Source organism: Pseudomonas sp. ok272 (assembly GCF_900109995.1).
Lineage (GTDB): Bacteria > Pseudomonadota > Gammaproteobacteria > Pseudomonadales > Pseudomonadaceae > Aquipseudomonas.
The window spans coordinates 1-56,750 of the sequence record NZ_FOCB01000020.1 but is presented as its reverse complement, the minus strand read 5'-3'; the positions used below and the strand labels follow the sequence as shown (position 1 = coordinate 56,750).

Sequence of the window (56,750 nt, the reverse complement as noted above, 5' to 3'; positions counted from 1 at the left end):
GAACCGTTCGCTGCTCTTGACCCTGGTGATCGTGCCGTTCTGGACCAGCTTCCTGATCCGCACCTACGCCTGGATCTTCATCCTTAGCGGCAAGGGGATTCCGGCGCTGCTGGCCAGCCTGGGCCTGGAAGACGTGCGGCTGATCAACACGCCCTGGGCGGTGCTGATCGGGATCGTCTACGGCTACCTGCCGCTGATGGTGTTCCCGATCTATGTCAGCCTGGAGAAACTCGACAAGCGCCTGCTGGAAGCCTCGTCCGACCTGGGCGCCAGTGCCTTCGAGAGCTTTCGACGGATCACCCTGCCGCTGTCGGCACCGGGGATCATCACCGGGGTGATGCTGGTGTTCATCCTGCTGATGGGTGAGTTCCTGATCCCGGCGATCCTCGGTGGCGGCAAGGTGTTCTTTGTCGGCAACGCGCTGGTCGACCTGTTCCTGCAATCGCGCAACTGGCCATTCGGCAGTGCGCTGGCCATGACCCTGGTGGTGATGATGATGCTGATCATCGGCCTGTATTTGAAGCTGGTGGCGCGCTACGGCGGCCGCCCCGCCGACGGAGGCCTGTGACATGTGGCTACGCAGCTATTCCACCTCGCTGTACCTGTTTCTCTATGCGCCGATCGCGCTGATCGTGCTGTTCAGCTTCAACGCCGGGCGCAGTGGCCTGGCGTTCGAATGCTGCTCGGTACAGTGGTTCGGCCGCGCCTTCGGCAACCCGTTCATCATGGAGGCCCTGGGCAACAGCGCGATGATTGCCTTCAGTTCGGCGATCCTCGCCACGTTGTTCGGCACCCTGGCGGTGTTCGGCCTGCAACGGGCCGGGCGCCGTGTGCGCCTGTTGTTCGATGCCCTGACCTACTGCGCGATCATCATTCCCGGGATCGTCATCGGCATCTCCACCTTGATCGCCTTCATCAGCCTGTTCGACCTGATCAACCCGCTGCTGGCCGCCTGGCTGCCCCAGGTGCCACGGCTGAACATGGGCTTCTTCTCGGTGGTCGCCGCCCACTCGCTGTTCACCATGGCGCTGGTGATGGTCATCGTCCGCAGCCGCGTCGACTCCCTGGACAAAGCCTTGCAGGAAGCCTCGGCCGACCTGTACGCGCCGCCCCTGGAGACGTTCTGGCGGGTGACGCTGCCGCAGATTGCCCCGGCGATCATGGCTGGCTTCCTGCTGGCCTTCACCTTCAGCTTCGATGACTTCATCATTGCCTTCTTTGTGGCCGGCTCGGAGACCACCTTGCCGATCTATATTTTTTCTTCGATCCGCCGTGGCGTGACACCCGAGATCAACGCGATTTCCACCGTGATCATCTGCGTGTCACTGGCCTTGCTGTTCACTTCCCGTCATCTGCAAAACCGCCGCGCCGGCGCCCAGGAGTCTCACCATGCATGATCAGCACTACATCAATGGCGAATGGGTCGGCCCGGACCTGGGCGGCTACCTGGACGTCATCGACCCAGCCACCGAGCAGGTCTTCCATCAAGTAGCCGCCGGCACCGAAGAAGACATCGACCATGCCGTGCGCGCGGCCCGTCGTGGCTTCGACAACGGTTGGGGGCAAAGCACTGGCGCCGAGCGCGCGCAGTGGCTGGAAGCGCTGGCCGGTGAGCTGGAAAGCGGCCAGCAGGCGCTGGCCGAACTGGAAGTGCGCGACAACGGCAAGCCGTTGCCCGAAGCGCAATGGGACATCGGCGATGCGATTGCCTGCTTCCGCTTTTACGCCGGCCTGGCCCGCGAACTGGACGGGCGCCAGGACCAGCCGCTGGCCCTGCCCGACCCACGGTTTTCCTGCCGCATCCGCCACGAGCCCATTGGCGTGGCCGGGCAGATCATTCCCTGGAACTACCCGCTGCTGATGGCCGCGTGGAAAGTCGCCCCGGCCCTGGCCGCTGGCGCCACCGTGGTGCTCAAGCCGTCGGAACTGACCCCCCTGACCGCCCTGGAACTGGCCGCCGCCGCCGACCGCATCGGCCTGCCGGCCGGCGTGCTCAACGTGGTCACCGGCCTCGGCGCCGATGCAGGCAGCCCCCTCACCGATCACCCCGGCGTCGACAAGCTGGCCTTCACCGGCAGCGTGCCCACCGGGGCGAAGATCATGTCGGCCGCCGCCCGCGACATCAAGAACATCAGCCTGGAGCTGGGCGGTAAATCGGCGTTCATCGTGTTCGACGACGCCGACGTCGAGGCCGCGGTGGAATGGATTCTGTTTGGCATCTTCTGGAACCAGGGCCAGGTGTGCAGCGCCACCTCGCGCCTGTTGGTGCAAGAGAGCATCGCCCCGCGCCTGATCGAACGGCTGGTGGACGAAACCCGCAAGATCAGCATCGGCCCGGGCATGCAGCCCGGCGTGCTGTTGGGGCCGCTGGTGAGCCAGGGTCAACATGAGAAGGTCCTCGGGTTCATCGACCAGGGCCTGGCCTGCGGCGCCCGCCTGTTGACCGGTGGACGGCGTCCGGCGCACTTGGACCAAGGCTACTTCATCGAGCCGGCGATTTTCGATGAGCCGGGTTCCAGTAGCATCCTATGGCGCGAAGAAGTGTTCGGCCCGCTGCTGTGCATCAAGCGCTTCAAGACCGAGGACCAGGCGGTGCAGATGGCCAACGCCAGTCGCTTCGGCCTGGCGGCGGCGGTGATGAGCAGCGACCCGCAACGCACCGCACGCATCGCCAATCAACTGCGCGCCGGGATCGTCTGGGTCAACTGCTCGCAACCGACCTTCGTCGAAGCCCCCTGGGGCGGCATGAAACACAGCGGCATCGGCCGCGAACTCGGCCAGTGGGGGTTGGACAACTACCTGGAGGTCAAACAGGTGACCGAGTACCTCAGTGATCAGCCGTGGGGTTGGTACCTGAAGTAAGCCCTCATGCAAAACCGGTGGCAGCGAGACCGGCTTGCCGGCGATGGCGGCGGGTCAGGCAACAGGGATGTTGGGTGTGCCGGGGCTCTTCGCGGGCAAGCCTCGCTCCTACAGCGCAATACCGGTCATCTCGCCATTCAAACAGTCCGTGGCGAGCGCGCTTGCTCGCTCCCACCGGTATTAGCGTCGATACCGGGTTTTGTAATCGACCCAGATCCCCTGTGGGAGCCCCCTCGCCAAGGACGCACCGTGTTCAATCCAACACCGGCACCACCCGCGACGGCTTGACCGACTTGAACGAGAAGCTCGAATAGATCTCCTTCACCGCCGGCAAGGTCTGCAGCACCTCGCGGGTAAACTCGCCGAAGGACTCCAGGTCCTTGGCCACCACTTCCAATAGAAAGTCATAGCGACCGGACACGTTGTGACAGGCGACAATCTCCGGAATCTGCAGCAAGCGCTTCTCGAAGGTCCTGGCCATTTCCTGGTTGTGGGACTCCATCATGATGCTGACAAACGCCGTGACCCCGTAGCCCAGGGCCTTGGGCGACAGCACCGCCTGATAGCCGGTGATCACCCCGCTTTCTTCAAGGATTTTCACCCGCCGCCAGCAGGGCGAGGTGGTCAGCGACACCTGCTCCGCCAGCTCGGCGACGGTCAGTCGGGCATTGCCTTGCAGGGCACTGAGTAGTGCTTTGTCAGTCCGATCCAGGCCAGTGGGCATGTCTTGCCTCTTTATCTTGTTGAGATGCGTATTTATGCCAATTGACCGGTGATTCACGGGTCATTTTGGAATTTATTGTGTTGAATTTGAGCATAGCATTGTAGGAAATCTGGAGTGCTTGCCATGAACAATAAAAACAGCGACCTAGGCTTTTCTACCCGTGCCATCCACCACGGCTACAACCCGCAGGACAATAACGGCGCACTGATCCCGCCGATCTACCTGACCTCGACCTTCACCTTCCCTACGGCCGAATACGGCGCCGGTTGCTTTGCCGGCGAAGAAGCCGGGCATTTTTATACGCGCATCTCCAACCCGACGCTGGCGCTGCTGGAGTCGCGCATGGCGACCCTGGAGAATGGCGAGGCCGGGGTGGCTTTCAGCTCCGGCATGGGCGCGATTGCCGCGACCTTCTGGACCCTGCTGCGCCCAGGCGACGAGATCATCGTCAACCGCACCCTGTACGGCTGCACCTTCGCCCTGCTGCACCACGGCATCGGCGAATTCGGGGTCAAGGTCAAGCATGTCGACATGGCCGACCTCTCGGCCCTGCGTGAGGCCATCACCCCGGCGACCCGCATGCTCTACTTCGAAACCCCGGCCAACCCCACCATGCAGTTGGTGGACATCGCCGCCGTGGCCGAAATCGCCAGCCATCACCCGGACGTGAAGGTGGTGGTGGACAACACCTATTGCACCCCGTACCTGCAGCGACCGCTGGACCTGGGCGCCGACGTGGTGGTGCATTCGGCCACCAAGTACCTCAGCGGCCATGGCGACATCACCGCCGGCATCGTCGTCACCCGCCAGGACCTGGCCCAGCGCATCCGCCTGCAAGGGCTCAAGGACCTGACGGGCGCGGTGATGTCGCCCCAGGACGCCTTCTTGCTGATGCGCGGGCTCAAGACCCTGGCCCTGCGCATGGATCGCCATTGCAGCAATGCCCAGGTGATCGCCGAGTACCTGCAGGCGCACCCGGCCGTGGACTGGGTGGCCTACCCTGGCCTGCCGTCCTTTGCCCAGTACGCATTGGCCACGCGACAGATGAAGCTGCCGGGCGGCATGATCGCCTTCGAACTCAAGGGTGGCCTGGCCACCGGCCGTCAGTTCATGAACGCCCTGGAACTGTTCAGCCGCGCGGTCAGCCTGGGGGATGCCGAATCCCTGGCCCAGCACCCGGCGAGCATGACCCATTCCTGCTATACCCCCCAGGAGCGTGCCCATCACGGCATCTCCGAAGGCCTGGTGCGCTTGTCGGTCGGCCTGGAAGACATCGCCGACCTGCTGGCCGACGTCACCCGCGCCCTGGATGCGTGCGCTTAAGGGAGGTTGATCATGGCCACGCCCACAGACCCCGCCCACGAGAACGAGCGCAGCGACCCGGACCCGCAGGAAACCGGCGAATGGCTCGACGCCCTGGCCTCGACCCTCGACACCTGCGGCCCGGAGCGCGCCCGCTACCTGCTCAAGCGCCTGGAGCAATACGCCGGCGAACACGGCATCAACCGCGATAGCCAGGCGTTTTCCGCCTACCGCAACACCCTGTCCGTGGAGCAACAAGGCCCCTACCCCGGCGACCTGGCGCTGGAAGAGCACATCACCGGCCTGCTGCGCTGGAACGCCCTGGCCATGGTGGTGCGCGCCAACCACGCCTATGGTGAACTGGGCGGCCACATCGCCAGTTACGCCTCGGCGGCGGAAATCTTCGAAGTGGGCTTCCAGCATTTTTTCCGTGGCGATGGCGACAGCGGCCAGCGCAACGCCGACCTGGTGTTCTTCCAGCCCCACTCGGCGCCGGGCGTGTATGCCCGGGCCTTCCTTGAAGGTCGCCTGAGCGAGGAGCAACTGGCCAACTACCGCCAGGAAATCAACGGCCCCGGCCTGTGTTCCTACCCTCACCCGTGGCTGATGCCGGACTTCTGGCAGTTCCCCACCGGCTCCATGGGCATCGGTCCGATCAGTGCGGTGTACCAGGCGCGGTTCATGCGCTACCTGCAACACCGCGGCATCACGCAGACCGAAGGCCGGCACGTCTGGGGCGTGTTCGGCGATGGCGAGATGGACGAGCCCGAATCCATCGCCGGCCTGTCCCTGGCCGCCCGCGAACAGTTGGACAACCTGACCTTCATCGTCAACTGCAACCTGCAGCGACTCGACGGCCCCGTGCGGGGCAACGGCCAGATCATCCAGGAACTCGAAGCACTGTTCGCCGGTGCCGGCTGGAACGTGATCAAGGTGCTGTGGGGCTCGGAGTGGGACGCGCTGTTCGCCCGCGACACCGACAACGTGCTGCTCAAGCGCCTGGCGGCCACCCCCGATGGCGAATACCAGACCCTCGGCGCCCACGACGGCGCCTACAACCTGGAACACTTCTTCCAGAAAGACCCCAACGTGCGGCGCCTGGTGGAACACATGAGCGTGGAGGAGATCAACAACCTCAAGCGCGGCGGCCATGACTTCAGGAAACTCTACGCCGCCTTCGCCGCCGCCAAGGCGTGCAAGGGCCGGCCGACGGTGATCCTGGCCAAGACCAAGAAAGGTTATGGCATCGGTGCCGCCGGTGAGTCGCGGATGACCGCACACCAGGCGAAAAAACTCGACGTCGCCGCCCTGCTGACCTTCCGCGACCGCTTCCACCTGCCCCTGAGCGATGAAGACGTCGAACAACTGCGCTTCTACCGTCCCCCCGAAGACAGCCCGCAAATGCACTACCTACGTGCCCGCCGTCAGGCCCTGGGCGGGCCATTGCCGGCACGCCAGAGCGCAGCGCCGACCATCCCGGTGCCGGCGCTGGAGCTCAGCGGCGGCTTTGCCTTGCGGGCCGGCGGCAAGGAGATGTCGACCACCATGGCCGCCGTACGCATCCTCACCGCCTGGCTCAAGGCCCCACAACTGGGGCCCAGGGTGGTGCCGATTGTCGCCGACGAAGCGCGCACCTTCGGCATGGCCAGCCTGTTCCGGCAGATCGGCATCTACTCCCCCCACGGCCAGTTGTACGAACCCGAAGACAGCGGCTCGATCCTGTCCTATCGCGAGTCGCGCAGCGGCCAGTTGCTGGAAGAAGGCATCACCGAAGCCGGCGCCCTGTCGTCCTGGGTCGCGGCGGCCACCTCCTATTCGGTACACGGCGAGCCGATGCTGCCGGTCTACATCTATTACTCGATGTTCGGCTTCCAGCGGGTTGGCGATCTGATCTGGGCCGCCGCCGACCAGCGCTCGCGCGGCATCCTGCTCGGCGCCACGGCCGGCCGCACCACCCTGGGCGGCGAAGGCCTGCAGCATCAGGACGGCTCCAGCCTGGTGATGGCCTCGATGGTGCCCAACTGCCGCGCCTGGGACCCGTGCTTCGCCGCAGAACTGGCCGTCATCCTCGACCACGCGGCACGGCGCCTGCTGGAGCAGCAGTGCGACGAATTTCACTACGTGGCCGTGATGAATGAAAACTACCCGCAACCGTCACTGGAGGACGAGCACCACGCCGACCTCCTGCGCGGCCTCTATCGTTACTCCAGTAGCCACAGTGAACCGACGCGAACCCGCCTGCGGCTGATCGGGTCCGGGACCATCCTGCGGGAAGTCATCGAAGCCAGCGCCCTCCTCGCGCAGGACTGGGGTATCGACAGCGACGTATTCAGCGCCACCAGTTTCAGCGAACTGGCCCGCGAAGCCCGCGAGGCCCAGCGCGACAACCGCTTGCACACCGGCCCCCGACGCCACACCCAACTGGACAAATACCTGAGCGGCCACCTCCCCATCATCGCCGCCAGCGACTACATCCGCGCCTGGCCACAACTGATCGCCGAATACCTCAACGCGCCCTACACCACCCTAGGCACCGACGGCTTCGGACGTAGTGACAATCGCCACAACTTGAGGGAATTCTTTGAAGTAGACCGCCACAGCATCGTGATTGCCGGCTTGAAAAGCCTGGTGGATCACGAAGGATTGGATGCAAAGGTGCTGGCCGAGGCGATACAGCGTTACAAACCCAAGCCACCACACACACCCCCCTGGAACCAATAAGGCCTCACCTCCACTCAACAGGCCGAGCGGTAGCTCGCCTGCCGCTCTTGATCTGGCTGTTGATCTTGATCTGGCTGTTGATCCACCCGCCCCATCGGCAGGCTGAGCGCAGGTGTCCCGCTGGGGACTGGCGCACAGCGCCGTTCGACGCAGTCGAACACATTGCATGGAGGTGCAGCGAAGCAAACCGGAGGGCAATGCCCCCAGAGGGATAGCGTAGCGAAGGAACCCTAAGCCTAAGCGAAGGGCCGAACGCTCGGGGCGAGCCTTTTTGGTTCCTTTTGTGGCGTTTGACAAAAGGGACTCGACCGTCAGGGCGAAACCAACAGTCGCCGCACCCGCAGCAATGGATATGTACACCAACCGCCAGAACTAGGCCGGCCGGAAGGCCGCCTTCGCTCCCACAGTGGGTTCGAGAACACCCGCTAAAGATGAGTCGACTGGTGGGCCGTCTTCGCGAGCAAGCCCGCTCCCACAGTGGGTCCGAGAACACCCGCTAAAGATGAGTCGACTGGCAGGCCGTCTTCGCGAGCAAGCCCGCTCCCACAGTGGGTTCGAGGACACCCGCTAAACATAGGCCGGGAGGCCGCCATCGAAAACAAGCCCCCCACCCATGACAACCCGACTAGCGCGCCGCCCAAGCATTAAACCGCTGCTCAAGCTCCTCGCCATGATCCACCCAGAACTCCGCATCCACCGCCCGGGCCCCGGCCAGATTCGCCTCGGCCGTCGGCAACTGCTCACGCACCGCCTCAGGCAACAACCCCAGGGTCTTGAGATGAACCGGACCGTAAGGAATATTCTCCGAAAACACCTTCTGTGCCTGAGGCTGGCTGGCAAACGCAATGAACTGCTCGGCCAGCGCCTTGTTCGGCGTGCCCTTGACCACCGCCCAATACTCCGGATCGTAGAGGCTCTGCGGCCAGACAATACTCAGCTTCATGCCTTCCTTCTGCGCCGCCGCGATGCGCCCGTTGTAGGCCGCACTCATCACCACATCCCCGGCGATCAACCACTGCGCCGGCTGGGCACCCGCCTCCCACCACTGAATGTTCGGCTTGATCTGGTCCAGCTTGGCAAAGGCCCGCGTCACACCCTCAGGCGTGTTCAACACCTTGTACAGGTCATCCAACTTGACCCCATCGGCCAGCAAGGCAATTTCCAGGGTGTACTTGGCACTCTTGCGCAAACCACGCTTGCCCGGGTACGCCGCGACGTTCCAGAAATCGGCCCAGGACTGCGGCGCCTTGGCCACCTTGCCCTGGTCATAGGCCATGACCATGGACCACACATACGTGGCGACGCCGCACTCGGTGAACGCCCCCGGCACGAAGTCCGCCGAGTTGCCGAAGCGGCCCGGTTCGAGCTTCTCGAACAGCCCTTCCTCGCAGCCGCGCAACAGGTCGGGGCTTTCCACCTCGACCACGTCCCAACTGGTGTGGCCGGCCGAGACCATGGCCTTGATTTTCGACAACTCGCCGTTGTACTCGCCGGCAATGATCTTGCCCGCGCCACTGGCATTGAACGGCTGGAAGTAGGCCTGTTCCTGGGCCTGCTTGGTCGCCCCGCCAAAGGAGATCACGGTAAGGCTCGCGGGCGCGGCCAGGGCACTGCCACTGAGCAGCGCCAGGGCCAATGAAACACTGCAACGCAAGGATCTGGACATGGTTCGGTTCCTCGGGATTACCCCGTTATTGTTGTGGGAAGAACATACCGTTTAGTGCTCGTCGGGTTGACTCAGGTACGCGGCGATGCGGTCCATCAAGCGATCACACGCCGCCATCTGTTCGATGCTCACGTACTCGTCGGGCTTGTGGCCCTGGTCCATGCTGCCGGGACCGCAGACCACCGACGGGATACCCGCTTGATCGAACAACCCCCCTTCGGTGCCGAACGCCACGGTGCCGAAGTCATCGCTGCCGCACAGGCGGGCGATCAGGCGGGCGGCGGCGCTGTCGGCCGGTGTCGCCAGGCCCGGATAGGCCGACAGCGGTTCAAAGCGAATCGCGGTGTCGGCCTTGACCGCCTGCATGCCGGGCAACAGCTGGTGCTGCGCATAATGGTGTAGCTCATCCACCACCGCCTGGGGGTCAAAGTCGGGCAAGGCCCGCACTTCAAAATCAAAGCGGCAATCAGCGGGCACGATGTTCAACGCGGTGCCGCCCTGGATCACCCCGACCTGCACTGTCGAGTAGGCCGGATCAAAGCGTTCGTCATGCAACTGTGGCTCGGCCAGCGTGGCGCCGATCTCCCCCAGCCGGCCAATCAGGCGGGCAGCCTGTTCAATCGCATTCACCCCGTACGGCGCGTAGGCCGAATGGCAGGCGGCGCCGCGCACGTGGCACCGCATCGCCAGCTTGCCCTTGTGACCGAGCACCGGTTTAAGCTCGGTCGGCTCGCCAATCAGGCACAGCGCAGGCGCCGGGATGCGCTGGGGCAACACCGCCAACAGGCTGCGCACCCCCAGGCAACCGACTTCTTCGTCATAAGAAAACGCCAGGTGCACCGGACGGTTCAGGGGGCTGGCGAGAAACATCGGCACCGCCGCCAGCACCGACGCCAGATAGCCTTTCATGTCCGCCGTGCCGCGCCCAAACAGCTTGCCGTGCGCCTCGCTCAAGGCAAACGGCTCGACGGTCCAGGCCTGGCCGTCCACCGGGACGACATCGGTGTGCCCCGACAACACAATGCCGCCGGCCACCGGCGGGCCGACGGTGGCCAACAGATTGGCCTTGGTCCGCTCGGCGTTGTAGATCAACTCGCAGTCCACGCCGACGTCACGCAAGTAATCGCGCACGAACTCGATCAGCGCCAGGTTCGAATCACGGCTGACCGTGGCAAAACCCACCAGCTGTTCGAGCAGGGCGCGGCTACGCAGTTCACTCATCGCCGGGCACTCCATAACTCGGTGCCTGGGTGGGATCGAGGGCGCGGGTCAGGTAGTCCTGCAGTTGCGGCTCGTAGGCGAGCCACAGTTTGCCCAACTCGCCGATGGGGTTCTCGTCGGCCCAGTCCACCCGCAGGTCGACGATGGGCCAGGTCAGCTCACCGACCACCGACAGCGCCGCCGAATGCACCACGCCCGCCTCGCCGCCGGCGTCCTGGCCAGCCTGCAACGCGCTCATCAGGCGCGCCGCCAGGCACCCTTCGGCACCCTCGAACGCCGCGACCATGGCCGCGATCACCTCGGCACTGGCCAACAAATTGCCCGCTGCCACGCACTGCTCGCCGGCCAGTGCGTTGTGGGTGCCCAGGGCGTGATTGCCGCTGAACACGCCGGTACGACCCTGGGCGTCGACCACCGCCACCTGGCGGTATTGGCTGTAGCCATTGCGGGTCAGCGCGTGATCCAGGGCCTGGCCCGGCGTCGAACCTGCGGCCAGCTCATCGAGGATCTGCGGGCCCAAGGCCGGCAAGGTGATGTTCTGGCTCGCCACCGCACCGACACCGGCGCGCAACCATGGGCAACGGGCGCCAACGGCGATGCTGGAGGAGCTGATGGCGATGCCCAACTGGCCGGTCTCGGCGCAGCGTCCAACGATAGAAAAAGTCATGGTCGTTCCTTATTCCGGGATCACCGCAATCACGTCGATTTCCATCAGCCACTGCGGCTGGCCGAGGGCGCTGACCACCAGGCCGGTGGAGATCGGGAACACGCCCTTGAGCCACTTGCCGACCTCCTGGTACACCGGCTCGCGGTAGCGCGGGTCCGTCAGGTAGGTGGTGGTCTTGACGATGTGGCTCATGTCGCTGCCGGCTTCTTCGAGCAACTGCTTGACGTTACGCATCGCTTGCTCGGCCTGGGCGCGCGGGTCACCCAGGCCCACCAATTGACCATCGAAGTCGGTGCCAACCTGGCCGCGCACATACACGGTGTTGCCGGCACGCACGGCCTGGCACAGATCGTTGTCCAGCGTCTGGTTGGGGTAGGTGTCTTTGGTGTTGAACATGCGGATGCGGGTATGAGTAGGCATCAACGGACTCCCATGAGGCTGGCTTTGTGGATGGGCTTTGCGGCCTGGGCCTGGCGTTGCGCGGCATCCTGGTAGGTGAAGTAGGTGCGTTGTTTCACGATGTGGTCGCTGATGTGCTTGGCGTCGTGCCACACGCCCCAGATGAACGCCGAGCCCCTGCGGGACAACCACGGCAGGCCGACGAAGTACACGCCCGGCTCGCTCGATACGCCGCGCTGGTGCTTGGGCTTGCCGTTGTCCTTGAAGGCATTGACCTTCAGCCAGCTGTAGTCGGTGGTGTAGCCGGTGGCCCAGATAATCGTGGTGACGCCCGCTGCGCGCAGGTCCAGTTCAAGGATCGGCTGGCTCAGGCATGGCGGGTCGGCCAGCACCACCCGGGCCTGCGGTTCCAGCGGCAGGTCGAGGCCATTGCGCTCGATGTAGGCATCGGCGGCATCCAGCAGCGCCAGGTAGTTCTCATCGCCACGGGCGATGTTGTCCGCCAGGTTGGCTTCGAAGCTCACCTGCGCACCGTCGAAGGCTTTCGTCAGGCCCACCAGGGTCATGCCCTGGTGGGCGAGTCGCCGGAAGTCAATGGTTTCACCGCCACGCGCACCGCTCACGGCGATGGTCACGTGCTCTTTGCCCGGCTGCACGGCCTCGGCATCCCAGTCGCCCAGCACCCCCAGCCACCAGCAGAAATCACGGTTGCGGTAGGCACGCGGCGGACGATCATGGGCGCCCACCGAGAGGTAGACCTGCTTGCCGGCACGCTGCAACTCATCGGCAATCTGCACCCCGGACGAACCCGCGCCGACCACCAGCACGGCGCCGTCTGGCAGCTGCTGCGGGTTGCGGTAGTCGGCCGAGTGAATCTGGTTGATGCCGGGAATCTGCGGGGCAATCGGCGGGATCGCGGGACGCTGGAACGGACCGGTGGCGACCACCACGTTGCGGGCCTCGATCACACCTTGGGACGTTTCAACGGTGAAGCCTGGGCGCCCGACATTGCGCTCGACCTTCTGCACCTCCACCCCGGTGCGAATCGGCGCGTCGATCTGCTTGGCGTAGGCCTCGAAGTACTCGGCCACCTGATCCTTGGAGGCGAAGCCGTCAGGGTCGACGCCATCGAATTCGAGCCCCGGAAAACGGTCGTGCCAGGCCGGACCATTGGCCACCAACGAATCCCAACGCCCGGTGCGCCAAGCTTGCGCAATCCGATCACGCTCCAGCACCAGGTGGGGCACGCCCTGCCGGCTCAAGTGCTCACTCATCGCCACACCGGCCTGGCCGGCGCCAATCACAAGCGTATCTATCTGGGTGTTCTCAAGGGTCATGGCTGTGCACTTCTGAAAGGTGGATGGACTCAGCACCGTCGGTGCTGTGGCGATCAACGCAAGGCTGTTGCCCGCATTCTGTGTGCAGCCGGGGATTGGCGAAATGATGTTTTATGTGGTCGCTAGTAAGGAAAAAGCTGTTGCTGGGCGCAATGCGTGAAGCGAGGGGCCCTCGTTCGCCGACACCGCCCAATGGCGGGCTCAGTTGCGGAACGCGAGCAAAGGCGGGGCGTTGCAAAAGCGACAAGCGCCCTGGCGGGGAGCGTTAGCGCATCACACCAGGGCTGACTAGTCGTGGGGGGGGTATCAGCCGCAGCGAACCGGGCGTTCTGCTGCGGTCACTCAGTGCAATCAATCCCCCAGAATCAAGTACGTCTTGCGCACCGTTTCAAGGATTTCCCAGACGCCGTGGGTGTTGGCCGCAAAGTAGATCGCATCCCCGGCCTGGAACGGGATGGGCGCACCGTCGTCGGGAACGAACACGCCCTTGCCCTGGGTGAAGTGGCTGTACTCGGCCTGCATGATCTGCCGGCGCAGGCGACCGGGGGTGCACTCCCAGACGCCGGTGGAAACGCTCTCCCCCGCAACGTCCACCGCCTGTGCGGTGCGGGTCATGGGGATCGGTTCGCCGAGCGGGTGGCCGGCCGGGATCGGGGCGCTGAACTGGGTGTCGCTGTGCAGGTGGGTCAAGACGGGCGTCATCTAAAAGTCCTCAGGATTTGTCTTCAAGTCCAGCCGGGGCAAACCCGGCCATCACTACATCCAGGCGTTTGGCGCGGTGGCCACCAAGCTCGGCCCGTTCCTTGCGGATCACCGAGCGGCGTACCAGCGAGCCGCCGATGAACCGCACCGGCTCCGGCGGGAATGCCTTGCAGGTACGGCCGACCAGCGCGCATTGGCTCCATTGATCCTGGCGCCCCAGGGCCAGGCTCGCCAGGATGCGTCCGCCAATACGACTGGGGCCCACGCCGTTGCCGCTCCAGCCAATGCCGTAGTGAATGTTGGGGCAGCCTTCCAGGTGGTTGAACACCGGCAGGCTGTCGTAGGTGCGGTCAATCGGCCCGGACCAGCGATGGGTCACCGCGACGTCCTTGAGCATCGGGTAGGTGCGGCGCAGGTCGGCTTCGGTGAGATCGATGCCCTCCGGGTCTTCGCTGAACACCGGGCCCATTTTCGAGCCATAGGACAGCGAGCCGGTGCCCTTGCCGAAGGCAATCCGCCCATCCGGGGTGGTGCGGTAGTAGTCGACCATCAGTTGTGAATCGGTGATTGCCTCTCCCCCGCTCCAACCCAGGCTGGCCAGGCGCTCGGCAATCGGCTCGGTGACCACGATGGAACTGCCCACCGGGACGAACAGCTTGGCCAACTCCGGGATGGCCGAGGACCAGGCATTGGTGGCCAGCACCACATTGCGCGCATCCACCTGCCCATGGGCGGTGAGCAGCCGCACCGGCTGCCCAGGTTGAATCTCGCTGACCGCGGTGTTCTCGTAGATTTCCACGCCCGCCTCCAGCGCCACCTTGCGCATCCCGTGCACCAGCGCCGCCGGCTGCACCGTGGCGTTGCTGCGCTCCAGCACGCCGGCCAGGTGCACCGGTGAGCCGGTACGGCGGGCGACTTCACGCGCCGAGACGCGCGCGAATGGCTCGGCGCCGAGTCGGGCGCAGGCCTCAAGCGTGCCATTCCAGGCATCGACGTGCGCCGCGCAGGTGGCGGTCCACAACCAGCCCTTTTGCCTGAACGCCGCCTCCACCTGATGCCGCTGGCAGAACTCTCCCAGCTCGCTGATCGCCCGCTCGGCGCTGTGGGCCAGGAAGCTCGCTTGCTCCACGCTGCAGAATGAAGTGAGCGACTGGATCTTCGGCCACCAGGACATCACAAAGCCGCCATTGCGGCCCGAGGCGCCCCCGCCGCACACGTCCTGTTCCAGGATCATCACGCGACAATCCGGCTCATGTTCCTTGAGGGTCAACGCCGTCCACAGCCCGACAAACCCACCGCCGACAATTACCACGTCCGCCGCATGGCTGCCGGCCAAGGCCGGTGACGCCTGCAACGATGGCTCGGCGGACTGCAACCAGAAGCTGCGTTTGAGCGCTGGGGTGACCGGAAATTTCATGCTCGTGCCTCGTTCTCTAGTGTTCACTGGCGATAGTCCGGGGCGACGCGTTCAAGGAGGCGCAGCAAGGCTTTCCAGGCCAGGTCCATGCCATCCGGGTCGCTCAGCTCGCCCTGCGCCAATGGCCGCTGTGGTTCGTTGAACTGGCGCTCGGTGTGGCGGCACACCTCATGCGGCGGAATCACCAGCTCGCCCCCCGCCTGGGCGGCGAGTTGGATGTCGCAGGCCTTCTCCAGGTAGAACATGCGCAGGAACGCCTGCTGTACGTTCTGTCCCACCGTCAGCAATCCGTGGTTGCGCAGCATCAACGCCAAGTGCCCACCCAGGTCGGCCACCAGGCGCTGCTGCTCATCCAATGACAAGGCGATGCCTTCGTAATCGTGGTAGCCGATGCGTTGGTAGAACTCCATCGACATCTGGTTCAACGGCAACAGGCCACAGGCTTGGGCAGCGACGGCGCAACCGGCGCGCGTGTGGGTGTGCAGTACGCACTGGGCGTCTGCGCGGGCGGCATGAATGGCGCTGTGGATCACAAAGCCGGCCGGGTTGACCGCATAGGACGTAGGCTCCACGGGCCGCCCCGACAAGTCGATCTTCACCAGGCTGGAGGCGGTGATTTCATCGAACATCAAGCCGTAGGGATTGATCAGAAAGTGATGATCCGGCCCCGGCAGGCGCAACGAAATGTGGGTGAAGATCAGGTCGCTCATCCGAAAATGCGCGATCAGCCGGTAGCAGGCCGCCAGCTCCTCACGCAGTTGCCATTCTTCGGCGCCGCAGTGGCGCTTGGGGTCTGTCGCGGTCATGAAAAAGCTCCCGGCACGTGTGGGTGAGATCGCTCGCAGCAAGGGAAGACACGGCATCTGTGGGAGCGGGCTTGCTCGCGAAGAGGGTGTGTCAGTCGATATCAATGTTGACTGACCCGCCGCTTTCGCGAGCAAGCCCGCTCCCACAGCGGATTGCGTTTGCCTGACGTTGCGCAGCGGACTCATTTTTTGTTGTTGTGAGCTTCGCCGCCTGGGCAACGAATGGCCTAAGAAGCTATCTCGGCAAATCTAATAAAACAACGATTTATTTACTGAAAGTAAATTTAATCGTTATTTTGTGAGTTCTGCCGATTTCTCCTGTTTATCGTCATTTTCTTCCTAGCTGACGAAGCCCGAGCAGCCACACACTTTGCCCGGAACCCCGCCCCAGTGGCCCCCACCACCCTGAAACCAATAAAAAGGAGGTCAGCATGAACATCCAGCGATTGAGCGTGCATCCACGCTATAGCCAGTGCGTTGTCAGCGGCGAACAGATCGAGACATCCGGCATCGTCGCCCATGACCTGAGCCAGGGCATCGGCGCACAAACCCGCGATGTGTTACAGCAACTCGACGCCCTCCTGGCCCTGGCCAACGTCGACAAAACCCGCCTGACCCGCGTGCAGGTCTGGCTCGCCGACATGAGCGACTTTGCCGCGATGAACGAGGTCTACGACGCCTGGGTCGACACCGCCCACCCACCGGCGCGGGCCTGTGTCGGCGCGGCGCTGGCGGACAGCCGCTACCGGCTGGAAATCCAGGCCAACGCCGTTCTCTGAGTCGTCCCCCATTCACAACAATTGATGCCTACAGGAGCTGTCGATGATCCACGATGTTGTCTTCCTCGACCGTGATGGTTTTGCCCAGAGCGTGCTGATCAAGGAGCTGCCGTTCGCCCATCGCTGGACCAGCTACGGCTATACGGCGCCCGAGACCCTGGTCGCGCGGCTGGCCCATGCGACGATTGCCGTGACCGCCGGCGTGCCGCTGTCGGTGCAACAGCTTGAACAACTGCCCGCCTTGCAAATGATCTCGCTGGCCATGACCGGCACCGACGTGGTGGACCTCGACTACTGCCGCGAGCGTGGGATTGAGGTCAGCAACGTGCCGGGCTACGGCACCCACGCCGTGGCGGAACACGCCCTGGGCATGATCTTCGAGCTGATGCGCAACGTCGGTCGCTATCACCAGTTGTTGATGCGCGTGCGCGAGCAAGGCAAAGCGCTGCAGAGCACCTATTTCGACCACCCAATCCGCGACCTGCGGGGCAAGGTGCTGGGCATCATCGGCCATGGCCCCATCGCCCTGCGCCTGGCCGAACTGGCCACGCGCCTGGAGATGCAGGTGCTGTTCCATGACCGCGACGGTCACTACCAGGGCGAGCGCTACCTGCCACTTGAGGCGTTGCTCAAGTGCAGCGACGTGGTCTCGATCAACTGCCCGCTGACCCCGCAGACCCGGCACTTGATCGGCCGCCAACAGTTGCAATGGATGAAGCGCGACGCCGTGCTGATCAACACCGCCCGTGGCGCAGTGATCAACGAGCCCGACCTGATCTGGGCGTTGCAGCACGGTGAGATCGCCGGGGCCGCGCTCGATGTGGTGACCCACGAACCGATCACCCTCGACGAGCCCCTGCTGCACCTGGCCGCCACCCACAACCTGATCCTCAACCCGCACATCGCCTGGAGCAGTGCCGAAGCCATGCAAGGGCTGATGGACGCAGCGCTGGAAAACGTCACGCGATTCGTCACCGGGCGTTGAGCCCTAGCCAACTCATGCACCGAACCTGTGGGAGCGAGCTTGCTCGCGATAGCGCTGGGTCAGCCAACGTTAATCGTGAATGCGCGGCCGTCATCGCCGGCAAGCCGGCCTCGCTCCCACGGATTGAATGCACTGTGTTGTCCATAACCCAATAAATACAACAACAATAGGTGGTTTACGTCATGCAAAACGTTGGCGTCACGAGCACTCGCTCGTTCGATAGGTCATCCATTCGTCCCCTGCACATCAAGGCCGCGGTGGGCGGTGTCGGTGGGCAGTTCTGCGACGGCTACGTGCTGGGCATCATCGGCATTGCCATCGCCCTGGCGACCACCCCGTTGGGCCTGGATGCCCTATGGCTGGGCCTGCTCGGTGGCGCTGCATTGATCGGCCTGTTCCTGGGCAGTTTGCTGACCGGCCCGTTGGCCGACCGTTTTGGCCGCAAGCACATCTATCGCTGGAACATGGCGTTGTTCTGCGTGGTCTCGGTGGCCCAGTTCTTCGCCCAGAACGCCGAGCAATTGCTGGTGCTGCGCCTGCTGCTGGGCTTGGCCCTGGGCTCTGATTTTGTGGTCGGGGTGTCGCTGGTGGCCGAGTTGGTGCCCAAGCGTTTTCGTGGACCGTTGCTGGCGCTGATGGCGGTGGCCTGGACCCTCGGCTTCACCGTCTCGTATGTGATTGGCTACCTGCTGCAGTCGTTGGGCGATGACGCCTGGCGCTGGATCCTGTTCAGCAGCGCGGTGCCGGCGCTGTTGGTGTTCATCGCCCGCCAGGGCACCCCCGAGTCACCGTTGTGGCTGATGAAAAAGGGTCGCCTGCGCGAAGCCCGCGACGTGATGGAACGCCTGGGTGGCGGTGACTTGCCCACGGCCGAGGCCAATGCGGTCAAGGTTTCGTGGAGCCAGCTGTTCAGTCGCAAATGGCGGCGCAACACCTTGGTCGGCGCGGTGTTCTACACCTGCCAGGTGATCCCGTACTTCGCCATGAGCACCTTCATCCCCCGCATCTTCACTGCGTTGAAGGTCGAGGACAGCTACACCGGCGGCCTGATCTACAACGTCTTCCTGCTGGCCGGCGCCGTGGCCGGGCTGATGGTGATCAACCGCCTCACGCGTCGCTCGTTCCTGATCGGCACGTTCACCATCAATGCGATTGCGTTGTTCGTCCTGGCCACGTGGAGCGGCATGCCGGCGGTGTACGTGGTCGGGGTGTTTGCGGTGTTTGCCTTTGTCATGGCCGCGTCCGGGGTCCTGGAGTTTGCCTACACCTCGGAGTTGTTCCCCACCGAGTTGCGCGCCTCCGGGGTGGGCTTGTCGGTGGCGGCCAGCCGCATCGGCGCGGCGGCCGGGACCTTCCTGCTGCCGGTGATGATGGAACGCTTCGGCACCGCCAGCGCCATCGGCGCGTGCGTCGCGGCACTGGTGATCGGTGCACTGGTGTGCCTGCGCTGGGCCCCGGAGACCAACCCACGCTACGTTCAATAACCCCCGTAAAACCCTGGTGGGAGTGGGCCTGCCCGCGAAGGCAGTTGGTCAGTCGATGAAGATGTGGCTGACGTGGCCCCTTCGCGAGCAAGCCCGCTCCCACAGATTGATCTGCAGCGAACACAGATCCTGTGCCCAACCCAGATCACTTGTGGGAGCAGCTCAATTCCTTGTAGGAGCGAGGCTTGCCCGCGAAGGCGGTAAGCCTGACGACATCGATGTTGAATGGGTTGGCCGGTTCACGGGCAAGCCTGAACCTACGGGCTCAACCCAGATCCCTGCTCGCGATGGCGGTGACGAGCGGCATGGCTAAGACAGTTGCTCCCACATTGACTGCGCAAGGCTCAGACCAACCGCTCCGCCTGGTGCCGTAGCTTGCGGAACAGGTGGGGCGTTTCGCCGTAGGCCTTGCGGAACTGCTGGATGAAGTGCGAGGCATCGGAGAAGCCGGTCGCGTAGGCGATCTGGGTCACGTGCAGGCTGGTATCGCTGAGTAGCCTGCGTGCCTGTTGCAGGCGCAAGGTGCGCCAATACTGTGCCGGGGGGTGGTTGGTATTGAGCATGAATGCCCGGTGCAACTGGCGCTCGTTGCAACCCAGGCTGGCAGCGAGTTGCTTGAGGGTGCAGTGGCTGTCCAGATGGACCCTCATGTAATCGATGGCCCGTTGCACCAGCGGATCGCGATAGACATGGGGCATGCCCATCTCGTCGCTGCGCTGGATTTCCTCGTCGGCCACCAGCAGGTACTCCAGGCCCTTCTGCGCCCGGCGCTTGCCGCAATGGCGACTGATGATCTCCGCCGCCAACTCGAACGCCGCTCCCCCGGGGCAGGTGAACACCCCATCGTCCTCGACATAGCTCTTGTCGACGATGATCTGGGTCTCGGGAAACATCGCCGCGAACGCCTCGCGCACGGTGAAGTGCACGGCGCAGCGCCGCCCCTTGAGCAGCCCGGCAAGGCCAAGGGTGAAATAGGACGCACAGAGCGCGACGATCGGGATCTTGCGCGCGTGCATGTGGTGAATGTAGGCCAACAGCGGCGGTGCCGGGTTGAGCACCCCCGACAACAGGCCGCCCGCCAGCACCACATAGTCGTAGTCGGCTTCCGGATCCAGGCTGCGGCTCGGCGCGATGGGCAGTCCACAACTGGCGTTCACCGGTTCGCCGCTGACGCTCAACCAGTCCCACTGGCAGAAGATCTGCCGACTGTCGAAGGACCGGTCGGCGGCAAAGCGCAGCGAGTCGACGAAGCCTGCCACCGGGGTCAGGGTGAATTGATCCATGAGCACGAAGGCGACGCGCAGATCGGGTTTTGGCGACGTCTGCACCGAGGCGTCATCGGCGGTTTCGAAGTGGCTCTGAGTCTTCATGCGCTGGGGTTCCGCAAATACCCGGATGGCGGCAGACCACCGGATCGAACGCGATCCTAGCGCCCCGTCGCTCACGCCTGCAACAGGTGCACGAAGCGTTATCCGCGCTGCAGTTCCTCGACCACGGCGGCGCAGGCGCGGAAGGTATTGACCGTCCACTCAGGGTTGATGAAGTCAGGCCAGCTGGAGAACTTGACGATGGCCACCTCGGCCGCCGGATCCCAGTAAATGCTCTGCCCGAAGACACCGCGCGCCGAGTAGATACCGCGCCCGCTGTCCAGCACCCAGCACTGGTTGCTATAGGCCGCCTCGGGGTAATGGGCCACGTAGTGACCGTAAAGCACCTCGAACGCCGGTGTGGAACCACGACCGCATGCCTCGACAAATGCCTTGGGCACGATCTGCTGGCCATTGAAATAGCCGCCCTGCAGGTACATCTGGGCAAAGCGCCCCATGTCCCGCAACGTCGCGCTCATGCCGCCGTCGACCAAGGCCGTGCCGACCCCATCCAGGGTCACGCTGGCGTCCTGTTCCGCGCCCAGGCGGGACCAGATTTCCCGGCTCAGCAACACCGGCAACCGCTCGCCGCAGGCACGCTCGCAGACCCAGGCGAGCATGTCGGTGTCCACCGAGCGGTACTCGAAGAACTCACCGTGTTCACGCTCCTTGGCCAGAGACTTGAGCAGGCCACAGATGCTGTCCGGCGACTGCTGCGCGCCGCGCTCGCGCCAGCCCGAGGCGATGTCGAGCTGGAGGAACTCGGCATCCGGGTCGGTGTAGTCCTCGCGAAACCGCACCCCGGTGCGCATGTCCAGCAAGTCCTGGACCCGCGCATCGCCGTAACCGCCGCTCGCCAGTTCCGGCACGTAGTGGCTGACCTCGCGCCTACAGGGGGTTGGCGCTTAACTGGTTGACCGTGTTCAAGTGGACACCATGACCAGGACAATCTGCTCAGGCAGCCCCGTTTCCAGGTCACGATGCAGCCTGGCTTTGAGCAGCACGGGGCGGGCTGTTGCATCTTTGTGACGCAAGACAACGGTGTGCTGATAGACGTCGTGGGGGGCTGCGAGGATCGCGTCCAGCACGCCGCGGCCCTCGACTTCCAGCAACCGGTGCAGGCCCACGCTCGCCAGTTCGTCGCCGTCATAGCCGCTGAGCCGAATGAAGGCCTGGTTGACCATCTGCCAGTTGCCCTGCAGGTCGACAAACGCCATGGCATCGTTGGCCAGCTCAAAGATCGCCCGCAGTCGATCTTCGCTTTGGCGCACCGCCTCTTCGGCCACCTTGCGGGCGGTGGTGTCCATGCTGATGCCAATCATCTTCAAGGCCCGCCCGGCGTCGTCGAGCAAGGGCGTGGCGCGGGACGAGATCCAGCGCGCTTCGCCGGTCGGGGTCAGCAGGCGAAAGTCGGTGTCGCAGGGTTGGCCGCTGTCAATCGAGCGATTGAACACCGCCTGCAACGCCGCCACTTCGTCAGGGGGAATATGGCTCCAGAAATCTTCGTTGCGTTTGACTGGCCAGCCGTAGACTTGCTCGACGTTGCTGGAGTACGTGACCTCGTCGGTCAGCAGGTTCCATTCCCAGGTGACGATGCGCGCGTTCTCCTGGGCCAGCTTCATCCGGGCTTCGCTTTCCATGATCTGTGCCGTATGCCGGCGGCGTACATCGGTCATCGGCAAGGCTTGCGGCGTCGCGGTCTGTGCGTCGTGCTGGGCCTGCTCGCCGTAGCGCAACCAGATCCAGTTGACCTCCAGCAAGGCGGACAGCTTGCGCAGGTTGTCGTAGTCGATCTCGCCACCGCGGGTCCATTTGTGCACCGCGGTGCGCGATACGCCCAACCCGTCGCCGACGGCTTGCAGGGTCAGCTTCTTGTACTCCAGAAGCTCCTTGAGGCGGAACGCGAAACTGTCTTCACTCATTGAACGGCCCTAACTCAAATCCTTGTGCGGTGCCGGGCCAAAACGGCGGGCGATGCGCAGCGAGGCGCCAATTTAGCAACTTTTCGCGGCGCCAGGCGCAGGAAATCCCCCGGCGTACCGATTGAGGGAGTAGCGCGCAGATGTTTTGTTGTGGCTACAGGTCCAATACCAGCGACGCGCCCTTGGCCCGTGACACGCAAATCAACAGGCTTTTCTGCGCAGCCTTCTCCTCGTCACTGAAGTACTGGTCCAGGTGCTCGGCTTCACCGTGCAGGATCTGGGTTTCGCAGGTCCCGCACACACCTTCGCGGCACAGGCATTCGACCGTCGCCGCCTTGGCCTGCTCGATGGCCTGGAGAATGCTCATGCCCTCCTCGACCCGCAACTCGACACCGGAGCGCGCCAGGGTCACGGTGAACGCACCGCCGGTGATCGGGGCGGCGGCGAACTGTTCCCAGTGCACGCGTTGATCCGCCACCCCGAGGTCGCGCGCCGTCTCGATCACCGCCTCGATCAACGGCCGTGGGCCGCAGACGTAGACATGGGCGTGCGCTGGCAGGCTGCCGATCAAGGCCTTGATATCCAGTCGGCTGGCCAGGCTGTCGATGTAGAACCGCGTGCACGCGGCATGCGGCCCGTTGCCCAATTCAGGGTGGAACGCCCCGTGTTCCGGACTGCGAAACGCGTAATGCAGCTCATAGTCGGCGCCGCTGGCCTGCAACTCGTACAACTGCGCCAGGAACGGCGTGATCCCGATCCCGCCGGCAATCAACACGTGGCGCTGGGCGCCCGGGTCGAGGGCGAACAGGTTGTTGGGCGCGGAAATCATCAGCGTACTGCCCACCGCCACCTGTTGGTGCATGAAGGCCGAGCCGCCTTTGGACTGTTCCTCAAGCCGCACGCCGATCTGGTAATGGCGGGTGTCGAAGGGGTCGCTCATCAACGAGTAAGCGTTGCTGTGCTGGCGCCCGTCCGCGCCCTGCATCTGCACGATGATGTGACTACCGCCGGTAAAGGCCGGCAGTGCCTGGCCGTCTTCACGCGCCAGGGTAAACCGCTTGATCCGCGGGGCGGCCTGTTCGACCGCGATCACCTTCACGGCGAACAACGCATAGGGATTGACCATCACTCACCTCACTCACAGCAATGAGCGCCACCGACCGGCGCTCGAGGGACATCCACCCGGCTCAGCCAGTGTGCTGGGTGCGGGCGATGAGGTTGTGGAAGTGGGCGATACCGTGCTCGCTCAGGCCACTGCGCTGGCGGTCCGTCATGATCCGCCCTTGGCCGCGATAACCACGGGACTTGAGGCCCTTTTGCACACTCTCCACCAGGCGCAGGTCTTCGGGGCGGAACACGTCCCGGTACCACTCGATCAACGTCTGCTGCTCGGCGGTGATGTCCTTGTTCAGGAAGTAGATGTCGTAGTGCTGCAGCGTGGTGTTGGCGTCCACCGGAAACTCGTAGATCACCGTCATGAAGTTGCCGCCCGGTGGCATGTTGAACATGCTGCACGGCCAGATCCAGTAGCCGGCGTACTGGCCGCCCGTGCCCGACTCATCGAAGGTGAACGAGCGCTCGGAAGACTTGGCCACCCCACGCTGCACCGACCAGTTGGGGTGCAGCGTGTGGGTGTACTGGCTGACATCCACCGAATCGGAGAACCCCGGATGGGCCGGCGCGCAGTGGTAGCACTCCTGGTAGTTGTCGACGATGGACTTCCAGTTGGCCGCCGTATCACTGACAAACCGCGCCGCCAGGTGCAGGTCGTCGATCACCGGGCAGGCGGCGCGCATGCTGGCCTCAAGACCGGGCAGTTGCGCTTCCACCGAGCCGGCGTCGTTGTCCATGTTGATGAAGATAAAACCGGCGTACGCCTCGACCCGCAGTTGCACCAGGCTGGCGTTGTCCTTGTCGAAATTGACCACGTTCTCGCAGTTGCGCGCGTGGGCCAGTTCGCCATCGAGCTTGAACGCCCAGGCGTGATAAGGGCAGGTGATGACGTTCCTGGCCTTGCCACTCCCCGTCAGCAGTTGATGGCCACGGTGCGGGCACACGTTGTAGAACGCGCGCAACTGCCCATCGCGACCGCGCACGACGATGAGGCTTTCGCCCGCCACTTCGCGGGTGATGTAGGCGTTGTTCTCAGCGACTTCGCTGCCGTGGCCGATGCAGATCCAGCTTTTGGCGAAGATCGCTGCCCTTTCGCGCTCGAACACTTCTGGCTGCGTGTAGTACGCCGCGGGCAGGGTGAAGGCCTCGTCGTGGTTGTCACAAAAACCGGCAGGCAGCTTGGCGATGGTACTCACGATGGCATCCTCTTTGTTGTTTTTGTAAACCCATAGCTAACAGAAACTATTGGTTTACAAGATGCTCGCAAAATACTTCCCGCAACGCAATGGCTGTCGATCATTTGGTCAAGGATCGCGCTACGATGCCGGCCAGGTCCTCCACAACAAAAACCCGAGGTTCGACCATGTCCGAACTGAAACTGCACCCCAAGGCCGCCGCGGCCTTGCAGCAATGGCACACGATGATCGCCACCGGCGACCTCGGCGCCCTGCCCTCGTTGCTGGACCCGAACGCCGTGTTCCGCTCGCCCATGGCCCACACGCCGTACCCGGGCGCGCCGGTGGTGTCGATGATCCTCAACACCGTGAGCCAGGTGTTCCAGGACTTCGCCTACCACCGTGAACTGGCGAGCGCCGACGGGCTGGACGTGGTGCTGGAGTTCAGCGCCACGGTCGGCGGCAAGCAACTCAAGGGCATCGACATGATCCGCTTCAATGAACAGGGCAAGATTGTCGAGTTTGAAGTGATGGTCCGCCCCATGAGCGGCTTGCAGGCGCTGGGTGAAGAGATGGGCCGTCGTCTGGGCGCGTACCTGGCGTCCAGCACACCTCAACGGTAATCGAGCGCTATGAATACCAGCGTGTTCTACGCCCTGGGCGCCGCGGCACTGTTTGGCGCCAGCACGCCACTGGCGAAGGCGCTGGGCGTGGGCGTTTCGCCTGTGTTGTTGGCTGGCCTGCTCTATCTGGGCAGTGGCCTGGGCTTGATCGTGGTGCGCCTGATCCGCGACCGCGGCTGGCAGGCCAGCGGCTTGCAACCCCGCGAATGGCCGTGGCTGATCGGCGCCATCGTGTTTGGCGGCGTGTTGGGGCCGGTGGCCCTGATGTACGGCCTGACGCGCACGTCGGCGGCGAGTGCCTCGCTGATGCTCAACCTGGAGTCGGTGCTGACGGCCGTGCTGGCCTGGCTGGTGTTCAAGGAAAATGCTGACCGACGCATCGTACTCGGCATGCTGGCGATCGTTGCCGGCGGCGTGATCCTGGCCTGGCCCCAGGGCCCTGCGCAGGCGCACAGCTGGATCGGACCGCTGGCCATCGCCCTGGCGTGCGCCTGCTGGGCCATCGACAACAACCTGACCCGCAACGTCTCGGCCTCCGATGCGCTGTTCATCGCCGCCACCAAGGGGCTGGCGGCGGGGTCGGTCAACTGCATCATTGCCGGCGTACTCGGTGCCAAACTGCCGGGGATCGCCACGTTACTGCCGACCTTCACCGTTGGCTTCCTGGGCTATGGGATCAGCCTGGTGTTGTTTGTCCTGGCCTTGCGTGGCCTGGGCACGGCCCGCACCGGGGCCTATTTCTCCACCGCGCCCTTTCTAGGCGCAGCCATGGCCATCCTGATCCTGGGCGAACCGGTGTCGCTGACCTTCGGCATCGCGGCACTGCTGATGGCCGTTGGGGTGTCAATTCACCTGCTGGAGAACCATACCCACGAACACCAGCACGCGCCCCTGATCCATAGCCATCGGCACGTGCACGATGAACACCACCAACACGAGCATGCATTCGAGTGGGACGGGACCGAGCCCCATAGCCATGAGCATCAGCATTTGCCGATCCGCCACAGCCACCCGCACTTCCCGGACATCCATCACCGGCACCGACATTGAAGCCCGGCTGCCGCCTGTTCAACCGCAAGCCACCGGGTGCGACGCCGTCGATAGACGACTAATCTACTCACCGCGCCCCAAACGGCTCATTCGGACTGCCCATGCCCTACGAACTCGCCAGCCACTTCCTGGCCTCCATTGACGATGACTGGGCACGGCATGTCGCGGCCATCGGTCCTTGCCGGCACGAACCCAAGCCAACCCGCGACCCTTACCAGGCCTTGGTCCGCGCCATCGCCTACCAACAACTGCATGCCCGCGCCGGTGATGCGATCGTCGGGCGCTTGCTCGCACTCTTCCCCGGACAGACCTTCCCCACACCCGCACAACTGCTCGACAGCGACACCGAGCGGCTGCGTACCTGTGGCTTCTCGGCGCGCAAGATCAACACCTTGCATGGCATCGCCCAAGCCACACTCGACGGCACCGTACCCGACCACCCCACCGCCCAGGCCATGGACGACCACTCACTGATCACCCGCCTGACGCAACTGCGTGGCGTCGGCCGCTGGACCGTGGAAATGCTGCTGATCTACACCCTGGAACGCCCGGACATCCTGCCCGCCGACGACTTCGGCGTACGCGACGGCTACCGCCGCCTCAAGGGCCTGGCGCAACCCCTCAGCCGCCAACACATGATCGACCTGGGCCACACCTGGAGCCCCCACCGCACCGTCGCCGCGTGGTACCTGTGGCGGGTGCCGAAGGGGTGAAAACGGGTAGGCCGTCTTCGCGAGCGGGCTCGCTCCCACAAGGGATTGATGTACGTCCGTCAGAGACAGGCCGGCTGACACACCGTCTTCGCGAGCAAGCCCGCTCCCACAAGGGATCTGGGTACACCCAACCACCCCACTCCGCCCTTCACCACTCAACAGGCCGAGCGTTAGCTCGCCTGCAGCTCTTGATCTTGATCTGGCTCTTGATCCACCCGCCCCATCGGCAGGCTGAGCGGAGGTATGCCTCTGGGGACTGGCGCGAAGCGCCGTTCGACGCAGTCGAACACATTGCATGGAGGTGCAGCGAAGCAAACCGGAGGGCAATACCCCAGAGGGATACCGTAGCGAAGGAACCCCGAGCCTTAGCGAGGGGCCGAACGCTCGGGGCGAGACTTTTTGGTTCCTTTTGTGGCGTTTGACAAAAGGAACTCGACCGTCAGGGCGAAACCAACAGTAGCCACACCTGCAGCAACGGATATGTACACCACCCGCCAGAACCAAGCCGCCTATCAGGCCGCCTGCGCACCAATGAAATTCTTCCCCCGCGCGCCCTGCAACGCGCTAGCAATCATCGCCCGCGCCTCGGCCTCAGGCACACCGTAATCAGCAAACTCCGTCTTCACCCCCAAGCCATGCAAAAAACCACGCAACCGCGCCTGAGCCTGCCCCAGATCGTCGCCAAACACCCGCTGCAACACCTGATCGCGGCCCCGGTCGCGTCCCCACGCCAACCCCAACACCAGCGGCAAACTGAACGAACAGGCAATCCCATGGGGCACACCGTGGCGCAACGTCATCTCATAGGAAATCGAATGCGCCAAGGCCGTCTTGGTATTGGAAAAGGCCATCCCCGCCTTGAGCGCCGCCAACGCCATGCGCCCACGCAACACCTTGCAACCCAAATCGGCGCGCAATGACGGCAAACAATCGAGGATGTCTTCGATGGCCGACACCGCGAAGGTGTCCGACAACGGATTGGCATTCACATTCCAGATCGCCTCCAACGCATGGGACAACGCATCCAGCCCGGTCGACACGGTAACGCCCGCCGGCACGGTGAGCATCAGGTCCGGGTCGACAATCGCCGCCACCGGCCACGTACAAGGCAGGTGCAGTGAGTACTTCTTCTGCTGCCCGGTATCCCAAAGGGTCGCCCAGGGCGTCACTTCGCTGCCGGTGCCGGCGGTGGTGGGCACGGCGATCAGCGCTTTGCTGCGCACCGGGACAAAAGACTCCCCGAGGGCCAGCAGCCCCAGCAACTCATCGAACTGGCCGGACGCGGTGCCGACGATCAACGCCTTGGCCGTGTCGATGGCACTGCCGCCGCCCAGGGCGATGACCATGTCGCAGTCCCCCGCCTCGGCCCAGAACCGCTCGTAGGTGCCGCGCAGTTGAGCGACATCGGGGTTGGGTTGCACGTCTTCGATGATGTAGACCAGGCGCTCGCCCAGCAGGTGTTTGACCCGATCCACCAGCCCCAGGCTCCGGGCCTCGGCGAAGGTCACCAAGGCCACCGTCCGGGCCTCGGTCAAGGTGCGCAGGTGCTGCAGGCTGCCGCTGCCGAAGCAGGTCGCAACCGGGTTATGGAAGTGGCCAGGCATGCAGGTCTCCTTGGTGTGTTGCGCAATGGTCATGGTCGGTGGTCGCCTTGAATGCGCCGGCGCAAGTGGCTGGACACCAGGTCCGCGAGGACCACCATCACGGTAATCACCAGGATGCAGGTGGCCGTTTCCTGATAGCGGAACAGCTTCAGGCTGCCGACCAGTTCAAAGCCCAGGCCCCCGGCGCCGACCATGCCCAGCACCGTGGCCGAGCGCAGGTTGACTTCAAAGCGGTACAGCAGCACCGCGATCCAGGCCGTGATCACTTGGGGCAATACGCCAAACACAATCACCTGCAGCGGCCGTGCGCCGGTGGCCTGCAAGGCTTCGATGGGGCCCTGGTCGATCTCCTCGATGCTGTCGGCGAAGAACTTGCCGAGCATCCCCACGCCATGCAGGGCCAAGGCCAGTACACCGGGGAACGGTCCCAGGCCAACGGCCGAGACGAACACCAGGGCCAGGATCAGCTCGTTGATGCTGCGGATCACGTTCAGCAGTTGCCGCGTCCCGGCATACAGCCAGCGATTGCCGTGCAGGTTGCGCGCCGCGAGGAACGCCAGCGGCACCGCCAGCACCACCCCGAGCAACGTGCCCCACAGGGCGATCTGCAAGGTCTCGACCGCGGGCTGCCACAGTTTGGGCAAGATGCTCAGGTCCGGCGGCAGCGAGCGCTGGATGAAGTCGCCGATTTGCGGCAAGCCCTGGCTCAACTCGCCCCAACTCAATTGCGCGCCTTCGGCACTCCAGTGCAGCACGCCCAGGACCACCAGCACCAGGACACCGGTGCGCCACCAGCCCCGGGCCGTGTCGGGGGTGTCGACCATCCATTGATAACCGCGTGGCGTATTCATCAAGCGGGGCTCCCGTTGGCGTAGCGCAAGGCAATTGGCAGCGCATCGAGCGGGTCGCCGTGAACCGACTCGGCGCCCGCGTAAATGCGCTGCTGGGCGGCGGCATCGAGGGTGTCCCGGTTGCCGTCGAACACCAGGCGGCCGTGGGCCAGGCCGACGATGCGGTCGCCAAACTCACAGGCCAGGTCGACCTGATGCAGGTTGCACACCACGGTGATGCCCAGTTGCCGGGTGGCATCGCGCAGGTACTGCATGACCAGTCGCGCGGTCTTGGGATCGAGGCTGGCCACCGGTTCATCGGCCAGGATCACCTTGGGCCGCTGGGCCAAGGCCCGGGCGATGCCCACCCGCTGCTTCTGCCCACCGGACAACGAGTCGGTGCGCGCGGGGGCCTTGTGTTCCAACTCCACGCGGCGCAGGCAATCCATGGCCAGGGCCACGTCGGCCCGGCTGAACAGTTGCAGCAACGAGCCCAGGCTGGACACCGAGCCCAGGCGCCCGGTCAACACGTTCTTGAGCACCGACAGGCGCGGCACCACGTTGTGATGCTGGAAGATCATCGCCACCTGGCGCCGCAGGTTGCGCTGGTCACCGGCCTGCATCGCATCGATCCCGGCGATGTCCAGCACCCCACTGTCGGCCCGGGCCAGGCGGTTCATGCAGCGCAGCAAGGTGGACTTACCCGCGCCGGACTGCCCCAGGATCACCACGAACTCCCCAGCCGCGATCTGCAGGTCAATGCCCTGCAGCACCGCGTTGTCGCCGTAGCGCTTGGTCAGTTGCTGGACGCGGATCATTTCAGGCTCCGCAAGTCGAGCTTAAGCACCTTGGCCGTCTCGCGCACCACGTCATAGGCCGCGTCGGTGGTGGGTTGGAAACCATTGAGCATGCCCTGGTCGCCCCATGGCACGTCCTTGATCGAGGCCAGCGACTCGGCGATCTTTTGCTTGAGGACCGGGTCCAGGTTGCTGCGCCAGACCATCGGTGACTCCGGGATATCGGGCGAGGACCAGACCACCTGCAGTTCGTCCGGCTTGACCTGCCCGCTCGCGACTGCCGAGGCGAAGATCCGGTCGGCCACGGCGGCGGCATCGACCTTGTGGTTGACCACCGCCAGGAGGCTGGCGTCGTGGGAGCCGGAGAAGATCACCCGCGAAAACAGAGCGTCGGGTACGTAGCCCGCACGCTCGATACCGGCCTTGGGGAACAGGTGGCCGGAAGCCGACGTAGGGTCGACAAAGGCGAACGTGCGGCCCTTGAGGTCGGCCAGGGTGTTGATGCCGCTGTCGCGGCGCGCCACGATCTGGCTGTGGTAGGCGCTCTTGCCGGCCTTTTTGGTGACCGCCACGGCAAAGGCGTCGACCCCGGCCACTTCATGCGCCAGCACGTAGGAGAACGGGCCGAGGTACGCCACGTCCAGCTTGCCGGCGCGTAGGGCTTCGATCACGCCGTTGTAGTCGGTGGCCACGAAGGGTTTGACCGGCATGCCGAGCTTGCGCTCAAGGTCCGCAATCACCTGCTGGCTGCTGGTGATCATCGACTGTGAATCTTCAGAGGGGATCAGGCCGATGCGCAGGGTGTCCTGGGCCAGTGCGGGTTGAGTCACCAGAAGCGGCAACAGGCTGAGGCTGAACAAACGCAGTAGCTGAGTGAGCGGTTTCATGGCGTTCCCGGCGGTTGTGGTTGGAATGCCACTACCCTATGGCTGTCATGTGACAGTCACAGCATCGATTCAATATGGCTTTGCCCAGCCAACCATTGATGGAAGCTATAGATGTCCACCACCAAACTGCGCACGTTCCTCGCCGTTGCGCGCCACGGCAGCTTCAGTGCCGGGGCCCGCGCCATTGGGATCAGCCAACCGACGGCGACCACGCAGATTCAGGGGCTGGAACGCGAGCACAACGTCGAGCTGTTCCACCGTCGCGGGCGACGCCTGGAACTGTCCGAAGCCGGTCGCCTGCTGCTGCCGATTGCCCAGCAATTGGGGGTGCTGGAATTGGAAGCGTTCAATCTGCTGCGCGACTCCGGCAAGCTCAACCGCGGCCAATTGAAGATCGGCGCCGTCGGGCCCTTCCACGTGATCGAGATGGTCGACGCCTACCGGGCCGCGTACCCGCAGATCGACATCGCCATCAGCATCGGCAACTCGGCCTCGATCCTCACCGCCCTTGAGAACTACAGCGCCGATGTCGGCGTGCTGGCCGGCCTGCATGAAGACCCGGCGTTCTGCGCGCAGCTGTACGCCGAGCACCCGGTGATCCTGTTCGCCCATGTCGATCACCCGCTGGCGCGCCACGCCGACATCCCGCTGCACGCGTTGCAGGGGCAAGCGTTCCTGCGGCGCGAACGCGGCTCGACCACCCGCCTGGCCCTGGAGAAAGTCCTGGCCGCACACGAGGTGGCCCCGCGCATCGTCATGGAAATCGGCAGCCGCGAAGCCCTGCGCGAGGCGGTGATCCGCGGCATCGGCATCGGCGCGGTGTCCGAGGCCGAGTTCATTGCCGACCCGCGCATCAAGGCGATCAGCATCCAGGGCGAGCCGGTGTGCACGCAAACCTATCTGTATTACCTGGCCGAACGCAGCGCCAGCCAGATCATTCGCTCGTTTGTGGGCGCCAGCCAAACGCCACGGCAAGACCGTGTGCCGTCGCCAGGTTGATGGCCATTACCTATCCGCCCGAAGGCATCGCGCGCATGCAACGGCTGGCGATCAACAATGCGCCGCTGGCGCCGGTGCCTACAGCGGAGAAATGGTTGCCAGAGCCCCAATGAACAGTGTCAAGGCGAGGCACCCACCGAGAAAAATCGCCATCTTCAACATCGGGCCTCCCGCGATACACATTTAGATACATGAACCTATTGTGAGACGCCGATCTGCTCCGGGACAGGGGCAGATCGCGAAGAAAAATACCGATCAGAAGCCCCCGCCATCTGCGTATTTGAAGCGCGTCCAGCACAGTGCCATCATGCGTCCAGCACCATCACCCTGGCCCTTGCCTGAAGGAAAAGGAGTCCCCATGCGCACCCTGCCCGTACGCCTTGCCACCCTGGATGACCTGGACGGCATCTTTCAAACCCACCGCCATTCCGTGGAGCATCTGTGCACCCGGGAGTACAGCGCCGAGCAAATCAACATGTGGCTGGACGGGCGCTCGCCTGCCACCTACCGCGACGCCGTCGAGCAGGGTTGGGTGTGGTTGGTGCACAGCGATGAAATCCTCGGTTTCGTCGAGATCGAGGGCAATGAGGTCAGCAAGCTGTTCATCCGTGGCGATGGCGCCGGACGTGGGATCGGCAGCCAATTGCTCGACGTGGCCATCGAGCACATCCGCGCATCGGGGGCCGCCACGGTGTACCTGGAAGCCACCCTGACCGCCGAAGCGTTCTACGCGCGCCATGGGTTCCAGAAGATCGGCGAAGGCGCCTTCAGTCGCGGCAACAGCCCAGTGTCGATCGGGATCGTGAAGATGCAACGCGATATTTGAAGGCGAGCCATACATTCGCCACCTGACTAAACAGCCTGAAACACTCTTCAGCACGAGCGTTCTGATCGTCCGTGACGCGCTCTAGCACAGGCCTTATCGTCTAGATGCCATCCCCGCCCAGGCGACAAGGCCAGCACCGCGCAACCCCCTGCCCCGTCATTTTTTCCGCCGACGTCCTACAGCACTGATACCATCGCGCACATTTATGTGACGATTTCATGTCTGGAAGCCTTTTTTGTGAACATCCTTAGCCGCTGGTTCCACCACCGCCATGCCCGCCTGATCGCCCTCACCCTACTGGTGCTGGTCATCCCCCTGGGCCTGCGGACCGCGCTGGGTTGGACCACTCCCCTTGGCTACCTGTCAGACCTGGCCATTGGCAGCCTGCTGATCGTCCTCTTGCATCGGCGGCCGCTGTGGCTGGCATTGCCCGTGCTGCTGGTGTGGGGCATTTTCACCCTGGCGACCGCGGAACTGGTCAGTGCCGTCGGGCGGATGCCCAGCGCCGCCGACCTGAACTACCTGGTCGACCCGCAGTTCATGGAGAAATCCACCAGTGGCAGCTTCGCCCAGCCCTGGTTGGCCGTCATCCTGGTGCTCGGCCTGCTGGCCTGGCTCACCACCCAGTGGACCGCACGGGCGACACCTGCCCCGCGCCTGCCGCGACTGGCCTGGAGCGCGCCGCTGCTGCTGTTGGTGGCGCACTGGGGCGCCCAACACCTGATGCCCAGCGATGCCGACGAATGGCGGCTGTTCAACCTGCCCCATCACTTGCTGGCCGGGGCCGTCGGCGATGTGCAGACCCGCGCCGAAGACTGGCTCCAGGGCGATGTGGTCGAGACCCCACCGCAAATGGCCGGGCTGACCCAACTCGACCTCGACGGGCAAAAACAGCTGGCGGCACCGGGGCGTGCGCGCAACGTGCTGATCGTCGCGCTGGAAGGTATTCCGGGGGCCTACGTCCAGGCCAACCGCCAGGCATTGCACAGCGCCTACCAGGAAAACCTCATGCCCAACCTCAGCCGCTGGGCCGAGCGCGGCATGAACACCCCGGATTACGTGCTGCACAGCCACCAGACAATTCGCGGCCTGTACGCGATGCTCTGCGGCGACTACGACAAACTGGACAACGGCACCCCCAAGGGCGTCGAGATGCTGACCCAGCATGAGCGCAACCAGGCGTGCCTGCCGGCCCAGTTGCACAAGAATGGCTTCACCACCCACTACCTCCAGGGTGCCGGCCTGCGCTTCATGGCCAAAGACAAGATCATGCCGCACATCGGCTTCGACACCACCCTGGGCCTGGACTGGTTCACCAACGCCAACTACCTGGACTTCCCCTGGGGCAAGGACGACAAGGCCTTCTTCGAAGGCGCCCTGGATTATGTCGGCCAGCTCAAGGCCGAGAAAAAACCCTGGATGCTCACCCTGCTGACCGTCGGCACCCACCAGCCCTACTCCGCGCCGCAAGCGTACCTGGACCGCTACGACACGCCCAAGCAGGCCGCCGTCGGCTACCTGGATGACGCGCTGGGGCAGTTCCTCGATGGACTGGAGAAACAAGGTGTGCTCAAGGACACCCTGGTGGTGATCACCTCCGACGAATCCCACGGCATCGATGGCGTGCGCCTGGCCTCCTCATGGGGCTTCAACCTGGTGCTGGCGCCCGAGCAGGCGCAGCTGCCCCACCTCAACGCCGGCGTCTACGGCCACGTTGACTTGAGCGCCTCGATCCTCGATTACTTCGACTTCCCGGTGCCGTCGGTCCTCAGCGGTCGCTCGCTGTTTCGCGACTACACCACCGGCCGCGAAATCATGTCCTTCACTAACGGCAAGCTGCGCTATCACGATGGCCAGGGCACCTACACCGAGTGCGACTTCCAGCAGCGCTGCCGCTACTACCAAAGCCCCGGCTTCATCGCCGACCGCGCGACCCTGACCGGCCAGTATGGCGGCCAGCGCGCCCGTCAGATCAGCGCCCGGGCCGAGGGGCTGGACCGCACGCTCTTGAGTTCGGCGCTGAACCTGCGCTACCAGTTCGGCAGCCCAAACATCATCCCCCTGCACGCGCAGATCAAGGACGACTGGGCCGACAACCTGATCGGCGCGCAGTACCTGGAAATGCCCAAGGGCACCCAGACCCGCGTACGCCTGACCGTCAAAGCCGTCGATACGCAGCAAACCACCTACATCCAACTCAAGGCCAAGGAGTTTGAGCAAGAAGTGCAACTGGGCCTGCCGGCCGAGATGCAAGTCACCGCCGACCAACCGCTGACCCTGGACTTCAGCTTCGACAACCCAGAATCACGCAAAGCGTTCTCGTTCCACTTGCTGGGTTATGGATTGGGCGCAGTGGAAGTCAGCGACTTCACCGTAATCACCCAGACACCCGGGCAGGAAGACATCCTGGACGATGCCATCGATGAAAGCATCGCCCACGCCGAGGCCTCATCCTGAGACATGGCGCTACGCCTTGCGGTGGTGTCCGCTGTTTGCTGAGTGATCCGATGCCTGTGCTGGCAAGCCGGGCTCACCCCACAGTGGGCCTGGGTACACCTGGGGAATCAGGTCGGCGGGTAGGTTGCCTTCGCGAGCAAGCCCACACAAGGATCCCGGGGGTAAATGCGATCCTCGCCACACCACAAACCTGTGGGAGCGGGCTTGCTCGCGAAGGCGGTAAGCCTGGCGACATTGATGTTGGATGGATTGGCCGGTTCGCGGGCGAGCCTCGCTCCTACGGGCTCACCCAGATTCCGGTGGGCGCGAGAGCGGCTTGCCGGCGATGGCGGTGACGAGCGGCGTGGCTAAGACAGTTGCTCCCACAAGCTCGCTCACCACTGCAGAGCGGTTGTCGTCAGACTCAGAACGTCTTGGTCGCGCTGGCCACCAGCGTTGCCGAGCACAGATCGTCGTAGCCGTTCCAACTGGCGCATTCGCTCTTCGACAAATCAGTGTCGATGTAACTCAGGCCCCACGTCACACCCACAAAGTCACGGCTCAGCTTGGCTTCCCACTCATAGTAAGCATTGCGGGTATCGCCATTACTGGACAAATACGCCTCATCCTTGGTGTCGTTACGGCCCACGTGCAAATCAAGGCCGAACTCCTCCGGCAACGCCACCTTGTAGCTCAGGAAGGTGTACAGCGTGTCCTGGTCATTACCAAAATAGTTCGGCGTATCGTTTGAGTAGTTGGCCCCCAGCTTCACGCCGTAGACGTCAAGCACGGCATACACCTCACTGAGGTTGAAGTCGGCATTCTTCGGGTACACGTACTTGATGTAGCCAACATCCAGGCCGATATCCTCTGTTGCCTGCCAGTAGTAACCCGCGTAGTAGTCCTGCTCCTGGCGGGTCTTGGTACCCGCGCCAAAGTCCACGCTCGATGTCCAGGCGCCAACGTACAGGCCGCTGATGTGACTCAACATCGCGCCGCCCTGGATCGCCGGGTCGCCCTGACTCTGGGAAATGCCCCGGCTGCGGTAATCGCTGACGACACCCAGCGTCGCTTCCAGGCTGAAGTCGTCATTGAGCGCCACGGCGTAGGACGTCAGGGGGGCCAATGCCAGGCCTGCGAAGGCCAGAATCGATAGTGCTTTCATGCGAAACCCTTGTTCTTGTATGAATTTATGGGGGAATGGCGGGCACAGCGGTGCCGCCCCCCTCGATGCGCGAAGGGGCCGGCGGTGAAGCGTGAAGCGTGAAACGTAAAAGACTCAGATCAGGACTCGGGTGCGTACACCTGCTTGCCGGCGAAGAAGGTGTTCAGGACCTGGGTCTCGAACAGTTCATCGTCGCTGACCTTGAACACGTCGCGGTCAAGGATGATCAGGTCAGCCTGCTTGCCGGGGGCCAGCGAACCAATCTGCTTGTCCAGGCGCAGGGTCTTGGCCGCGTTGAGGGTGTAGGCATAGAACATAGTCTGGCGGTCGATGCTTTCCTTGGCGTTCAACACCCCCAGCGGACCTTTGCGGGTGCTGGCCTGGGCGATGGCGTTGAAGGGGTTGGGGCTGGACACCGGCCAGTCGCTGCCACCGGAAATCGTCGCACCGGCGTCATGCAGGGACTTGGCCGGGTACTGATAACCGTAGGCAAACGCGCTGATGTAAGGCTTGACCAGTTCGACGGTGTAGCTCTCGCCGGTGGCCCACAGCAGTTGCATGGACGCGATCACGCCCAGCGCCTTGAAGCGCGGGAACTCCTTGGGATTGACCAGTTGCAAGTGGGCGATGCTGTGGGGCACAGGCGTCGGGCTGAGCTTGCGCGCATAGGCGATGCCGTTGAGGGTCTCGCGCACCGCACGGTCACCGACCGCGTGGGTGTGAACGATCCAGCCGCGTTTTTCCGCCGCCACCACCAGTTCACCGAAGTGCGCCGGATCGATCAGCAACTGACCGTTCTTGTGGCTGTTCTTGTACGGTACGATGACCGCCGCCGTTTGCCCCGGGAACTCGAGAATGCCATCGGCAAAGATCTTGATCCCCGGGAAGGTCAGGTTCGGCACGCCGTCGAACTCTTTCATCACCTTGGCCACGACTTCCAGGTCCGCCGGACGGCTTTTGGAGTTGGTCAGCATGAGCGCCGCGACGTGGGCGCTGAGTTCACCCTTTTCGGACAGTGTGCGGTACAGCGGCAACGAGCCGACGCTCTTGTCGGTGGCCGTGAAATCAAACAGCGAGTCCTCACCGCCATTGGCGTTCGCCGCCGCGTCCATCCAGGCGGTGATCCCCAACTGGTTGTTGATCTTCACCGCCTCACGGGCAGCGTTGAGCATGGCGTCTTCACTCGGCGCGGGCAGGCCGTTGCGCACCTGGTCCCAGCGCGACTCGGCAAAGTAGCCGTTCGGGGTAAAGTCCGCCTCGTGGCCGATGTAGCCGCGCTCATTGACCGGCAGGTTCTTGACGGTCTCGGCGTCGATCTTCACCCGCTTGAGCATGGCGTTGTTCGCCCAGCCGGTATGGCCGTCGATCCCGGTAAACACCAGCGGTTGATCGGCCCAGCGGCCCTGGTTGAACACCTTGCCCAGTTCTCGGCTCTTTTCCCAATAGGCCGAGCTGGTCCCGGAAATGTTGATCACATCACCGGCACGGGCGCGCCCGGCCTTGTCCTGCTCGATGATCCACTGTTCCAGTTCCGGCAGCGGTTTGACTTCGTCCAACAAGTTGGCACGCAGGCTGTCGAACGCCCCCATGATCGGGTGGCTGTGGGTATCGATCATGCCCGGCATCAACACCTTGCCCGCCAGGTCGATACGCTGGGTCTTGTCATCCGCCAGGGCGTTGATCTCGGCGTCGGTGCCGACCTTGAGAATCTTGCCATCTTGTACGGCGACGGCCTGGACCAATGCCTGGCCGGGCTCGGCGGTGAACACCTTGCCGTTGACCAGCACCAGGTCGGCAGCGGCCATGGCGTGGACCGAGGTCAGGGCCAGCGCGGCTGCCAACAGGTTGGGAATAAATCGTTGCATTGCAGCTCTCTCTCTTCTTATTACTGGGCAATCTTAGAAATGGACGCCTGGGGCATCGCATTGGCGTCCCCCCCGACAAACGGAGCCTTGGCCCATACCACCTTGCCGCCGACCACGGTCAGCAACACGTTGTTGCGCGCCAGCTGATCCTCGGGCACTTGCATGAAGTTCTTGTCCAGCACGATCACGTCGGCAAATTTGCCCACTTCCACCGAGCCCAGGACTTTCTCCAGGCGCAACTGCTCAGCCGCGTTCAAGGTGATGGCGCGCAACACATCGCTGCGCGACAGTGCCGGCCCCTGGTTCAGCCGGCCCGCGTACTTGGGACCATAGCTGTGGGGGTTTTGCGGGTCGCCGGAGCGCGTGACGCCAACCTTGAGGGCGAGGAACTCGTCCAGCGGGTCCACTGGCCAGTCGCTGCCATAGGCCACGCGGCCACCGGCACGGCTGATCTCGCCCGAGGGCTCCATGCGCGAAGCACGTGCGGCGCCCAGGTGATCACGGGTGTCGTCGAGCGTGTACGGTGCTTGCTGCCCCCACTGGAATGACATGGTGGCGGTGACGTCCAGCGCCTTGAAGCGCGCATAGTCGGCCGGGTCCACCGTTTCCGCGTGGGCGATCGCCGGGCGGAAATCCTGACCGGGCAGTTGCTGGCGCACGTACTGCACACCGTCCAGCGCATCGCGCACGGCGCGCTCGCCGGTGGCGTGCAAATGCGGATCGAATCCGGCCTGGACCGCTTGCAGCAGCAGCGGATTGAGCACCTGCGCCGAGAAGTACAACTCGCCCAGGTTGTGCCCAGGCGTCCACTGGGGGGCGGACGCGGTGCCGCTGTTCTGCAGGTAGGGGGTGAGCATGGCGCCGGTATCGGCCGGGGCGTTGATGATGCCGTCCATGAACAGCTTGACGTGACGCATGCTCACGCCCGGAGCCGGTTGCTCGGCGCCCTGGTCGTAGGTGCTGGCCAACGCCTTGGCTTGCGCGATGGTCTTGGCCGGGTCCACCGCTGCCGTGCCGGCGTCCAGCTTGATCGCCAGCAACGCCCGGGCGGTCAGGTCGCCGGACTGCTGAAGCGTGGTGAACGCCTTGGCGTTCTCAGGCCCCGAGAACGCGTCGAAGAAACTGGTGACGCCCTGCTGGCGCATGGCATCGAGTGCAGCGCGGGTCTGCACCAGCTTCTGCGCCTCGGTGACCGGTGGCACGGCCGCGGCAATGGCAAAAGCGGCATTGTCCTCGCAGATCCCGGTCGGGTTGCCGGCGCGATCACGCATGAACTTGCCGCCCTGCGGGTTGGCGGTGTGCTTGTCGATGCCGGCCATCGCCAACCCGCGAGAGTTGGTCAGTACGGTGTGGAAGTCGGTGGAGCGTACTTGAATCGGGCGCTGGGTCTTGAGCGCATCCAGGGTCGTCTTGTCCGGGTCGGCGTCCAGCCCGCCCATGCCCATGCGGTCCCAGCTCCCCACTTCGAGCCAGACATCCGGGCCCTTGTCCTGGTCGGCATCCAGGCACGCCTGGATGGCCTTCTGGAAATCGCCCCGGGTCATCGCCTGGTACTTCAAGTCGCACAGGGTCATGGCGCGCCCGCCCTCTGCGGGGTGCATGTGCGCGTCGATAAAGCCAGGCATCAACATGCGCCCGGCCAGGTCGATCAATTGGGTCTGCTGGCCGATGTAGGCCGTAGCGCCTTCGTCGTTGCCGACATACACGATCTTGCCGCCGACGACCGCAATCGCCTGCTGCACGGAGTTCTGGCCATCGACGGTGTAGACGTAGCCGTTACGCATCACCAGGTCGGCGGGGGTGGCGGTGGAGGTCTTGCACCCCACCAGTGCCACGCTGGCGAACACGGTTGTCGCGGCAATCGCGACGCAAAGTCTGGAAAGTTTCAACGACCCTACCCCAATGCTTATTATTATGGCGGGGCTACTGGCATGACCGTGCCCCCTTTGGAATACAGGGCACACCCTATAGAGCACGGCGGGAGAACGGCCCTCCGCAAATGAGGAGGGGTCAGGCCAGATGTCGCAATACGATGTGTACGTATCTAATCGCGACGTGCATCCAAGGCCGATATACGCAGGGCCGATCCCAGCTCCACTTTGCTTTTGACCCCCAGTTGCAGGTAGCAATTGCGCAAGTAGGTACGCACGGTGGCTGGGCTCAGGACCAGGATCTTGGCGATTTCCTTATAGGAGTGGCCGGCCGCGAACAACATGGCCGCCGTCCGCTCGCGCGGGGGCAGCGCGACGCCACCGGAGGGCGCCTCCAACGACACAATGATGTGCTCGGCGTTCGGACTCAGGGTCAGCGCGCAGCGCCCCAGGCGCAACACACAGGGCGCCTTGGGCAGTTGATCGACGATCTGCTGCGGCAACAGCGAGCCCCCCCACAGCGGCAACTCCCGCTGAATCGCCTCGCACAGCGTGGCGCCGATGTACAGCAAGCTGCCGTCCAGGCGCGCCACGGCGAAATCACTGGCACCGTTGTCGGTGTCGAAGCGAATCATGTCCTGCACCTGGAACCGCCACAGCTGCAGCAGGTGGTCGCAGAACGCGGCAAACAACTCGGCCTCACGCTCGGTGAACGCGACATCCTCGATGCCACGGTACAGACAGACATAAAAGTACAAGCCGCTTTCGGGCAACTCGAAGCTGATGCACATCAGGTAATAGAGGTCATGACGGCGCGCGAATGCGTTGACCTCGCCGTTGGGATCGTTAAACCCGAAGTCACGCACCACCTCGCCCTGGCACGCCAGCGTGTCCTGGGCGAAAACGTCGAGACTGGCCACCTCGCTCCACTCCGTGACAAACGAGGGCGGCAGGTCGATTCGCCCATGCATCCAGTTCTGCGGTGACGCTCCGGTCGGCGCCCCGGACATCTCCCCCCACCACGCCGACGCAAACGGCACCAGCGCCCGAAAGGCCTGCAGGCCATCAGCAATAAAATGCGACCCACCGCGCTCACGAGCGAGCCAAGCCAACTGGAGCACACACTGGTTGAACGCCTTGAGGGTTTCCATCGACACCTGTGCTGCACTCGCATCGCCCACCAACATCGCACCAACCCCATCCACTGCGTGACTTGTGGCCGGGACGATGCCACAGGCGGCGCAACAGCGTCTACTGCGGCAGTCTTGCCAGAGACAGGTCGGCGGATAGACCGTCTTCGCCGGCAAGCCGCTCTCGCTCCCACAGTTGGACCTGGGTACCTCCACAAGGGACAGGTCGACTGGTAGGCCGCCATCGCGGCGGTGCGGCGATCCGACAAGCCCGCTCCCACCCTGGTCCACGGCGAACACACATCCGGGGGCAGCTCAATTCCTTGTAGGAGCGAGGCTTGCCCGCGAAGGCGGTAAACCTGACGACATTGATGTTGGATGGACTGGCCGGTTCGCGGGCAAGCCTCGCTCCTACGGGCTCAACCCAGATTCCTGTGGGAGCGAGACCGGCTTGCCGCTCTCGCTCCCACAATTTGGACCTGGGTACATCCGCAAGAGCCAAGTCGACTGGTAGGCCGCCATCCCCAACAGGGCTGAACGACACCAGCGCAAACCTCCCACCAACAGGCCTCCCCCACAGCCTGCTTAAAAACCCATTGTATTACTCTGAACACCAATGTTATGTTCATAACACGCAGCCAAATAATGACATACCAATAACAATCAAATTCTCGGTGCGCCCGTATCCCCATGGAAAAGAACAGCTTTCTTCAGTTGTTGGAACACGAGTTCTCCAACCTGACCCCCACCGGGAAGCGCATCGCCAGCTACTTGCTGGGCAATCCGCAACAACTGCCGTTCGAGTCCGCTGACAGCATCGCGCAGCAGGCCTCCACCACCGGCATTTCGGTCGGGCGCTTCTTGCGCTCCCTGGGCTACCAAAACCTCGATGAGGTCAAGCAAAGCCTGCGCGGTGAAGCGCCAACCTCCTGGCTGATCACCGACCGCATCGCCGCCTTCCGCGCGGAAAACACCCAGGACGACGCGCTTGAACGCTCGATGCATCGCGAAGTCGAGGCCATCCAGCAAGTCTATGGCCTGGCCCGCAGCGAAGCCTTCGACCAGATCGTGCAGCGCATCCACGAAGCCGACGCGGTATTCATCCTCGGGATCCAGTCCACGCGCGGGATCCTCACCGCCTTTCACAGTCACCTTGAGTACATCCGCCCCAAGGTCTACTACGTCGACGGCCTGTCCGGCATCTATGCCGAGACCCTGAACTCGGGCTTCGCCAATCCCTACGCACTCATTGCCGACTTTCGCGCCTATTCCAGCGTGACCCAGACCTTCTGTGACGCGGCGGTGGATCACGGCTTGCCCCTGGCGCTGATCACCGACCTGCAATGCCCGTGGGCGCGGGACTACCCGCTCGACCTGTTGCAGATCAAAACCGATGTCGGCCAGTTCTGGGACTCCCCCGCGCCCCTGGCGTGCCTGTTGAACCTGATGGTCTCGGCTGTCGCGGAGCGATACGGCGAGCACCTGGATGAGCGCTTGGCCAAGAACCGTCAACTGCAAAAAGCCTTCGGCCAGTTCGAAGGCTGATCCCCCGCCCCACCGAATCACCACTGGAGTGTTTGTGTGAACCAGAGCGTTACAAGCCAAAGCCCCCTCGTCGAGATCGATGCCCAGCAGTATCAGGTGCAGATCGAAATGATCTACGCCACCGCCGACAACCTGGCCGGCAAAGTGATCTACCCCACGGCTCGCTGCCAACTGCACCGCGATGCCGCCGACTGCTTGCGCAAGGCCAGTCAACTGGCACGCCTGGCCGGCTATAGCCTGCTGATCTATGACGCCTATCGCCCGCCCTACGCCCAATTTCTCCTGTGGGAAGCCTTGCCCAACGGCGACTACGTGCGTGACCCGCACCTGGGCTCGCACCACAGCCGCGGGGTTGCGGTGGACCTGACCCTGGTGGGCAGCGACGGCCAGCCCCTGGACATGGGCACCGCCTTCGACGCCATGGAAGAAACCTCCCATCAGTTCTACCCCGACTTGCCCGCCGCCGTGCAACACAATCGCCTGCTGTTGCTGGGCGTGATGCTCAGCGCGGGCTTCCAGGCGATCGCCACGGAATGGTGGCATTACGAGCTGCCCAACGCCGACGATTACCCCTTGCTGCACGCGTAACACAGCCGACGAAACCACCGTGGTTCATCGCTGGCGACACTGTTTGGACACAACAATAAAAACGCTTCACCCATGCTTCACCTGCTACTGCCCGGTTATAGATTCCAAAAAAAAACCTGACCTACTTCCAGACATCGAATGTTGAAGGAAACCGGCATGACCCTTATCAAGACCGTGAACCGCAAGACCTCTTCCCGCGCCAGCAGCTTGTTGCTGAGCGCCCTGTGCGGTGCCCTGAGCCTGGGCGCCTGGCAGGCTGCAACCGCCGCGGTGGCCCAGGACACCCTGATCATCGGCAAGCCCGCCGACCCGCAGACCCTCGACCCGGCCGTGACGTTCGATAACAACGACTGGACCATCACCTACCCGTCTTACCAGCGACTGGTGGGCTACAAGACCGAAGGTGGCAGCAGCACCGAAGTGACGGGCGACCTGGCCGACAGTTGGACCGTGTCCCCGGACAACCTGGTCTGGGAGTTCAAGCTCAAGCCCGGCAACAAGTTCGATGACGGCACCGAGGTGAATGCCGCCGCCGTGAAGTTTTCCTTCGACCGTTTGATGACCCTCAAGCAAGGGCCGTCCGGTGCCTTCCCGGAAGACATGGTGGTGGCGGTGATCGACCCGCAGACCATCCGTTTTACCCTCAAGACCGCGTTCGCCCCGTTCCTGTTCACCCTGGCCCACAACGGCGCCTCGATCGTCAACCCGCTGGTGGCCAACAAGGGCGCCGACACCAATGCCTGGTTGTCCGGCCACACCGCAGGTTCCGGCCCATATCGCCTGAGCAACTGGCAAAAAGGCCAGTCGGTGACGATGGAGCCCAACCCGCACTTCGCCGGTCCCAAGCCTGCGTTCAAGACCGTGATCCTCAAGACCATCGCCGAGCCGTCGGTGCGCCGCCTGCAACTGGAACGCGGTGACCTGGACATCATCGAAGACATGCCCGAGGACCAGTTGGGCGCACTCGCCAGCAAGCCGGGCGTGGTGGTCAAGGACTTCCCGTCGCTGCGCGTCACCTACCTGTACCTGAACAACAAGAAGGGCCCGCTGACCAACGTCGACGCCCGCCGCGCCATCACCGAGGCGGTGGACTACAACGGCATCGTCAAGGGCATTCTCAAGGACAAGGCCAAGCTGCTGAACGGGCCGATTCCCGATGGCATGTGGGCCTACGACAGCTCGTTGCCAGCGATGAAGCAGGACATGGCCGCCGCCAAGGACAGCCTGGCCAAGGCGCCGCAAAAGATCACCCACCTGAGCTACATGTACTCGGACAAGGACGCCAACTGGGAGCCGATCGGCCTGACCCTGCAAGCCGCCCTCGCGCCGCTGGGGATCAACCTCAAGCTGGAGAAGACCGCCAACGCCACCCTGCGTGAACGCGTTGGCCAGGCCGACTACGACATCGCCGTCGGCACCTGGAGCCCGGACTTCGCCGACCCCTACATGTTCATGAACTTCTGGTTCGACTCCAAGATGCAGGGCCTGCAAGGTAACCGCTCGTTCTACAGCAACCCGCAAGTCGACAGCCTGATCCGCGAAGCCGCCACCACCAGCGACCAGCCCAAGCGTGTCGAGCTGTACCAGAAGGCCCAGAAGATGGTGCTCGCCGACAGCGTCTACGCCTACCTCTATCAAAAGAGCTACACCCTGCCGATGCGTGATTCGGTCAAGGGCTACGTGTTCAACCCGATGCTCGAACAGGTGTTCAACCTGGGCAGCATGAGCAAGTAACCCCGCTCCTTCGTGCGCGCCACGGTTGGCGCGCACGGCTTTTGATTTCGTCGTTCGTGTGACTGAGGTGCCAAATGGCCTTCCTGACGTTGTTGCGCAAGCGCCTGCTCGGCCTGTTGCTGGTCGTGCTCGGGGTTTCGCTGATCACCTTTGCAATCTCCCACCTGATTCCCGGCGACCCGGCCCGGTTGATCGCCGGCGACCGTGCCAGCGATGAACTGGTGGCCGGCATTCGCCACCAACTGGGGCTGGATCTGCCGCTGTACCAACAGTACGGGCGTTACCTGATGGACCTGGTCCAAGGTGACCTCGGCACGTCGATCCGCACCAACCGTCCGGTGCTCGAAGACCTGCAAGCGTTCTTCCCCGCCACCCTGGAACTGGCCCTGGTGGCGCTGTTCCTCGCGATCCTGGTCGGCGTGCCGCTGGGCGTGTTGTCGGCGGTCTACCACAACCGGGCCATCGACCAGATCGCCCGCACCCTGGCGGTCACCGGCATTTCCACGCCGGCCTTCTGGCTCGGCCTGGGGGCCATCGTGTTGTTCTACGGTCACCTGGGCTGGCTGCCCGGCGGTGGCCGGCTGTCCGAAGGGCTGGCACCGCCGCCGTCGATCACCGGCTTCTACCTGATCGACTCGCTGCTGGCCGGTAACGTCAGCCTGTTTCTCGATGCGCTGGAGCACTTGATCCTGCCCGCGGCCACGCTGGGGTTCGTGACCCTTGGGGTGATCGCCCGGCAGATTCGCTCGGCCATGCTCGAACAACTGGGTGAAGACTACATCCGCACCGCGCGCGCCTATGGCCTGTCGCGCTGGACCGTGATCCTGCGCCACGCCCTGCCCAACGCGCTGATCCCTTCGGTCACCGTCCTCGGCCTGACCCTGGGCGACCTGCTGTATGGCGCGGTGCTCACCGAGACCGTCTTCGCCTGGCCGGGCATGGGCGCCTATGTGGTCAAGTCGATCCAGTCGCTGGATTTCCCGGCGGTGATGGGCTTCGCGATCCTGGTGTCGTTTATCTATGTACTGCTGAACATGGCCATCGATCTGCTGTACCGGGTGATCGACCCACGCATCGGCGAGGTGAATTGAAATGTCCGCAACCCTGACGGCCGCACGCGGCCCGCGCCTGGGCGCCAAGCTCGCCTACCTGGCCTACCAGATCCGCCGCAGCCCGCTGACCATGGCGGGCCTGGCGATCACCCTGATGGTCGTGCTGTGCATGATCTTCGCCCCGTGGCTGGCCAGCCACGACCCGAACGCCCTGAACCTCGCCGAGCGCCTCGCGCCACCGTCCGCCGAGCACTGGTTCGGCACCGACGAAGTCGGCCGCGACCTGTTCAGCCGCGTGCTGTTCGGCAGCCAGCAATCGGTGGGCGTCGGCCTGTTCGTGGCCTTTGCCTCGTGCTTCATCGGCGGCCTGCTGGGCTGCTTCTCGGGGATCATTGGCGGGCGCTTCGACGCCCTGGTCATGCGCTTGATGGACATCATGCTGTCGGTGCCGTCGCTGGTGCTGATCATGGCCCTGGCCGCCGCGCTGGGGGCCAGCCTGTTCAACGCCATGCTGGCGATCACCCTGGTGCGCATCCCGTCCTATGTGCGGTTGGCGCGCGGCCAGGCCCTGAGCATCCGCCAGATGGGCTACGTCAAGGCCGCCGAGACCTTCGGCGCCGGGCGCTGGCACATGGTGCACTGGCACGTCGCGCGCAACGCCATGCCGCCGTTGCTGGTGCAACTGAGCCTGGACATCGGCAGCGCGATCCTGATGGCCTCGGCCCTGGGCTTCATCGGCCTGGGCGCGCAACAACCTACCGCCGAATGGGGCGCGATGGTCGCCACCGGCCGCAATTACATCCTCGACAACTGGTGGTACTCCACCTTCCCGGGGCTGGCGATCCTGATCACCGCCACCGGCTTCAACTTGCTGGGCGATGGCGTGCGCGATCTGCTCGACCCACGGCAACAGGGGAAATGACCATGCCCACGTGCAACCCAGTCCTGGCCATCGACAACTTGAGCCTGGAGTTCCCGGCCTACCAGAACAACGTCAAGGCGCTGAACGGCGTGTCCCTGCACGTCAACCCCGGCGAGATCGTCGGCGTGGTCGGCGAGTCCGGGTCAGGCAAGTCGGTGACCGCGATGCTGAGCATGCGCCTGCTGCCCGAGCGCAGCTATCGCATCACCTCCGGCAGCCTGAGCATGCTCAATCGCAACATGCTCACCGCGCCGGAAAAGGACCTGCTGCAGATCCGTGGCCGCGATTGCGCGATGATCTTCCAGGAGCCGATGACCGCGCTGAACCCGACCCGGCGCATTGGCCGGCAAATGCTCGACGTGATCATCCATCACCAGAAGATCAGCGCCGCGGCGGCCCGCGACAAAGCCATCGCCCTGCTGCGCGACATGCACATCGCCAGCCCCGAGCAGGTGCTGGAAAGCTACCCGTTCGAGCTGTCGGGTGGCATGCGCCAACGGGTGATGATCGCACTGGCGTTCTCTTGCGAGCCGCAACTGCTGATCGCCGACGAACCGACCACCGCGCTCGACGTCACCGTGCAGCGCCAGGTGCTGTTGCTGCTGCGCGAGAAGGCCCGGCAAAAAGGCACGGCGATTTTGCTGATCACCCACGACATGGCGCTGGTCTCGCAGTTCTGCGACCGGGTCTACGTGATGTACACCGGGGCCGTGGTCGAGCAGGGACTGACGGACGACGTCATGAGCCATCCCCAGCACCCTTACACCCAGGGCTTGCTCAGCGGCTTGCCCGAGATGGTCGAGCCGGGGCAGCCCCTGATGACCATTCCCGGACAAGTCCCCAACCTGGCGCGCCTGCCCTCCGGCTGCACCTTCGCCGAACGCTGCGCGCACGCCATGCCCATGTGTGGTGAGCGCCCGGTACTGACCGCTATCCACGGTAATGAACAACGTAAAAGCGCGTGTTGGTTGCCGCACCAGGAGCTTTCGTGATGAACAGTGCGCTGATTCACCCCACAGGCCACTCGGCCCCCGAGATTCTCAAGCTCAACGACGTGCGCGTGCGCTTCCCCGTCAGCAATGACTGGCTGGGCCGCCCACGGGGTTACGCCCACGCGCTCAACGGCATCGACCTCCAGGTCCGGGCCGGGGAAACCTTGGGTATCGTCGGCGAGTCGGGCTGCGGCAAGAGCACCCTGGCCCAACTGCTGATGGGGCTGGTCAAGCCCAGCAGTGGTGCCCTGAGCTGGGCCAACGGCCACAAGGGCGAAGGCAGCAGCAACGTGCAGATCGTGTTCCAGGACCCGCAATCGTCCCTGGACCCGCGCCTGCCGATCTGGCGCATCATCACCGAGCCCCTGTACGCCCGCGGCCCGCGCAACCGCGAGCAGATGCGCGAAGTCGCCGCCAAGGTCGCGGCGCAGGTGGGCATCCGCCCAGAATACCTGGACCGCTTCGCCCACCAGTTTTCCGGCGGCCAGCGCCAGCGAATCGCAATCGCCAGGGCACTGTCGTCGGACCCGGACATCATCGTCCTCGACGAACCGACGTCGGCACTGGATATCTCGGTGCAGGCGCAGATCCTCAACCTGCTGGCCGAACTGCAACGGGCGCGCAACCTGACCTACATCCTGATCTCCCACAACGTCTCGGTGGTGCGGCACATGGCCGACCGGGTGGCGGTGATGTACCTGGGGCAGATCGTCGAACTGGGCAGTGCAGCCCAGGTGCTGGACCAACCGCGCCACCCGTACACCCGCCTGCTCCTCGAAGCCGTCCCGCGCCTGGGTGTGCCGTTGCACGCCGAACAAATGGCCGCGCCGACCGAACTGCCCGGTAACCGCCAGCTTCCCGAAGGGTGTTTCTTCCGCGAGCGCTGCGCCTCCAGCACCGCAGGCTGCGAACAACCACAGGTCATGCGCGGGGGTGAACAACAGCGGGTCAGGTGTCACGTCCAGGCCTGACCACACGCAGAACCCAGTCTCGCTCCCACAGTGGCGTGGGTTGACCGCAGGTTTTGTGAGCACCCTCAAAACCTGTGGGAGCGAGCTTGCTCGCGATGGCGGTGGGTCAGTCCGCGATGATGTTGACCCTGCTGGCCTCTTCGCGGGCAGGCCCGCTCCCACAGTGGCGTGGGTTGACCGCAGGTTTTGTGAGCACCCTCGAAACCCGTGGGAGCGAGCTTGCTCGCGATGGCGGTGGGTCAGTCCGCGATGATGTTGACCCTGCTGGCCTCTTCGCGGGCAAGCCCGCTCCCACACTGGCGGGGCTTGACCGCAGGTTTTGTAAGCACCCTCAGTCTGCCGCGGATGCCCTGGATTACCGGTCATCCTCCTTCCTGCCCGATAACGGAGAGTGGTACTCGTTGCTCTCCTCGGCATTGGGCGCTTCCATGTTGGCGCCCGGCATGAACACGTGGGTCAACAGCTCGCGGCCGTCGACCTCCATGACCCCGGGCACCGCGCGGGCCAGGTCGATGGCCTGTTCACATTGGCGATGGGTCAAGACCCGGCCGCTCAAGGTCACCAGGCCGGCATGCGTCTTGACGTGAACATGCAGGCTCAGCGCTGAACCTGCCTTGGCCAGGGCGGATTTGACCCGGGTGGTCGTCCACGTGTCGTGAACGGCCATGCCCAGGTCTTGGGAGTATTGCTGCAAGGAGTGATGTTTCATGGCGCAACCCTCTGTCGTGTTTCCACACGTACTGCTCATCCATGGGCGCTGGCCGAGGAGTACGCGCCACGGCCACGCCAACACGCGTTAAGTATAGTGCGTACAGGGCAGACGCGAGCTGGCCTGCCCCGTCATCACGCGACGGCCGAAAGGTGCTCGTAGAGCATCGCCGAACCTACCATGATCAACACCACGCCACCGGCGATTTCCGCACGTTGGCCAATCACCGCTCCAATGGTCACCATGGACATGGTCGCCAGGCCAACCGCCTGGCCCACGCCGACGACCAGGGCGTCGATACTGGTGGCAAAACCGGTGACCGCCAGCAGCCAGCAGCCAGCAGCCATGTTGCTTGGGCTTCTCGATGGCCTCTTGCGTCTCGGCGGGCTACACGCCCCATCCATCCGCGTGTTGACGCGCAATCACCCGGCACTATTGAGGATTACTTTGCCGGGCAAACCGCTCAGGGTGAGCATTCACCGACCCAGGAGCGAGCCATGACCCTGCTTGAAACCCTGCAACAGATCAACGCGACTTCCGCCTTCAACCGCTGGGCAGGCGTCACCGTCAGCCACGCCGGAAGCGGCGAGGTAGAGCTGAGCATGGCCTTTCGCGGGGACGATATGGCGCAGTACGCCGGGCTCCTGCATGCGGGCCTGATCGGTGCGCTGCTCGACACCGCGTGCGGCTTTGCCGCCGGCACCGTGGCGGGCAATGTGCTGGCCTCGCACTTCTCGGTGAACTGCCTGGCACCGGCCGTGGGCGAAGTGTTCATCGCCCGGGGCAAGGTGATCAAGGCCGGCGCCAAGCAGGTCTTCGCCCGTGCCGAACTGTTCGCCCAGAATGGCGATCAACTGAAGCGGGTGGCCACCGGCGACGCGATCCTGGTGCCGGTCGAGGCCCGCTGACCCGCGGCCGGCCCCGTGCCAGTTAAAGACGGTTACCTATGTGGGTGAGTCATACGAGCGACCGGTCAGAGGGTCGGCACGCCGCTGTGGAAACGGAACTCGACGTCCGGGGACTCGATCAGTTCCTGCTCGGCGGCGCGGACCCGGTCGATCACCTGGGCGATGTCCTTGGCGTCACCGTACTGGTACGCCAGCTTGAGGTAACCCTGGAAGTGCCGGGCTTCGCTCTTGAGCAGGCCGAAGTAGAACGTGCCCAGTTCTTCGTCCAGGTGCGGCACCAGGGCTTCAAAGCGCTCGCAACTGCGGGCTTCGATAAAGGCCCCGACCACCAGGGTGTCCACCAGTTTGACCGGCTCGTGACTGCGCACCACCTTGCGCAGGCCCGAAGCATAGCGGCCGGCGGACAGCTGGCGCAGTTCGATCTTGCGCTTCTTCATCAGGCGCATGACTTGCTCGTGGTGCACCAATTCTTCGCGGGCCAGGCGCGACATCAGGTTGATCAGGTCAACATGGGAGTGATACTTGGCGATCAGGCTCAGGGCGGTGCTGGCGGCCTTGAACTCGCAGTTCTTGTGGTCGATCAACAGGGTTTCCTGATCGGCCAGCGCGGCCTGGACCCAGGCGTGCGGCGTGCGGCAACCCAGGAACTCGTGGATTTCGGGCAGGCTCATCGGGCAGGACCACCGGGCGCGGCGCAGAAGATTTCGCAGATCACAAACATGAGGCTCACAGACAAGAGGTTCACGGCAAAGGCCGGCGATTATACCGGGCTGCCGGCAGACCACCAGCGCCGGCCGTTGATATGCATCAAGACCAGTGTTCACAACCAGCAACTATAGTTGGGCTACGACCTGTTCTTATTTACCGGAGAGTCCGACCATGCAAGCCATTCGCAGCATCCTGGTGGTGATTGAGCCCTCGCCGGGCGAAAGCCTGGCCCTCAAGCGCGCCAAGCTGATCGCCGGCGTCACCCAGGCCCATCTGCATTTGCTGATCTGCGACAAGAAGCATGACCACTCGGCGCTGTTGAGCGTGCTCAAGGCCAGCCTGCTGGAAGAAGGCCACAGCGTGACGACCGAACAGGCCTGGAACAAAAGCCTGCATGACACCATCATCGAGGTGCAACAGGCCGAAGGCTGCGGGCTGGTGGTCAAGCAGCACTTTGCGGACAACCCGCTGAAGAAGTTCCTGCTGACCCCCGATGACTGGAAACTGCTGCGCCAGTGCCCAAGCCCGGTGTTGCTGGTCAAGACCAGCAAACCCTGGACCGGTGGCGTGATCCTGGCGGCCATCGACGTCGGCAACAGCGACGCCGAGCACAGGGCGCTGCATGCGAGCATCGTCGATCATGGCTTCGACATCGCCCAGTTGGCCAAGGCGCAGTTGCATGTGATCGCCGCCCATCCATCACCGATGCTCTCGGCGGCTGACCCGGTGTTCCAGCTCAAGGAAACCATCGAGGCGCGTTACCGCGAGCACTGCAAGTCATTCCAGGCCGAGTTCGACATTGATGACGAGCACTTGCACATCGAAGAAGGCCCGGCCGACGTGTTCATTCCCCATGTTGCCCATAAGCTGCAGGCTTCGATCACGGTGATCGGCAGTGTGGCGCGTACCGGGTTCTCGGGGGCGTTGATCGGCAATACCGCGGAAGTGGTGCTCGATGCCCTGGAAAGCGACGTCCTGGTGCTCAAGCCGCAGGAGCTCATGGATCACCTGGAAGAGCTGGCCAATAGCGGGAAGTAGCGCCTGATGGCGATGGGAATGGGCCTGTCAGTGACGAGGCTGGCGGGGTTGACCTCTTCGCCGGCAAGCCGGTCTCGCTCCCACAGTGTCTTGGGTTAGATGACAGAGGTGTATCCGCCCCACCCTCGTGGGAGCGCGCCCGCTCGCGAAGCTTTTAGCGCTTACCCACCCAGCACATCCTTGAGAAACCCCGGCGCGATGTAGCGCTGGTAATGGGCTTCGGACAGCAGGAAGAACTCCCGATCAATGGCATCGCGCAGCTCCGGCAGGTTCCACTCGCGAAACTCCGGCAGCAGCACCATGCCGTACGCCTCCAGGTTGTTGATCACCCGCGCGCCCCGGGCGATCAACTGGTAGGCCCAGCAATACTCCGACTGATGGGGCACAAAGCGAATCTTTCGCGACTCAAGCTGCTCGCGCAGGCGCGCCGAGTCGAAAACCTCCAGCTTGCCGGCCATCACCTGCACCAACAATTGTTCAAGGCGCAACCAGACGGCACGTTTTTGCTCCTCGTTGTAACCGTTCCAATGAATCACTTCATGGTGGAAACGCTTGCAACCACGGCACACCAGGTCACCGTAAACCGTGGAACACAGGCCGATGCAGGGGGTCTTGATAGTCTGATTGGGCATAGGTAGGCAGAACGCGAGAAAGCAAAACAGGCCGGCATGTTAGCCCTTTGCCGGACATTCATCACCCCTCAAAGCTCAGGGGCTTGCCGCGCACCCGCTGACCCACCCGCGTGACTCGCCCCACCAAAGTCCAATAGAAGCCGACTTACCTTTAACTTTTTTTTACCGTAGAATCAGCCTGCCTTTTTAGGCGCCAATGTCCGTTTGAAGCTGTTTTCAAAGCGTCACGAGCACAGTCGTTCCTTCAGAGCGGTGTTGGCGAAGGGTTTTTCAGCGGTGAAAAGCCCCACGCCAACCCTCATCAGCTCCCCGTTCTGCAGGCGTAAAACTTTGAAAGCAGCTTCTGTAAGGAATGTCCGGTAATTCTGGTCAAGTGGCCCACAACGCCACGCGACGCATGAGTACGGCCATTTCGGGATGAGCGTCCCGGACACCCATTTGGGACCACTGATGAGGGTAATAACTGTGCTTGAAGCCTACCGCAAACATATCGAAGAGCGTGCAGCACTGGGTATCGTTCCCCAGCCACTTAACGCCGAACAAACTGCAGGCCTGGTCGAGCTGCTGAAGAATCCCCCGGCTGGCGAAGAAGCTTTCCTCGTCGACCTGATCACCAATCGCATTCCACCTGGCGTGGACGAAGCGGCCTATGTCAAGGCTGGCTTCCTGTCCGCCCTGGCCAAAGGCGAAGCCACTTCCCCGCTGATCGACAAGAAGCGCGCGATCGAGCTGCTCGGCACCATGCAGGGCGGCTACAACATCGTGACCCTGGTTGACATGCTCGACGACGCCGAACTGGCTCCCGTCGCTGCCGCCCAACTCAAGCACACCCTGCTGATGTTCGATGCGTTCCACGACGTCGCGGAAAAAGCCAAGAACGGCAACGTGCATGCCCAAGGCGTGCTGCAGTCCTGGGCAGATGGCGAGTGGTTCAAGAACCGCCCGACCCTGGCCGACAAGATCAGCCTGCGCGTGTTCAAGGTGACTGGCGAAACCAACACCGACGACCTGTCCCCTGCCCCTGATGCCTGGTCCCGTCCGGACATCCCGCTGCACGCCCTGGCCATGCTGAAAATGGCCCGCGAAGGCATCGAGCCTGACGTCCAAGGCGCCATCGGCCCGATGAAGCAGATCGAAGAAATGCGCAACGCCGGCTTCCCGATTGCCTACGTCGGTGACGTAGTGGGTACCGGTTCGTCGCGTAAATCGGCCACCAACTCGGTGCTGTGGTTCTTCGGCGACGACGTGCCGTACGTGCCGAACAAGCGCGCTGGCGGCTTCTGCTTCGGCAGCAAGATCGCTCCGATCTTCTATAACACCATGGAAGATGCCGGCGCACTGCCAATCGAATTCGACGTTTCCAACATGCACATGGGCGACGTGATCGACCTGTACCCGCATGCGGGCAAAGTCTGCAAGCACGGCACCGACGAAGTCCTGACCACCTTCGAAATGAAGACCCCGGTGCTGTTGGACGAAGTCCGCGCCGGCGGCCGTATCCCGCTGATCATCGGCCGTGGCCTGACCGAGAAGGCTCGCGCCGAACTGGGCCTGCCACCGTTCGACCTGTTCAAGAAGCCGGAAGCACCGGCTGAAAGCACCAAGGGCTTCACCCTGGCGCAGAAGATGGTCGGCAAGGCATGCGGTCTGGCAGCAGGCAAAGGCGTTCGTCCTGGCACCTACTGCGAACCGAAAATGACCACCGTCGGCTCCCAGGACACCACCGGTCCAATGACCCGTGATGAACTCAAGGACCTGGCGTGCCTGGGCTTCTCCGCTGACCTGGTGATGCAGTCCTTCTGCCACACCGCGGCGTATCCCAAGCCGATCGACGTGACCACCCACCACACCCTGCCTGACTTCATCATGACCCGCGGCGGCGTTTCCCTGCGTCCGGGCGACGGCATCATCCACTCGTGGCTGAACCGCATGCTGCTGCCAGACACCGTCGGCACCGGTGGTGACTCGCACACCCGCTTCCCGATGGGCATCTCGTTCCCGGCCGGTTCGGGCCTGGTCGCGTTCGCCGCCGCCACCGGCGTGATGCCGCTGGACATGCCGGAATCGATCCTGGTGCGCTTCAAAGGCAAAATGAAGCCTGGCATCACCCTGCGTGACCTGGTTCATGCCATTCCGTACTTCGCCATCCAGAACGGTCTGTTGACCGTCGAAAAGAAAGGCAAGAAAAACGCCTTCTCCGGCCGCATCCTGGAAATCGAAGGCCTGGAAGGCCTGACACTGGAACAGGCGTTCGAACTGTCCGACGCCTCGGCCGAACGTTCGGCTGCCGGTTGCACCATCAAGCTGTCGAAAGAGTCGATCACCGAGTACCTGCAGTCCAACATCACCCTGCTGCGCTGGATGATCGGCGAAGGCTACGGCGATGCGCGCACCCTGGAACGTCGCGCCCAAGCGATGGAAGCCTGGGTCGCCAACCCTGAGCTAATGGAAGCCGATGCCGACGCCGAATACGCCGAAATCATCGAAATCGACCTGGCCGACATCAGCGAGCCAGTACTCTGCGCGCCGAACGACCCGGACGACGCCCGTCTGCTGTCCAGCGTTGCTGGCGAGAAGATCGACGAAGTGTTCATCGGTTCGTGCATGACCAACATCGGTCACTTCCGCGCTGCCGGTAAGTTGCTGGAACAGGTCAAGGGTCAGCTGCCAACCCGTCTGTGGCTGTCGCCGCCGACCAAGATGGACGCTCACCAACTGACTGAAGAAGGCTACTACGGCATCTACGGCAAGGCTGGCGCGCGCATGGAAATGCCGGGCTGCTCGCTGTGCATGGGTAACCAGGCTCGCGTAGAACCGAACGCCACCGTGGTGTCGACGTCGACCCGTAACTTCCCGAACCGTCTGGGCGACGGCGCGAACGTCTACCTGGCTTCGGCTGAGCTGGCGTCCGTGGCCTCGATCCTGGGTCGCCTGCCGACCGTCGAGGAGTACATGGAGTACGCGGGCAAGATCGACAGCATGGCGGCCGATATCTACCGCTACCTGTCCTTCGACCAGATCGCCGAGTTCCGCGAAGCTGCGGCAAACGCGAAGATCCCGGTCGTTCAAGCCTAAGGTCACCGCGCAATAAAAAACGCCGCCCCTTGTGAGAGGGGCGGCGTTTTTTTATGCCCGTGAACGGCAGTATCCCACCAACCGTTCGTCGAAAAAACCTCCCTACCTGTAAGATCTGACAGTAGCCAGCCCCCGCCCCCCGGTTCTAAATAACGCCATCGCCTTTTACCCCCCAACACGCGATTGGAGTCCTGCCCATGCTCATTCAGCCCCCCCGCAACCTCGCGCCCAACGCGTTGTTGCAACTGGAAATCCCTGACCGTACCCAACCGATCCTCGACTCTGGAGAATGGGGGATCAACATCGCCGCCGCCGTGGACCTGGACCCCGACAGGGGCCTGAAGATCTTTATCCCGCCGTGGGCCGACATGAACCGCGGCGACGCCATTGAGCTCATGCTCAATGGCAGCGTGGTCGATCAGGCCCGCATC

Annotated in this window: 49 protein-coding genes and 2 pseudogenes (1 of these 51 running past the window's edge); 25 read left to right on the top strand and 26 right to left on the bottom strand. The window is 63.7% G+C overall.

Annotated features, from left to right (window positions below; all coding sequences use genetic code 11):
• The 3 genes in view from BMW74_RS22300 to BMW74_RS22290 are tightly spaced (at most 1 nt apart) and all read left to right on the top strand, a layout consistent with a single transcriptional unit that may run on beyond the window.
• Positions 1-568, top strand: the 3' portion of a protein-coding gene (locus BMW74_RS22300) for an ABC transporter permease (protein WP_093426294.1). It extends 350 nt beyond the left edge of the window; 568 of the gene's 918 nt are visible here — the last part of the coding sequence; its start codon lies off the left edge, out of view; the stop codon is at positions 566-568.
• Between the two features lies 1 nt (position 569).
• The gene (locus BMW74_RS22295) at positions 570-1,397 is read left to right on the top strand and encodes an ABC transporter permease (protein ID WP_093426293.1); all 828 of its coding nucleotides are present in this window, start codon (positions 570-572) and stop codon (positions 1,395-1,397) included.
• Positions 1,390-2,862, top strand: a complete 1,473-nt coding sequence (locus BMW74_RS22290) for an aldehyde dehydrogenase family protein (RefSeq protein ID WP_093426292.1) — start codon at positions 1,390-1,392, stop codon at positions 2,860-2,862. The genes BMW74_RS22295 and BMW74_RS22290 overlap by 8 nt, the downstream gene beginning before the upstream one ends.
• Positions 2,863-3,115: 253 nt before the next feature.
• Here BMW74_RS22290 and BMW74_RS22285 read toward each other — a convergent pair whose 3' ends face one another.
• Complete coding sequence (locus BMW74_RS22285) at positions 3,116-3,586, bottom strand: Lrp/AsnC family transcriptional regulator (protein ID WP_093426291.1); 471 nt, start codon at positions 3,584-3,586, stop codon at positions 3,116-3,118.
• A gap of 123 nt (positions 3,587-3,709) precedes the next feature.
• Here BMW74_RS22285 and BMW74_RS22280 point away from each other — a divergent pair, with 123 nt between their 5' ends.
• Both BMW74_RS22280 and mdeB read left to right on the top strand, forming a co-directional pair.
• On the top strand, positions 3,710-4,909 hold the full coding sequence (locus BMW74_RS22280; protein ID WP_093426290.1) for a methionine gamma-lyase: 1,200 nt from the start codon (positions 3,710-3,712) through the stop codon (positions 4,907-4,909).
• Positions 4,910-4,921: 12 nt separating this feature from the next.
• Complete coding sequence (mdeB, locus tag BMW74_RS22275) at positions 4,922-7,609, top strand: alpha-ketoglutarate dehydrogenase (RefSeq protein ID WP_093426289.1); 2,688 nt, start codon at positions 4,922-4,924, stop codon at positions 7,607-7,609.
• Positions 7,610-8,234: 625 nt separating this feature from the next.
• Here the strand turns inward: mdeB and BMW74_RS22270 are convergent.
• The 8 genes from BMW74_RS22270 to BMW74_RS22235 all read right to left on the bottom strand — a co-directional run bounded on the left by BMW74_RS22270 (position 8,235) and on the right by BMW74_RS22235 (position 15,824).
• On the bottom strand, positions 8,235-9,275 hold the full coding sequence (locus tag BMW74_RS22270) for an ABC transporter substrate-binding protein (protein WP_093426288.1): 1,041 nt from the start codon (positions 9,273-9,275) through the stop codon (positions 8,235-8,237).
• A gap of 51 nt (positions 9,276-9,326) precedes the next feature.
• Positions 9,327-10,496, bottom strand: a complete 1,170-nt coding sequence (argE, locus tag BMW74_RS22265) for an acetylornithine deacetylase (protein WP_093426287.1) — start codon at positions 10,494-10,496, stop codon at positions 9,327-9,329.
• Complete coding sequence (locus BMW74_RS22260; protein ID WP_093426286.1) at positions 10,489-11,163, bottom strand: DUF1028 domain-containing protein; 675 nt, start codon at positions 11,161-11,163, stop codon at positions 10,489-10,491. Before BMW74_RS22260 ends, argE begins: the two co-directional genes overlap by 8 nt.
• A 9-nt stretch (positions 11,164-11,172) precedes the next feature.
• On the bottom strand, positions 11,173-11,583 hold the full coding sequence (locus BMW74_RS22255; RefSeq protein WP_093426285.1) for a RidA family protein: 411 nt from the start codon (positions 11,581-11,583) through the stop codon (positions 11,173-11,175).
• Positions 11,583-12,899 carry a flavin-containing monooxygenase gene (locus BMW74_RS22250; RefSeq protein WP_093426284.1) on the bottom strand — a complete coding sequence of 439 codons (1,317 nt, stop codon included), beginning with the start codon at positions 12,897-12,899 and terminating at the stop codon, positions 11,583-11,585. Before BMW74_RS22250 ends, BMW74_RS22255 begins: the two co-directional genes overlap by 1 nt.
• Before the next feature lie 351 nt (positions 12,900-13,250).
• Entirely contained in the window at positions 13,251-13,601 is a 351-nt protein-coding gene (locus tag BMW74_RS22245) for a cupin domain-containing protein (protein ID WP_093426283.1), read from the bottom strand.
• A 10-nt stretch (positions 13,602-13,611) separates the two neighbouring features.
• Complete coding sequence (locus tag BMW74_RS22240) at positions 13,612-15,018, bottom strand: NAD(P)/FAD-dependent oxidoreductase (RefSeq protein ID WP_093426282.1); 1,407 nt, start codon at positions 15,016-15,018, stop codon at positions 13,612-13,614.
• Between the two features lie 23 nt (positions 15,019-15,041).
• The gene (locus BMW74_RS22235; protein WP_093426281.1) at positions 15,042-15,824 is read right to left on the bottom strand and encodes a class II aldolase/adducin family protein; all 783 of its coding nucleotides are present in this window, start codon (positions 15,822-15,824) and stop codon (positions 15,042-15,044) included.
• A 431-nt stretch (positions 15,825-16,255) separates the two neighbouring features.
• On the opposite strand from BMW74_RS22235, the gene BMW74_RS22230 reads away from it, so the two are divergent.
• From BMW74_RS22230 to BMW74_RS22220, 3 genes are all read left to right on the top strand, one after another.
• Positions 16,256-16,603: a RidA family protein gene (locus tag BMW74_RS22230; protein WP_093426280.1), complete on the top strand. Its 348-nt coding sequence runs from the start codon at positions 16,256-16,258 to the stop codon at positions 16,601-16,603.
• 43 nt (positions 16,604-16,646) lie between these two features.
• Positions 16,647-17,588, top strand: a complete 942-nt coding sequence (locus BMW74_RS22225) for an NAD(P)-dependent oxidoreductase (protein ID WP_093426279.1) — start codon at positions 16,647-16,649, stop codon at positions 17,586-17,588.
• A 182-nt stretch (positions 17,589-17,770) separates the two neighbouring features.
• On the top strand, positions 17,771-19,072 hold the full coding sequence (locus BMW74_RS22220) for an MFS transporter (RefSeq protein WP_093426278.1): 1,302 nt from the start codon (positions 17,771-17,773) through the stop codon (positions 19,070-19,072).
• A 344-nt stretch (positions 19,073-19,416) separates the two neighbouring features.
• Here the strand turns inward: BMW74_RS22220 and BMW74_RS22215 are convergent, their stop codons facing one another.
• From BMW74_RS22215 to BMW74_RS22195, 5 genes and pseudogenes are all read right to left on the bottom strand, one after another.
• Entirely contained in the window at positions 19,417-20,442 is a 1,026-nt protein-coding gene (locus BMW74_RS22215) for a GlxA family transcriptional regulator (RefSeq protein ID WP_256562646.1), read from the bottom strand.
• Between the two features lie 98 nt (positions 20,443-20,540).
• Positions 20,541-21,311: pseudogene (locus BMW74_RS22210) on the bottom strand (serine hydrolase domain-containing protein); the annotation flags it as partial.
• A 51-nt stretch (positions 21,312-21,362) separates the two neighbouring features.
• Positions 21,363-22,361: a PAS domain S-box protein gene (locus tag BMW74_RS22205; RefSeq protein ID WP_093426277.1), complete on the bottom strand. Its 999-nt coding sequence runs from the start codon at positions 22,359-22,361 to the stop codon at positions 21,363-21,365.
• A 154-nt stretch (positions 22,362-22,515) separates the two neighbouring features.
• On the bottom strand, positions 22,516-23,487 hold the full coding sequence (locus BMW74_RS22200; protein ID WP_093426276.1) for a PDR/VanB family oxidoreductase: 972 nt from the start codon (positions 23,485-23,487) through the stop codon (positions 22,516-22,518).
• Positions 23,488-23,548: 61 nt separating this feature from the next.
• Positions 23,549-24,670: an aromatic ring-hydroxylating oxygenase subunit alpha gene (locus BMW74_RS22195; protein ID WP_093426275.1), complete on the bottom strand. Its 1,122-nt coding sequence runs from the start codon at positions 24,668-24,670 to the stop codon at positions 23,549-23,551.
• A gap of 167 nt (positions 24,671-24,837) precedes the next feature.
• Between BMW74_RS22195 and BMW74_RS22190 the strand changes: the two genes are divergently transcribed.
• From BMW74_RS22190 to BMW74_RS22180, 3 genes are all read left to right on the top strand, one after another.
• Entirely contained in the window at positions 24,838-25,272 is a 435-nt protein-coding gene (locus tag BMW74_RS22190; protein WP_093426274.1) for a nuclear transport factor 2 family protein, read from the top strand.
• A gap of 9 nt (positions 25,273-25,281) precedes the next feature.
• Complete coding sequence (locus BMW74_RS22185) at positions 25,282-26,322, top strand: DMT family transporter (RefSeq protein WP_093426273.1); 1,041 nt, start codon at positions 25,282-25,284, stop codon at positions 26,320-26,322.
• Between the two features lie 101 nt (positions 26,323-26,423).
• Positions 26,424-27,035: a DNA-3-methyladenine glycosylase family protein gene (locus tag BMW74_RS22180; RefSeq protein ID WP_371911849.1), complete on the top strand. Its 612-nt coding sequence runs from the start codon at positions 26,424-26,426 to the stop codon at positions 27,033-27,035.
• A 512-nt stretch (positions 27,036-27,547) separates the two neighbouring features.
• Here BMW74_RS22180 and psrA read toward each other — a convergent pair.
• From psrA to BMW74_RS22155, 4 genes are read right to left on the bottom strand one after another with little or no spacing between them, the layout of a single operon-like run.
• Entirely contained in the window at positions 27,548-28,639 is a 1,092-nt protein-coding gene (gene psrA / locus BMW74_RS22170) for an iron-containing alcohol dehydrogenase PsrA (RefSeq protein WP_093426304.1), read from the bottom strand.
• Positions 28,640-28,668: 29 nt separating this feature from the next.
• Positions 28,669-29,490, bottom strand: a complete 822-nt coding sequence (gene phnE / locus BMW74_RS22165; protein ID WP_093426271.1) for a phosphonate ABC transporter, permease protein PhnE — start codon at positions 29,488-29,490, stop codon at positions 28,669-28,671.
• Entirely contained in the window at positions 29,490-30,287 is a 798-nt protein-coding gene (gene phnC / locus BMW74_RS22160) for a phosphonate ABC transporter ATP-binding protein (RefSeq protein ID WP_093426270.1), read from the bottom strand. Before phnC ends, phnE begins: the two co-directional genes overlap by 1 nt.
• Positions 30,284-31,153 carry a phosphate/phosphite/phosphonate ABC transporter substrate-binding protein gene (locus BMW74_RS22155; RefSeq protein WP_093426269.1) on the bottom strand — a complete coding sequence of 290 codons (870 nt, stop codon included), beginning with the start codon at positions 31,151-31,153 and terminating at the stop codon, positions 30,284-30,286. The genes phnC and BMW74_RS22155 overlap by 4 nt, the downstream gene beginning before the upstream one ends.
• A 111-nt stretch (positions 31,154-31,264) precedes the next feature.
• Between BMW74_RS22155 and BMW74_RS22150 the strand changes: the two genes are divergently transcribed.
• The 3 genes from BMW74_RS22150 to BMW74_RS22140 all read left to right on the top strand — a co-directional run bounded on the left by BMW74_RS22150 (position 31,265) and on the right by BMW74_RS22140 (position 35,435).
• Complete coding sequence (locus BMW74_RS22150; protein ID WP_093426268.1) at positions 31,265-32,152, top strand: LysR substrate-binding domain-containing protein; 888 nt, start codon at positions 31,265-31,267, stop codon at positions 32,150-32,152.
• A gap of 358 nt (positions 32,153-32,510) precedes the next feature.
• Positions 32,511-32,978, top strand: a complete 468-nt coding sequence (locus tag BMW74_RS22145) for a GNAT family N-acetyltransferase (protein WP_093426267.1) — start codon at positions 32,511-32,513, stop codon at positions 32,976-32,978.
• A gap of 237 nt (positions 32,979-33,215) precedes the next feature.
• Positions 33,216-35,435: an LTA synthase family protein gene (locus BMW74_RS22140; RefSeq protein WP_093426266.1), complete on the top strand. Its 2,220-nt coding sequence runs from the start codon at positions 33,216-33,218 to the stop codon at positions 35,433-35,435.
• A 403-nt stretch (positions 35,436-35,838) separates the two neighbouring features.
• Here BMW74_RS22140 and BMW74_RS22135 read toward each other — a convergent pair whose 3' ends face one another.
• From BMW74_RS22135 to BMW74_RS22120, 4 genes are all read right to left on the bottom strand, one after another.
• A complete protein-coding gene (locus tag BMW74_RS22135; RefSeq protein WP_093426265.1) occupies positions 35,839-36,579 on the bottom strand; it encodes a TorF family putative porin in 741 nt (246 codons plus the stop codon).
• Between the two features lie 119 nt (positions 36,580-36,698).
• Complete coding sequence (locus tag BMW74_RS22130; RefSeq protein ID WP_093426264.1) at positions 36,699-38,444, bottom strand: amidohydrolase; 1,746 nt, start codon at positions 38,442-38,444, stop codon at positions 36,699-36,701.
• A 20-nt stretch (positions 38,445-38,464) separates the two neighbouring features.
• On the bottom strand, positions 38,465-40,333 hold the full coding sequence (locus BMW74_RS22125) for an amidohydrolase (RefSeq protein WP_175479283.1): 1,869 nt from the start codon (positions 40,331-40,333) through the stop codon (positions 38,465-38,467).
• 155 nt (positions 40,334-40,488) lie between these two features.
• Complete coding sequence (locus BMW74_RS22120; protein WP_256562645.1) at positions 40,489-41,502, bottom strand: helix-turn-helix transcriptional regulator; 1,014 nt, start codon at positions 41,500-41,502, stop codon at positions 40,489-40,491.
• A 633-nt stretch (positions 41,503-42,135) separates the two neighbouring features.
• On the opposite strand from BMW74_RS22120, the gene BMW74_RS22115 reads away from it, so the two are divergent.
• The 7 genes from BMW74_RS22115 to BMW74_RS22085 all read left to right on the top strand — a co-directional run bounded on the left by BMW74_RS22115 (position 42,136) and on the right by BMW74_RS22085 (position 49,249).
• On the top strand, positions 42,136-42,990 hold the full coding sequence (locus tag BMW74_RS22115) for a MurR/RpiR family transcriptional regulator (RefSeq protein ID WP_175479282.1): 855 nt from the start codon (positions 42,136-42,138) through the stop codon (positions 42,988-42,990).
• Positions 42,991-43,026: 36 nt separating this feature from the next.
• A complete protein-coding gene (gene ddpX / locus BMW74_RS22110) occupies positions 43,027-43,578 on the top strand; it encodes a D-alanyl-D-alanine dipeptidase (RefSeq protein ID WP_093426262.1) in 552 nt (183 codons plus the stop codon).
• 156 nt (positions 43,579-43,734) lie between these two features.
• A complete protein-coding gene (locus BMW74_RS22105) occupies positions 43,735-45,312 on the top strand; it encodes an ABC transporter substrate-binding protein (protein ID WP_093426261.1) in 1,578 nt (525 codons plus the stop codon).
• A gap of 74 nt (positions 45,313-45,386) precedes the next feature.
• Entirely contained in the window at positions 45,387-46,403 is a 1,017-nt protein-coding gene (locus BMW74_RS22100) for an ABC transporter permease (RefSeq protein WP_093426260.1), read from the top strand.
• A gap of 1 nt (position 46,404) precedes the next feature.
• Positions 46,405-47,286 carry a D,D-dipeptide ABC transporter permease gene (gene ddpC, locus BMW74_RS22095; protein ID WP_093426259.1) on the top strand — a complete coding sequence of 294 codons (882 nt, stop codon included), beginning with the start codon at positions 46,405-46,407 and terminating at the stop codon, positions 47,284-47,286.
• Positions 47,283-48,278 (top strand): ABC transporter ATP-binding protein, encoded by a 996-nt coding sequence (locus tag BMW74_RS22090; protein ID WP_175479281.1) that lies wholly within the window; start codon positions 47,283-47,285, stop codon positions 48,276-48,278. Before ddpC ends, BMW74_RS22090 begins: the two co-directional genes overlap by 4 nt.
• Positions 48,278-49,249, top strand: coding sequence for an ABC transporter ATP-binding protein (locus BMW74_RS22085; RefSeq protein WP_093426257.1), 972 nt, complete (start codon positions 48,278-48,280; stop codon positions 49,247-49,249). Before BMW74_RS22090 ends, BMW74_RS22085 begins: the two co-directional genes overlap by 1 nt.
• Before the next feature lie 355 nt (positions 49,250-49,604).
• Here BMW74_RS22085 and BMW74_RS22080 read toward each other — a convergent pair whose 3' ends face one another.
• The gene (locus tag BMW74_RS22080) at positions 49,605-49,958 is read right to left on the bottom strand and encodes a BON domain-containing protein (RefSeq protein WP_093426256.1); all 354 of its coding nucleotides are present in this window, start codon (positions 49,956-49,958) and stop codon (positions 49,605-49,607) included.
• A 134-nt stretch (positions 49,959-50,092) separates the two neighbouring features.
• Positions 50,093-50,290 (bottom strand): annotated as a pseudogene (locus BMW74_RS22075) (hypothetical protein); the annotation flags it as partial.
• A gap of 165 nt (positions 50,291-50,455) precedes the next feature.
• On the opposite strand from BMW74_RS22075, the gene BMW74_RS22070 reads away from it, so the two are divergent.
• Positions 50,456-50,866, top strand: a complete 411-nt coding sequence (locus tag BMW74_RS22070; protein WP_256562644.1) for a PaaI family thioesterase — start codon at positions 50,456-50,458, stop codon at positions 50,864-50,866.
• A 65-nt stretch (positions 50,867-50,931) separates the two neighbouring features.
• On the opposite strand, the gene BMW74_RS22065 is transcribed toward BMW74_RS22070, so the two are convergent.
• Positions 50,932-51,537: a MiaE family protein gene (locus BMW74_RS22065; protein ID WP_093426255.1), complete on the bottom strand. Its 606-nt coding sequence runs from the start codon at positions 51,535-51,537 to the stop codon at positions 50,932-50,934.
• A gap of 208 nt (positions 51,538-51,745) precedes the next feature.
• Between BMW74_RS22065 and BMW74_RS22055 the strand changes: the two genes are divergently transcribed.
• Complete coding sequence (locus tag BMW74_RS22055) at positions 51,746-52,612, top strand: universal stress protein (RefSeq protein WP_093426253.1); 867 nt, start codon at positions 51,746-51,748, stop codon at positions 52,610-52,612.
• A 161-nt stretch (positions 52,613-52,773) separates the two neighbouring features.
• Here the strand turns inward: BMW74_RS22055 and BMW74_RS22050 are convergent, their stop codons facing one another.
• Positions 52,774-53,244 (bottom strand): DUF1289 domain-containing protein, encoded by a 471-nt coding sequence (locus BMW74_RS22050; protein WP_093426252.1) that lies wholly within the window; start codon positions 53,242-53,244, stop codon positions 52,774-52,776.
• A 465-nt stretch (positions 53,245-53,709) separates the two neighbouring features.
• On the opposite strand from BMW74_RS22050, the gene acnB reads away from it, so the two are divergent.
• Together acnB and BMW74_RS22040 are read left to right on the top strand one after the other, a co-directional pair.
• Entirely contained in the window at positions 53,710-56,319 is a 2,610-nt protein-coding gene (gene acnB, locus BMW74_RS22045) for a bifunctional aconitate hydratase 2/2-methylisocitrate dehydratase (protein ID WP_093426251.1), read from the top strand.
• 197 nt (positions 56,320-56,516) lie between these two features.
• The coding region (locus tag BMW74_RS22040; protein ID WP_139208450.1) for a hypothetical protein at positions 56,517-56,750 on the top strand (234 nt) is incomplete at its 3' end.

What these genes read in the sequence shown, in the direction of transcription:
- BMW74_RS22090 (WP_175479281.1), top strand. Translation starts at nt 47,283, where the DNA reads ATGACCATGCCCACGTGCAACCCAGTCCTGGCCATCGACAACTTGAGC.
- BMW74_RS22120 (WP_256562645.1), bottom strand. Translation starts at nt 41,502, where the DNA reads ATGTTGGTGGGCGATGCGAGTGCAGCACAGGTGTCGATGGAAACCCTC.
- BMW74_RS22180 (WP_371911849.1), top strand. Translation starts at nt 26,424, where the DNA reads ATGCCCTACGAACTCGCCAGCCACTTCCTGGCCTCCATTGACGATGAC.
- BMW74_RS22070 (WP_256562644.1), top strand. Translation starts at nt 50,456, where the DNA reads ATGACCCTGCTTGAAACCCTGCAACAGATCAACGCGACTTCCGCCTTC.
- BMW74_RS22100 (WP_093426260.1), top strand. Translation starts at nt 45,387, where the DNA reads ATGGCCTTCCTGACGTTGTTGCGCAAGCGCCTGCTCGGCCTGTTGCTG.
- psrA (WP_093426304.1), bottom strand. Translation starts at nt 28,639, where the DNA reads ATGCCTGGCCACTTCCATAACCCGGTTGCGACCTGCTTCGGCAGCGGC.
- BMW74_RS22155 (WP_093426269.1), bottom strand. Translation starts at nt 31,153, where the DNA reads ATGAAACCGCTCACTCAGCTACTGCGTTTGTTCAGCCTCAGCCTGTTG.
- BMW74_RS22255 (WP_093426285.1), bottom strand. Translation starts at nt 11,583, where the DNA reads ATGCCTACTCATACCCGCATCCGCATGTTCAACACCAAAGACACCTAC.
- BMW74_RS22205 (WP_093426277.1), bottom strand. Translation starts at nt 22,361, where the DNA reads ATGAGTGAAGACAGTTTCGCGTTCCGCCTCAAGGAGCTTCTGGAGTAC.
- BMW74_RS22055 (WP_093426253.1), top strand. Translation starts at nt 51,746, where the DNA reads ATGCAAGCCATTCGCAGCATCCTGGTGGTGATTGAGCCCTCGCCGGGC.
- phnE (WP_093426271.1), bottom strand. Translation starts at nt 29,490, where the DNA reads ATGAATACGCCACGCGGTTATCAATGGATGGTCGACACCCCCGACACG.
- BMW74_RS22220 (WP_093426278.1), top strand. Translation starts at nt 17,771, where the DNA reads ATGCAAAACGTTGGCGTCACGAGCACTCGCTCGTTCGATAGGTCATCC.
- BMW74_RS22135 (WP_093426265.1), bottom strand. Translation starts at nt 36,579, where the DNA reads ATGAAAGCACTATCGATTCTGGCCTTCGCAGGCCTGGCATTGGCCCCC.
- BMW74_RS22250 (WP_093426284.1), bottom strand. Translation starts at nt 12,899, where the DNA reads ATGACCCTTGAGAACACCCAGATAGATACGCTTGTGATTGGCGCCGGC.
- BMW74_RS22240 (WP_093426282.1), bottom strand. Translation starts at nt 15,018, where the DNA reads ATGAAATTTCCGGTCACCCCAGCGCTCAAACGCAGCTTCTGGTTGCAG.
- mdeB (WP_093426289.1), top strand. Translation starts at nt 4,922, where the DNA reads ATGGCCACGCCCACAGACCCCGCCCACGAGAACGAGCGCAGCGACCCG.
- phnC (WP_093426270.1), bottom strand. Translation starts at nt 30,287, where the DNA reads ATGATCCGCGTCCAGCAACTGACCAAGCGCTACGGCGACAACGCGGTG.
- BMW74_RS22085 (WP_093426257.1), top strand. Translation starts at nt 48,278, where the DNA reads ATGAACAGTGCGCTGATTCACCCCACAGGCCACTCGGCCCCCGAGATT.
- BMW74_RS22115 (WP_175479282.1), top strand. Translation starts at nt 42,136, where the DNA reads ATGGAAAAGAACAGCTTTCTTCAGTTGTTGGAACACGAGTTCTCCAAC.
- BMW74_RS22295 (WP_093426293.1), top strand. Translation starts at nt 570, where the DNA reads ATGTGGCTACGCAGCTATTCCACCTCGCTGTACCTGTTTCTCTATGCG.
- BMW74_RS22150 (WP_093426268.1), top strand. Translation starts at nt 31,265, where the DNA reads ATGTCCACCACCAAACTGCGCACGTTCCTCGCCGTTGCGCGCCACGGC.
- BMW74_RS22050 (WP_093426252.1), bottom strand. Translation starts at nt 53,244, where the DNA reads ATGCCCAATCAGACTATCAAGACCCCCTGCATCGGCCTGTGTTCCACG.
- BMW74_RS22285 (WP_093426291.1), bottom strand. Translation starts at nt 3,586, where the DNA reads ATGCCCACTGGCCTGGATCGGACTGACAAAGCACTACTCAGTGCCCTG.
- BMW74_RS22130 (WP_093426264.1), bottom strand. Translation starts at nt 38,444, where the DNA reads ATGCAACGATTTATTCCCAACCTGTTGGCAGCCGCGCTGGCCCTGACC.
- BMW74_RS22225 (WP_093426279.1), top strand. Translation starts at nt 16,647, where the DNA reads ATGATCCACGATGTTGTCTTCCTCGACCGTGATGGTTTTGCCCAGAGC.
- BMW74_RS22105 (WP_093426261.1), top strand. Translation starts at nt 43,735, where the DNA reads ATGACCCTTATCAAGACCGTGAACCGCAAGACCTCTTCCCGCGCCAGC.
- BMW74_RS22245 (WP_093426283.1), bottom strand. Translation starts at nt 13,601, where the DNA reads ATGACGCCCGTCTTGACCCACCTGCACAGCGACACCCAGTTCAGCGCC.
- BMW74_RS22200 (WP_093426276.1), bottom strand. Translation starts at nt 23,487, where the DNA reads ATGGTCAATCCCTATGCGTTGTTCGCCGTGAAGGTGATCGCGGTCGAA.
- BMW74_RS22290 (WP_093426292.1), top strand. Translation starts at nt 1,390, where the DNA reads ATGCATGATCAGCACTACATCAATGGCGAATGGGTCGGCCCGGACCTG.
- BMW74_RS22080 (WP_093426256.1), bottom strand. Translation starts at nt 49,958, where the DNA reads ATGAAACATCACTCCTTGCAGCAATACTCCCAAGACCTGGGCATGGCC.
- BMW74_RS22280 (WP_093426290.1), top strand. Translation starts at nt 3,710, where the DNA reads ATGAACAATAAAAACAGCGACCTAGGCTTTTCTACCCGTGCCATCCAC.
- ddpC (WP_093426259.1), top strand. Translation starts at nt 46,405, where the DNA reads ATGTCCGCAACCCTGACGGCCGCACGCGGCCCGCGCCTGGGCGCCAAG.
- argE (WP_093426287.1), bottom strand. Translation starts at nt 10,496, where the DNA reads ATGAGTGAACTGCGTAGCCGCGCCCTGCTCGAACAGCTGGTGGGTTTT.
- BMW74_RS22185 (WP_093426273.1), top strand. Translation starts at nt 25,282, where the DNA reads ATGAATACCAGCGTGTTCTACGCCCTGGGCGCCGCGGCACTGTTTGGC.
- BMW74_RS22065 (WP_093426255.1), bottom strand. Translation starts at nt 51,537, where the DNA reads ATGAGCCTGCCCGAAATCCACGAGTTCCTGGGTTGCCGCACGCCGCAC.
- BMW74_RS22270 (WP_093426288.1), bottom strand. Translation starts at nt 9,275, where the DNA reads ATGTCCAGATCCTTGCGTTGCAGTGTTTCATTGGCCCTGGCGCTGCTC.
- BMW74_RS22235 (WP_093426281.1), bottom strand. Translation starts at nt 15,824, where the DNA reads ATGACCGCGACAGACCCCAAGCGCCACTGCGGCGCCGAAGAATGGCAA.
- BMW74_RS22215 (WP_256562646.1), bottom strand. Translation starts at nt 20,442, where the DNA reads ATGAAGACTCAGAGCCACTTCGAAACCGCCGATGACGCCTCGGTGCAG.
- BMW74_RS22145 (WP_093426267.1), top strand. Translation starts at nt 32,511, where the DNA reads ATGCGCACCCTGCCCGTACGCCTTGCCACCCTGGATGACCTGGACGGC.
- BMW74_RS22230 (WP_093426280.1), top strand. Translation starts at nt 16,256, where the DNA reads ATGAACATCCAGCGATTGAGCGTGCATCCACGCTATAGCCAGTGCGTT.
- BMW74_RS22260 (WP_093426286.1), bottom strand. Translation starts at nt 11,163, where the DNA reads ATGACTTTTTCTATCGTTGGACGCTGCGCCGAGACCGGCCAGTTGGGC.
- BMW74_RS22190 (WP_093426274.1), top strand. Translation starts at nt 24,838, where the DNA reads ATGTCCGAACTGAAACTGCACCCCAAGGCCGCCGCGGCCTTGCAGCAA.